This window comes from Microbacterium sp. SORGH_AS_1204, from assembly GCF_030818935.1.
Taxonomy (GTDB): domain Bacteria; phylum Actinomycetota; class Actinomycetes; order Actinomycetales; family Microbacteriaceae; genus Microbacterium.
Genome location: NZ_JAUTBD010000001.1, coordinates 2,689,940 through 2,747,336 on the forward strand (window position 1 = coordinate 2,689,940; position 57,397 = coordinate 2,747,336).

49 protein-coding genes, 1 pseudogene and 1 riboswitch (2 of these 51 cut by a window edge) are annotated in these 57,397 nt (G+C 70.3%); of the genes and pseudogenes, 36 read left to right on the forward strand and 14 right to left on the reverse strand.

The window, feature by feature from the left end:
- The 4 genes from QE410_RS12315 to QE410_RS12330 all read right to left on the reverse strand — a co-directional run.
- Positions 1-707 carry the 5' portion of an ABC transporter permease gene (locus QE410_RS12315; RefSeq protein ID WP_307332399.1) on the reverse strand. Its footprint begins 649 nt before the window's first position, so only the first 707 of its 1,356 coding nucleotides appear in the window; it begins with the start codon at positions 705-707; its stop codon lies beyond the left edge, outside the window.
- Positions 704-2,224, reverse strand: a complete 1,521-nt coding sequence (locus tag QE410_RS12320) for an ABC transporter ATP-binding protein (RefSeq protein WP_307332402.1) — start codon at positions 2,222-2,224, stop codon at positions 704-706. Before QE410_RS12320 ends, QE410_RS12315 begins: the two co-directional genes overlap by 4 nt.
- Before the next feature lie 150 nt (positions 2,225-2,374).
- On the reverse strand, positions 2,375-3,481 hold the full coding sequence (locus QE410_RS12325; protein WP_307332404.1) for a BMP family protein: 1,107 nt from the start codon (positions 3,479-3,481) through the stop codon (positions 2,375-2,377).
- 195 nt (positions 3,482-3,676) lie between these two features.
- A complete protein-coding gene (locus tag QE410_RS12330; protein WP_307332406.1) occupies positions 3,677-4,795 on the reverse strand; it encodes a mannose-1-phosphate guanylyltransferase in 1,119 nt (372 codons plus the stop codon).
- A 232-nt stretch (positions 4,796-5,027) separates the two neighbouring features.
- Between QE410_RS12330 and sdhC the strand changes: the two genes are divergently transcribed.
- The 6 genes and pseudogenes from sdhC (at position 5,028) to QE410_RS12360 (ending at position 10,991) form a co-directional block, all read left to right on the forward strand.
- A complete protein-coding gene (sdhC, locus tag QE410_RS12335; RefSeq protein WP_108320627.1) occupies positions 5,028-5,462 on the forward strand; it encodes a succinate dehydrogenase, cytochrome b556 subunit in 435 nt (144 codons plus the stop codon).
- Positions 5,462-5,920 (forward strand): succinate dehydrogenase hydrophobic membrane anchor subunit, encoded by a 459-nt coding sequence (locus tag QE410_RS12340; RefSeq protein ID WP_108320626.1) that lies wholly within the window; start codon positions 5,462-5,464, stop codon positions 5,918-5,920. Before sdhC ends, QE410_RS12340 begins: the two co-directional genes overlap by 1 nt.
- A 45-nt stretch (positions 5,921-5,965) precedes the next feature.
- Positions 5,966-7,795 (forward strand): succinate dehydrogenase flavoprotein subunit, encoded by a 1,830-nt coding sequence (sdhA, locus tag QE410_RS12345; protein WP_307332413.1) that lies wholly within the window; start codon positions 5,966-5,968, stop codon positions 7,793-7,795.
- 1 nt (position 7,796) lies between these two features.
- Positions 7,797-8,603: a succinate dehydrogenase iron-sulfur subunit gene (locus tag QE410_RS12350; protein WP_307332416.1), complete on the forward strand. Its 807-nt coding sequence runs from the start codon at positions 7,797-7,799 to the stop codon at positions 8,601-8,603.
- A 231-nt stretch (positions 8,604-8,834) separates the two neighbouring features.
- A complete protein-coding gene (locus QE410_RS12355) occupies positions 8,835-10,034 on the forward strand; it encodes a YihY/virulence factor BrkB family protein (RefSeq protein ID WP_307332419.1) in 1,200 nt (399 codons plus the stop codon).
- 173 nt (positions 10,035-10,207) lie between these two features.
- Positions 10,208-10,991 (forward strand): annotated as a pseudogene (locus QE410_RS12360) (exodeoxyribonuclease III).
- A 28-nt stretch (positions 10,992-11,019) separates the two neighbouring features.
- Here QE410_RS12360 and QE410_RS12365 read toward each other — a convergent pair.
- Positions 11,020-11,613, reverse strand: a complete 594-nt coding sequence (locus QE410_RS12365; RefSeq protein WP_307332422.1) for a hypothetical protein — start codon at positions 11,611-11,613, stop codon at positions 11,020-11,022.
- An 89-nt stretch (positions 11,614-11,702) separates the two neighbouring features.
- Between QE410_RS12365 and trpS the strand changes: the two genes are divergently transcribed.
- Positions 11,703-12,707 carry a tryptophan--tRNA ligase gene (trpS, locus tag QE410_RS12370; protein ID WP_307332425.1) on the forward strand — a complete coding sequence of 335 codons (1,005 nt, stop codon included), beginning with the start codon at positions 11,703-11,705 and terminating at the stop codon, positions 12,705-12,707.
- A gap of 245 nt (positions 12,708-12,952) precedes the next feature.
- Here the strand turns inward: trpS and QE410_RS12375 are convergent, their stop codons facing one another.
- The gene (locus QE410_RS12375; RefSeq protein WP_307332427.1) at positions 12,953-13,714 is read right to left on the reverse strand and encodes an endonuclease domain-containing protein; all 762 of its coding nucleotides are present in this window, start codon (positions 13,712-13,714) and stop codon (positions 12,953-12,955) included.
- Between the two features lie 299 nt (positions 13,715-14,013).
- On the opposite strand from QE410_RS12375, the gene QE410_RS12380 reads away from it, so the two are divergent.
- The gene (locus tag QE410_RS12380; protein ID WP_307332429.1) at positions 14,014-14,877 is read left to right on the forward strand and encodes an Fpg/Nei family DNA glycosylase; all 864 of its coding nucleotides are present in this window, start codon (positions 14,014-14,016) and stop codon (positions 14,875-14,877) included.
- Positions 14,878-15,212: 335 nt separating this feature from the next.
- Here QE410_RS12380 and QE410_RS12385 read toward each other — a convergent pair whose 3' ends face one another.
- Positions 15,213-16,517 (reverse strand): S8 family serine peptidase, encoded by a 1,305-nt coding sequence (locus QE410_RS12385; RefSeq protein ID WP_307332431.1) that lies wholly within the window; start codon positions 16,515-16,517, stop codon positions 15,213-15,215.
- A 945-nt stretch (positions 16,518-17,462) separates the two neighbouring features.
- Between QE410_RS12385 and ribD the strand changes: the two genes are divergently transcribed.
- From ribD to QE410_RS12420, 7 genes are all read left to right on the forward strand, one after another.
- The gene (gene ribD / locus QE410_RS12390; RefSeq protein WP_307332433.1) at positions 17,463-18,536 is read left to right on the forward strand and encodes a bifunctional diaminohydroxyphosphoribosylaminopyrimidine deaminase/5-amino-6-(5-phosphoribosylamino)uracil reductase RibD; all 1,074 of its coding nucleotides are present in this window, start codon (positions 17,463-17,465) and stop codon (positions 18,534-18,536) included.
- Positions 18,536-19,189 carry a riboflavin synthase gene (locus QE410_RS12395; RefSeq protein WP_307332435.1) on the forward strand — a complete coding sequence of 218 codons (654 nt, stop codon included), beginning with the start codon at positions 18,536-18,538 and terminating at the stop codon, positions 19,187-19,189. Before ribD ends, QE410_RS12395 begins: the two co-directional genes overlap by 1 nt.
- On the forward strand, positions 19,186-20,454 hold the full coding sequence (gene ribA / locus QE410_RS12400) for a GTP cyclohydrolase II (RefSeq protein ID WP_307332437.1): 1,269 nt from the start codon (positions 19,186-19,188) through the stop codon (positions 20,452-20,454). Before QE410_RS12395 ends, ribA begins: the two co-directional genes overlap by 4 nt.
- Positions 20,454-20,927 carry a 6,7-dimethyl-8-ribityllumazine synthase gene (ribH, locus tag QE410_RS12405; protein WP_307332439.1) on the forward strand — a complete coding sequence of 158 codons (474 nt, stop codon included), beginning with the start codon at positions 20,454-20,456 and terminating at the stop codon, positions 20,925-20,927. The genes ribA and ribH overlap by 1 nt, the downstream gene beginning before the upstream one ends.
- Before the next feature lie 245 nt (positions 20,928-21,172).
- A complete protein-coding gene (locus tag QE410_RS12410; protein ID WP_307332441.1) occupies positions 21,173-21,526 on the forward strand; it encodes a Fe-S protein in 354 nt (117 codons plus the stop codon).
- A gap of 290 nt (positions 21,527-21,816) precedes the next feature.
- A complete protein-coding gene (locus QE410_RS12415; protein WP_307332443.1) occupies positions 21,817-23,268 on the forward strand; it encodes an MFS transporter in 1,452 nt (483 codons plus the stop codon).
- Between the two features lie 433 nt (positions 23,269-23,701).
- A complete protein-coding gene (locus tag QE410_RS12420; protein ID WP_307332446.1) occupies positions 23,702-25,636 on the forward strand; it encodes an ABC transporter ATP-binding protein in 1,935 nt (644 codons plus the stop codon).
- A 377-nt stretch (positions 25,637-26,013) separates the two neighbouring features.
- Here the strand turns inward: QE410_RS12420 and QE410_RS12425 are convergent, their stop codons facing one another.
- Entirely contained in the window at positions 26,014-27,897 is a 1,884-nt protein-coding gene (locus tag QE410_RS12425) for a phosphoenolpyruvate carboxykinase (GTP) (protein ID WP_307332448.1), read from the reverse strand.
- A 118-nt stretch (positions 27,898-28,015) separates the two neighbouring features.
- Between QE410_RS12425 and QE410_RS12430 the strand changes: the two genes are divergently transcribed.
- From QE410_RS12430 to QE410_RS12465, 8 genes are all read left to right on the forward strand, one after another.
- Positions 28,016-29,455, forward strand: a complete 1,440-nt coding sequence (locus QE410_RS12430; RefSeq protein ID WP_307332451.1) for a helix-turn-helix transcriptional regulator — start codon at positions 28,016-28,018, stop codon at positions 29,453-29,455.
- Positions 29,456-29,709: 254 nt separating this feature from the next.
- Complete coding sequence (locus QE410_RS12435) at positions 29,710-30,831, forward strand: ABC transporter substrate-binding protein (RefSeq protein WP_307332453.1); 1,122 nt, start codon at positions 29,710-29,712, stop codon at positions 30,829-30,831.
- Between the two features lie 38 nt (positions 30,832-30,869).
- Complete coding sequence (locus QE410_RS12440; RefSeq protein ID WP_307332456.1) at positions 30,870-31,667, forward strand: ABC transporter permease subunit; 798 nt, start codon at positions 30,870-30,872, stop codon at positions 31,665-31,667.
- On the forward strand, positions 31,664-32,494 hold the full coding sequence (locus QE410_RS12445) for an ABC transporter permease (protein ID WP_307332460.1): 831 nt from the start codon (positions 31,664-31,666) through the stop codon (positions 32,492-32,494). The genes QE410_RS12440 and QE410_RS12445 overlap by 4 nt, the downstream gene beginning before the upstream one ends.
- Positions 32,491-33,249: an ABC transporter ATP-binding protein gene (locus QE410_RS12450; RefSeq protein ID WP_307332463.1), complete on the forward strand. Its 759-nt coding sequence runs from the start codon at positions 32,491-32,493 to the stop codon at positions 33,247-33,249. Before QE410_RS12445 ends, QE410_RS12450 begins: the two co-directional genes overlap by 4 nt.
- A gap of 19 nt (positions 33,250-33,268) precedes the next feature.
- Positions 33,269-33,871 (forward strand): GTP cyclohydrolase I, encoded by a 603-nt coding sequence (gene folE / locus QE410_RS12455; protein ID WP_307332466.1) that lies wholly within the window; start codon positions 33,269-33,271, stop codon positions 33,869-33,871.
- Between the two features lies 1 nt (position 33,872).
- Complete coding sequence (locus QE410_RS12460; protein ID WP_307332469.1) at positions 33,873-34,667, forward strand: creatininase family protein; 795 nt, start codon at positions 33,873-33,875, stop codon at positions 34,665-34,667.
- Positions 34,664-35,665, forward strand: a complete 1,002-nt coding sequence (locus QE410_RS12465; protein WP_307332471.1) for a LacI family DNA-binding transcriptional regulator — start codon at positions 34,664-34,666, stop codon at positions 35,663-35,665. The genes QE410_RS12460 and QE410_RS12465 overlap by 4 nt, the downstream gene beginning before the upstream one ends.
- Positions 35,666-35,913: 248 nt before the next feature.
- Here QE410_RS12465 and QE410_RS12470 read toward each other — a convergent pair whose 3' ends face one another.
- Together QE410_RS12470 and QE410_RS12475 are read right to left on the reverse strand one after the other, a co-directional pair.
- Positions 35,914-37,386, reverse strand: a complete 1,473-nt coding sequence (locus QE410_RS12470) for an NAD-dependent succinate-semialdehyde dehydrogenase (RefSeq protein ID WP_307332474.1) — start codon at positions 37,384-37,386, stop codon at positions 35,914-35,916.
- Positions 37,387-37,615: 229 nt separating this feature from the next.
- A complete protein-coding gene (locus QE410_RS12475) occupies positions 37,616-39,499 on the reverse strand; it encodes an FAD-dependent monooxygenase (RefSeq protein WP_307332477.1) in 1,884 nt (627 codons plus the stop codon).
- Between the two features lie 97 nt (positions 39,500-39,596).
- Here QE410_RS12475 and QE410_RS12480 point away from each other — a divergent pair, with 97 nt between their 5' ends.
- From QE410_RS12480 to QE410_RS12520, 9 genes are all read left to right on the forward strand, one after another.
- Positions 39,597-40,301 carry an IclR family transcriptional regulator gene (locus QE410_RS12480; protein ID WP_307332480.1) on the forward strand — a complete coding sequence of 235 codons (705 nt, stop codon included), beginning with the start codon at positions 39,597-39,599 and terminating at the stop codon, positions 40,299-40,301.
- Between the two features lie 264 nt (positions 40,302-40,565).
- Positions 40,566-42,224 (forward strand): thiamine pyrophosphate-binding protein, encoded by a 1,659-nt coding sequence (locus QE410_RS12485; RefSeq protein WP_307332483.1) that lies wholly within the window; start codon positions 40,566-40,568, stop codon positions 42,222-42,224.
- Between the two features lie 10 nt (positions 42,225-42,234).
- The gene (locus tag QE410_RS12490) at positions 42,235-42,660 is read left to right on the forward strand and encodes a GNAT family N-acetyltransferase (RefSeq protein ID WP_307332484.1); all 426 of its coding nucleotides are present in this window, start codon (positions 42,235-42,237) and stop codon (positions 42,658-42,660) included.
- Between the two features lie 278 nt (positions 42,661-42,938).
- Positions 42,939-44,480, forward strand: a complete 1,542-nt coding sequence (locus QE410_RS12495; protein ID WP_307332487.1) for a fumarylacetoacetate hydrolase family protein — start codon at positions 42,939-42,941, stop codon at positions 44,478-44,480.
- On the forward strand, positions 44,480-45,214 hold the full coding sequence (locus tag QE410_RS12500; RefSeq protein WP_307332490.1) for a GntR family transcriptional regulator: 735 nt from the start codon (positions 44,480-44,482) through the stop codon (positions 45,212-45,214). The genes QE410_RS12495 and QE410_RS12500 overlap by 1 nt, the downstream gene beginning before the upstream one ends.
- 88 nt (positions 45,215-45,302) lie before the next feature.
- Positions 45,303-46,823, forward strand: coding sequence for a 5-carboxymethyl-2-hydroxymuconate semialdehyde dehydrogenase (hpaE, locus tag QE410_RS12505; RefSeq protein ID WP_307332493.1), 1,521 nt, complete (start codon positions 45,303-45,305; stop codon positions 46,821-46,823).
- A gap of 216 nt (positions 46,824-47,039) precedes the next feature.
- Positions 47,040-48,191 (forward strand): 3,4-dihydroxyphenylacetate 2,3-dioxygenase, encoded by a 1,152-nt coding sequence (gene hpaD, locus QE410_RS12510; RefSeq protein ID WP_307332496.1) that lies wholly within the window; start codon positions 47,040-47,042, stop codon positions 48,189-48,191.
- 94 nt (positions 48,192-48,285) lie between these two features.
- On the forward strand, positions 48,286-49,071 hold the full coding sequence (locus QE410_RS12515) for a fumarylacetoacetate hydrolase family protein (protein ID WP_307332499.1): 786 nt from the start codon (positions 48,286-48,288) through the stop codon (positions 49,069-49,071).
- Complete coding sequence (locus tag QE410_RS12520) at positions 49,056-49,856, forward strand: aldolase/citrate lyase family protein (RefSeq protein WP_307332504.1); 801 nt, start codon at positions 49,056-49,058, stop codon at positions 49,854-49,856. The genes QE410_RS12515 and QE410_RS12520 overlap by 16 nt, the downstream gene beginning before the upstream one ends.
- A 556-nt stretch (positions 49,857-50,412) precedes the next feature.
- Here QE410_RS12520 and QE410_RS12525 read toward each other — a convergent pair.
- On the reverse strand, positions 50,413-51,252 hold the full coding sequence (locus QE410_RS12525) for a LuxR C-terminal-related transcriptional regulator (RefSeq protein ID WP_307332507.1): 840 nt from the start codon (positions 51,250-51,252) through the stop codon (positions 50,413-50,415).
- Positions 51,253-51,352: 100 nt separating this feature from the next.
- Here QE410_RS12525 and hxlB point away from each other — a divergent pair, with 100 nt between their 5' ends.
- A complete protein-coding gene (gene hxlB / locus QE410_RS12530) occupies positions 51,353-51,931 on the forward strand; it encodes a 6-phospho-3-hexuloisomerase (RefSeq protein ID WP_307332510.1) in 579 nt (192 codons plus the stop codon).
- Between the two features lie 26 nt (positions 51,932-51,957).
- Positions 51,958-52,581, forward strand: a complete 624-nt coding sequence (gene hxlA, locus QE410_RS12535; protein ID WP_058231084.1) for a 3-hexulose-6-phosphate synthase — start codon at positions 51,958-51,960, stop codon at positions 52,579-52,581.
- Between the two features lie 190 nt (positions 52,582-52,771).
- Here the strand turns inward: hxlA and QE410_RS12540 are convergent, their stop codons facing one another.
- The 3 genes from QE410_RS12540 to glyA all read right to left on the reverse strand — a co-directional run bounded on the left by QE410_RS12540 (position 52,772) and on the right by glyA (position 55,819).
- On the reverse strand, positions 52,772-53,251 hold the full coding sequence (locus QE410_RS12540; RefSeq protein ID WP_307332516.1) for a cytochrome C5: 480 nt from the start codon (positions 53,249-53,251) through the stop codon (positions 52,772-52,774).
- A gap of 90 nt (positions 53,252-53,341) precedes the next feature.
- Positions 53,342-54,226: a bifunctional methylenetetrahydrofolate dehydrogenase/methenyltetrahydrofolate cyclohydrolase gene (locus tag QE410_RS12545; protein WP_307332519.1), complete on the reverse strand. Its 885-nt coding sequence runs from the start codon at positions 54,224-54,226 to the stop codon at positions 53,342-53,344.
- Between the two features lie 318 nt (positions 54,227-54,544).
- Entirely contained in the window at positions 54,545-55,819 is a 1,275-nt protein-coding gene (glyA, locus tag QE410_RS12550) for a serine hydroxymethyltransferase (RefSeq protein ID WP_307332521.1), read from the reverse strand.
- Positions 55,820-55,876: 57 nt separating this feature from the next.
- Positions 55,877-55,962, reverse strand: a riboswitch (ZMP/ZTP riboswitch).
- A 126-nt stretch (positions 55,963-56,088) separates the two neighbouring features.
- Between glyA and QE410_RS12555 the strand changes: the two genes are divergently transcribed.
- Together QE410_RS12555 and QE410_RS12560 are read left to right on the forward strand one after the other, a co-directional pair.
- Positions 56,089-56,475, forward strand: coding sequence for a YrdB family protein (locus tag QE410_RS12555; RefSeq protein WP_307332524.1), 387 nt, complete (start codon positions 56,089-56,091; stop codon positions 56,473-56,475).
- Positions 56,472-57,397: the 5' portion of an FAD-binding oxidoreductase gene (locus tag QE410_RS12560; RefSeq protein WP_307332527.1), read on the forward strand. Its footprint extends 439 nt past the window's final position; only the first 926 of its 1,365 coding nucleotides appear in the window; it begins with the start codon at positions 56,472-56,474; its stop codon lies beyond the right edge, outside the window. Before QE410_RS12555 ends, QE410_RS12560 begins: the two co-directional genes overlap by 4 nt.

Genomic DNA, 57,397 nt, shown 5'->3' on the forward strand with positions numbered 1-57,397 from the left:
CCGACGTAGTTGAGCATGATCGTGACGATCACCTCGTGGGCTCCGGTGCGGGCCTTCAGCAGCCCCGCGATACCCGCCCACAGCGCTCCCGCGACGACGCCAGCGATCAGGGCGACGACCATGTGCAGGCCCCACGGCAGGTCGAAGGCGAAGGCGACGTAGCCGCCGGCCGCGGCGGCGACGAGCATCTGTCCGCGACCGCCGATGTTGAACATGCCGACGCGGAAGGCGAGAGCGACGCCGAGGCCCGCCGCGATCAGCGGGGTCGCGAACGTCAGCGTCTCGGTGAGCGGGCGGATGCCGGTGGCGAACTCCGGGCGACGGAAGTTGTAGATCGCACCCTGGAAGAACGATCCGTAGGCACCCGACACGGACTGCCAGATCGCCGCGAAGGTGTCGCCGGGGCGGGCGAAGAAGTATCCGGCTGCGGCCTGCACGTTCTCGTCGGTGGCCGCGATCATGATCGCGCCGACCAGCAGCGCGAGGATGACAGCGAGGACGGAGATGATCGCGTTGCCTGTGGCGATCTCTCGCAGCGCGCGTCGCCAACGGTCCTCGTCCGGTGCGGGTCCCGGGGCGACGACGCGGGCCCCGGCTGCGGGATCCACCTTCGACCCGCCCTCGAGGGCGATGTCGGCGCTGGCGGCGTCGGCGGCGCGATCTGCACGCGAGACGTTCGGGTCGTGCGGGCTGTGGGGATCGCTCACGCGGCGACTCCTTCGTTCTGGGGCGCTTCGCCGGCCATCATGAGGCCGAGCACGTCGCGCGAGGTGTCACCGGGCACGATGCCGACGACGCGCCCGCGATACATGACCATGATTCGGTCGGCGAGCGCCGTCACCTCGTCGAGCTCGGTCGACACGACGATGACGGGGACGCCCGCGTCACGGGTCTCGATGACGCGCTTGTGGATGAACTCGATCGATCCGACATCGACACCGCGGGTGGGCTGCGCGGCCACGAACAGACGCAGATCGCGGCTCAGTTCGCGGGCGAGCACGACCTTCTGCTGATTACCGCCGGACAGGCGCGCGACGGGGGTTTCGATCGACGGCGTGCGCACATCGAACTCGGCGACCTTGTCGCGGGCGAAAGCGGCGAGCGTCGTCAGCTGCAGTGCACCGCTCCTGACGAACGGAGCGCCGTCGGCCCGGTCGAGCATGAGGTTCTCGGCGATGGAGAACTCGCCCACCAGGCCGTCCTCCTTGCGGTCCTCCGGGACGAATCCGACGCCGGCATCGAGGACCGCCCGCACGGAGGAGCCGTTCAGCTCCTTGCCGTCGAGGATGATCGATCCCTCGACCCGCTCCTGCAGGCCCACGAGCGCCTCGGTGAGTTCGGTCTGACCGTTGCCCTGCACGCCCGCGATCGCGAGCACCTCTCCGCGTCGCACGTCGAAGCTGACGTCGTTGACGACGACCTGCCCGATGGCGTCGACGACGGTCAGTCCCGTCACCGACAGCCCCACCTCGCCGAGCGTGGGCGCCTCTTTCTGCACGGTGAGCTCCACGGCGCGACCGACCATGAGCGACGCGAGCTCCGCATTGGACGCGGTGGGCTCGGCTTCGCCGACCACCTTGCCCAGTCGGATGACGGTGATGCGGTCTGCGACCTCGCGGACCTCGCGCAGCTTGTGCGTAATGAAGACGATCGAGGTGCCTGCGGCTTTGAGCTGGCGCATGATCGCCATCAGCTCGTCGGTCTCCTGGGGGGTCAGCACGGCGGTGGGCTCGTCGAAGACGAGCACCTTGGCGTCTCGCGAGAGGGCCTTGATGATCTCGACGCGCTGCTGCACGCCGACAGGAAGATCGTCCACGAGCGCGTCGGGGTCGACGTCGAAGCCGAAGCGGTCGGAGATCTCCTTCACCTTGGCCCGCGCGGCGCCGAGGTCGAGCCGACCGCCCGCCTTGGTGGGCTCGTGACCGAGCATGACGTTCTCGGCGACCGTGAAGACGGGGATCAGCATGAAGTGCTGGTGCACCATGCCGATACCCGCTCGCATCGCGTCGCCCGGGCCGGAGAAGTGCTGCACGTCGTCGTTCAGCAGGATCTCGCCGCCGTCGGCCTGGTAGAGGCCATAGAGGACGTTCATCAGGGTGGACTTGCCGGCACCGTTCTCGCCGAGCAGGCAGTGGATCTCGCCGGCCTCCACGGTGAGGTCGATGTGGTCGTTCGCCACCAGGGATCCGAAGGTCTTCGTGATCCCGCGGAGTTCGAGCTTCATGTTCCCGATCCTAAGTTCTCGGCGCCGGACGCGGCAGGCGTCCGGCGAGAAGGACCGCCTCTTGAGCGGCCCCGGGTGTGAGCGGTTGTTCGCGCCCATAAACGGAGGGGAGGCCGGCGTGCGCCGGCCTCCCCGAGGCAGTGCGAGCTATCAGCCGGCGAGGTAGGACTCGACGGTGATCGACCCGTCGACGATCTGCGCCTTGAGCTCGTCGATCTTGCTGGTGAGATCGGCCGGCACGCGGTCGGACCAGTCGTGGTACGGGGCCAGGCCCACACCCTCGTTCTCGAGCGTGCCGATGAAGGGAGCGGCGTCGAACTCACCGTTGCCGGCGGCGACGATGGCGTCCTTCGTGCCCACGTCGATGCCCTTCAGGATCGAGGTCAGCAGCAGGTCACCAACCGAGGGGTCGGTCTCGTAGACGTCAGCGTCCACGCCGACGAGGGCGATCTCGCGTCCGGCGTCCTTGATGGCGACGGCGGCCGACTGGTAGATCGGACCTCCGACGGGCAGCAGCACGTCGACGTTCTGGTCGATGAGCGCCTGCGCCGTCTGGCGGGCGGTGTCGTTGGCTTCGAAGCCACCGGTGAAGGAGCCGTCCTTCGCGGCGCGGTCCCAGCCCACGACGCGCACCGAGGCGCCGTTGTCGGCGTTGTACTTCTCAACGCCCTGCGCGAAGCCGTCCATGAAGATGCTCACGGTCGGGATGTTCAGGCCACCGAAGGTGCCGACCACGCCGGTCTTCGAGGTGCCCGCGGCGAGATAGCCGGCGAGGTAGGCCGCCTGAGCGGTGTCGAAGATGATGGGCTTGATGTTGGGGGCGTCAGTCTGTCCGTCGAAGTCGCTGTCGACGGTGTCGTCGATCGAGACGTACTCGAGGTCGGGGTTGGCCTTGGCCGACTCGAGCGCCGCCGGGGCCAGCAGGAAGCCGACCGTGACGATCGTGTTGCAGCCCTGGTCGACGAGGTTCTGGAGGTTGGAGGCGTAGTCGGTCTCTGCCTGTGATTCGACCTCGATGGGGGTCTTCGAGCCGAGCTCGGAAGCGGCCGCGTCGACACCCTCTTTGCCGAGCTGGTTGAACGACTTGTCGTCGAAGCCACCGGCGTCCGACACCATGCAGGGCAGGTAGTCGCTCGCGCCGGCCCCGGCGCCGGCGCTCGCACCGTTGCTTTCGGGCGCTGCACCGCAACCGGCGAGCAGCACGGCGGCGCCGATCATGGCGAAGCCGCTGATGACGGCCTTTTTCGTGGTCTTCACGAATGGTCCTCCAAGACGGATGCCCCCAACGGGTTCGGGGGACGATCCCGTCACGTTACCTACTGTGTCGCCGTGCTTGCGCGCCGGGAGCCGCGGTGCGCGCCAATGGTTACAAAGACGCAATCTCGCGTCATCCGGACGCCACACGATGCGTCATCAACAGGAACCGGATGCCGCAGTCTGCGGCATCCGGTCTCAGAGCACGTCGCCGCGACCGGTGAGCTTCAACGCGTCGACGACGCCCTTGACGCGCTGGGCGTTCTCGGTCGTGGTGACCAGGAGGGCGTCGGGGGTGTCGACCACGACGATGTCGCGCACTCCGATGAGGCTGATGACGCGCTTGGTCTGCGAGACGACGATGCCGCTGGAGGCGTCTGAGAGCACGCGGGCGTCCTCACCGAGGATGGCGAGTTCGTTGCGGCCGCCGCCGGAGTTGAGCTTCGACAGACTGGCGAAGTCCCCCACGTCGTCCCAGTCGAAGTGCCCGGGGATGACGGCGAGACGTCCCTTCTCGGCAGCCGGCTCGGCGACCGAGTAGTCGATGGCGATCTTCTTCAGGCCCGGCCAGATGCGGTCTACCGCGGGGCCGCGGCGGTCGCGGTCGTCCCAGGCCTCGGCCAGCTCGAGAAGGCCCGCGTGCAACTCGGGCTCGTTGACGGCGAGCTCCGCCAGCAGCACGTCGGCGCGGGTGATGAACATGCCCGCGTTCCACAGGTAGTCGCGGTCGGCGAAGTACTGCTTGGCGGTGTCGAGGTCGGGCTTCTCGACGAAGCGCTCGACCGTGTACGCCTCGGGGGCGTCGTCCACGATGAGCTCGTCGGCCTTCTTGATGTAGCCGAAGCCCACCGACGCCTCGGCCGGCTGGATGCCGATCGTGCAGATGTAGCCCTCGCGGGCCACCGCCACCGCCTGGCGCACCGCGAACTCGAACTGCCGCGTCTGGCGGATGACGTGGTCGGCCGCGAAGGAGCCGATGATGACGTCGGGCTCGCGGCGGACGAGGATCGCCGCGGCGAGGCCGATGGCCGCCGAGGAGTCCCGCGGCTCGGACTCGAGGAAGACGTTGTGATCGGGGACCCCCGGAAGCTCCCGCTCGACGGCGGCCCGGTGCGCGCGCCCGGTCACGACGGCGATGCGACCCTCACCCGACAACGGGGCCAATCGGTCCCAGGTGTCGCGCAGCAGGGTCTGACCCGACCCGGTGAGGTCGTGCAGGAATTTGGGGGCGTCCGCCCGTGAGAGCGGCCAGAGGCGGCTGCCGATCCCCCCGGCGGGGATCACGGCGTAGAAGTCGTCGATAGCGAGGTCGGCCATGGCTCCGACCCTAGCGGGCTGCGGCGACGCCGCTTTTCGGGGCCGTTACGGGTGAAGTCCGGAGCCGTCGGGGTCGCCCTGCCGGCGTCCGGATTTATCTCGATATCGAGAGAGTCTTAGGCCGCCCTAATCCCCGCCGTTCATAGCCCGGACGTAGTATTCATGAGCGCCCGTGTGACGCTTCGGGACCTGTGCGGGTCCTCAACACCGTGTTCGATCAGGGAGGACGACCGTGTCAGCACCAGCACGTGCCACGCCGTCGGTGAAAGAGACCACGTCGAAGAGGCCCCGCGGCACTCTCTACCGCGGCCGCGAGGGAATGTGGTCGTGGGTCCTGCACCGCATCACCGGTGTGGCGATCTTCTTCTTCCTCCTCGTGCACATCCTCGACACGGCGCTCATCCGCGTCTCGCCTGAGGCGTACGACGCCGTCATCGGCACCTACAAGAACCCGGTGATGGGGCTCGGCGAGGTGGCCCTGGTCGGCGCGATCGCCTACCACGCGTTCAACGGCCTGCGCATCATCCTCGTCGACTTCTGGCCCTGGGCCACGCGTCACCAGCGTCAGCTGTGGTGGGGTGTGCTGGGCCTCTGGGTCGTCACCATGGCCGGCTTCACCCCGCGCCACCTCATCAACGTCTTCAGCGCCGTCACCGGGAGCCACTGATGTCCGTCGCCCAAGAAGCCGCCACGATCCCCGCCCCGCGCACGCCCAGCGTCCGCAAGAAGGGTTCCAATCTCGAGAAGTGGGGCTGGATCTACATGCGCGCCTCCGGCGTGCTGCTGATCGTCCTGATCTTCGGCCACCTGTTCGTCAACCTCATGACGGGCGACGGCATCCACCAGATCGACTTCGCGTTCGTCGCGGGCAAGCTCGCCTCGCCGTTCTGGCAGTGGTGGGACGTGCTGATGCTGTGGCTGGCGCTCATCCACGGCGCGAACGGCATGCGCACGATCGTCAATGACTACGTCACGAACGCCAAGATCCGCACGATCCTCGTCGGCTCACTGTGGGTGTCCGCAGGCTTCCTGATCCTCCTCGGCACGCTCGTCGTCTTCACCTTCGACCCCTGCCTCGGCGTCACCGAGAGCAGCTCCCTGTGGGACGTGTGCCAGGCGGCGTGAGCCCGTGGCATCCCTTTTCTCCCTGACACCAGAGGTATCGCACACGTGAGCACTCAGACTTCTTCGGACTCCGTCGTCAAGGACGGCGTCCACTACCACCAGTTCGACGTCGTCATCGTCGGCGCCGGCGGCGCGGGAATGCGCGCGGCCATCGAGGCCGGCCCCGGCGCGAAGACCGCTGTCATCTCGAAGCTCTACCCGACGCGCTCGCACACCGGTGCGGCGCAGGGCGGCATGGCGGCGGCGCTCGCCAACGTCGAAGAGGACTCGTGGGAGTGGCACACCTTCGACACCATCAAGGGCGGCGACTACCTCGTCGATCAGGATGCCGCGGAGATCCTCGCCAAAGAAGCGATCGACGCCGTCATCGACCTCGAGAACATGGGTCTGCCCTTCAACCGCACCCCCGAGGGCAAGATCGACCAGCGCCGCTTCGGCGGCCACACGGCCGACCACGGCAAGACCCCCGTGCGCCGCGCGTGCTACGCCGCCGACCGCACCGGTCACATGATCCTGCAGACGCTCTTCCAGAACTGCGTCAAGCTCGGCATCAACTTCTTCAACGAGTTCTACGTGCTCGACCTCATCACGGTCAAGGATGCCGCGGGCAAGACCCTGGTGGCCGGCGTCGTCGCCTACGACCTCGCCACCGGCGAGCTGCACGTGTTCCAGTCGAAGGCCGTCGTCTTCGCGACCGGCGGTTTCGGCAAGATCTTCAAGACCACCTCCAACGCCCACACCCTCACCGGTGACGGCGTCGGCATCGTCTGGCGCAAGGGCCTCCCCCTGGAGGACATGGAGTTCTTCCAGTTCCACCCCACCGGCCTCGCCGGTCTCGGCATCCTCCTCACCGAGGGCGCTCGAGGTGAGGGCGCGATCCTGCGCAACGCCAGCGGTGAGCGCTTCATGGAGCGCTACGCCCCGACGATCAAAGACCTCGCGCCCCGTGACATCGTCGCCCGCTGCATGGTGCAGGAAGTGGCCGAGGGCCGCGGTGCCGGCCCCCACCGCGACTACGTGCTGCTCGACTGCACGCACCTGGGCGCCGAGGTGCTCGAGACCAAGCTCCCCGACATCACCGAATTCGCCCGCACCTACCTCGGTGTCGACCCGGTCGTCGAGCCGGTGCCGGTCATGCCGACAGCGCACTACGCCATGGGCGGCATCCCCACCAACATCAAGGCCGAGGTGCTCGCCGACAACGACACCGTCGTGCCGGGCCTCTACGCCGCCGGCGAGTGCGCGTGCGTCTCGGTGCACGGCTCCAACCGCCTGGGCACCAACTCGCTGCTCGACATCAACGTGTTCGGCAAGCGCGCCGGCCGTAACGCCGTCGAGTACGTCAAGACCGCCGACTTCGTTCCGCTGCCCGAAGACCCCGCCGCCGAGGTGCGCGGTCTCATCGAGGGCCTGCGCAACAACAGCGGCACCGAGCGCATCGCCGTGCTGCGCAAGACGCTGCAGGACGAGATGGACAAGGGCGCGCAGGTGTTCCGCACCCACGAGTCCCTCGCCCACGTCATGGACGTGATCGCCGACCTGCGCGAGCGCTACAAGAACATCCACGTCGACGACAAGGGCAAGCGCTTCAATACCGACCTGCTCGAGGCCGTCGAGCTCGGCTTCCTGCTCGACCTCGCCGAGGTGGTCGTCTACTCGGCCCAGAACCGCGAGGAGAGCCGCGGCGGTCACATGCGCGACGACTTCCCCACGCGCGACGACGAGAAGTACATGCAGCACACCATGGCGTACCTGTCGGGAGACCCCCACTCGTCGCACCCGGCTGATCACATCGAGCTCGGCTGGAAGCCCGTGGTCTTCACCAAGAACGAGGCGGGCGAATTGCGCTACCCCCCGCTGGAGAGGAAGTACTGAGATGGCATCCACCGCCCTTCGACAGGCTCAGGGACCCGAGACCTCAGTGGACACCTCGGACGAGATCGAGCAGGCTCCCGCCGACACCGGCATCCAGTCGTTCCTCGTCACCTTCAACATCCGCCGATTCGACCCCGAGGTCGACGACGAACCCCGTTGGGTCGACTACGACGTGGAGCTGTACTCCACCGACCGCGTGCTCGACGCGCTGCACAAGATCAAGTGGGAGACCGACGGGTCGCTGTCGTTCCGCCGCTCGTGCGCGCACGGCATCTGCGGATCGGATGCCATGCGCATCAACGGCCGCAACCGCCTCGCCTGCAAGACGCTGATCAAGGATCTCGACATCTCGCAGCCCATCTACGTCGAGGCGATCAAGGGCCTGCCGCTCGAGAAGGACCTCATCGTCGACATGGAGCCGTTCTTCGCCTCCTACCGCGAGGTGCAGCCGTTCCTCATCTCGAACTCGAAGCCCGAGCCGGGCAAGGAGCGCGTGCAGTCGATCGTCGACCGCGAGATCTTCGACGACACCACCAAGTGCATCCTGTGCGCCGCGTGCACCTCGTCGTGTCCGGTGTTCTGGACCGACGGGCAGTACTTCGGCCCCGCCGCGATCGTGAACGCCCACCGCTTCATCTTCGACTCGCGTGACGACGCCGGCGATGTGCGTCTCGACATCCTCAACGACAAAGAGGGCGTGTGGCGCTGCCGCACCACCTTCAACTGCACCGAGGCGTGCCCCCGCGGCATCGAGGTCACCAAGGCCATCGCCGAGGTCAAGCAGGCCGTCCTCCGCGGCGGTCGCTGACCCCTCACCTTTCGAACGGCGGGTGCGCCGGTCCCTGAGCTTGTCGAAGGGACGGCGCCCCGCCGTTCGGCGTTTCCGCTCGACTGCGGACGGGCGGCCGCGTTCCCCGCGGAAGCGTCCCCTCCTCGTGGACGCTCGCCGGCAGAACGCGAGCATCACGACGTCTGCGAGCGGGGGACGACGCATGACGACGCGCCGTGCGTCGTGGCATCCACTCAGTAGGCTCGACGGGTGACCGAGACCAGCCACGACGCGCGCCCGCTGCCCGCGGTCCGCGACGACGAGGCTCCGCTGCGCGCACGGTTCGAGGCGGCCCAGTCGGCCGTCCGCGACCGCCTCGACCAGCCCATCGCCCGCGCGGCGAAGATCGCGCGATGGTTCCCGATCCGGGTGTGGCGACACTTCCTGCAGCACAACGGCTTCCTGCTCGCGGCGGGGATGAGTTATCAGGCGCTGTTCGCCGTCTTCTCGGCGCTGTATCTGGCGTTCGCGGCGGTCGGTCTGTGGCTCGGCGGGAGCCGCATGGCGGTCGAGGGTCTCATCCGCATCGTCAACAGCTACATCCCCGGCCTCATCAGCGAGAACGGCCTCGTCAAACCCGAACAGGTCGAGGAGGCGACGCAGCAGAGCGGCAGTCTGCTCACCATCACCGGAAGCGTCGCCGTCGTGGTCGTCGTCTGGACCGCCATCGGCTTCGTCACCTTCACCCGTCGCGCCGTGCGCGACACCTTCGGGCTGCCGTTCGACATGCGCAACTACGTCATGCTCAAGGCGCGCGATTTCCTGGCGTCGGTGCTCTTCGGCGTCTCGCTGTTGGTCGGCGCTCTGCTGGGCACGGTGACGACCGGGGCGATCGACCTCGTCTTCAGCCTCATCGGCTGGGATCGCGAGACCGCCGGGTGGATCCTCGGCGCGCGGGCGGTGTCGCTGGTCGTCGCCTTCGGCATCAACACCGTCGCCCTCGCCGCGCTGTTCCGCTTCCTCACGGGAACGACGCTGTCGTGGCGGCGCGCGTGGCCCGGCGCCCTCGTCGGAGCTACCGGCATGGTGCTGCTGCAGGTCGGAGCCGGCTTCCTCGTCGTCTACACCCCCACGAACCCGCTGCTGTCGACGTTCACGGTGCTCATCGGTTTCCTGCTGTGGTTCCGCTTCATCGGCATCGTGATCCTGGTCTCGGCCGCGTGGATCGCCGTCGCGGCCGGCGACAACGACGTGCCGCTGCGATCCCCCGAGGACCGCCGCGCGATGGAGCAGGCCGCGCTGGTGATCGCCGCGCAGGTGGGCGTGCGCGAGGCGGAGAAGGCACTCGCCCTCGCTCGCTGGCCATGGCGTTGGCGGGCACGCCGGCGGCTCTCGGCCGCCGAGAACACGCTGGCCCGCGCCGAGGCCGACGTGCCGGCGCCGCGGCGCGCGTCGCTGATCCCGGAATGACCTCCGCCCCCGCCCCGCCCGTCGCATCGACGGCGTGCACGGCACGGATGCCACGTCGGGGCGGTCGAGCCGAGAGCGATGTCGGAGGTCGCGGTTAGGCTCATCGGGTGGCTCGTTCCGTGCGTATCGTCTCCGTCAACGTCAATGGCATCCGTGCCGCCGTCCGCAAGGGAATGAGCGAATGGCTCGACGCCTCCGGCGCCGACATCGTCGCCCTGCAAGAGGTACGGGCCACCGCTGAGCAGCTCGCCGACGCCCTGCCCGGGTGGCAGATCGTCAACGACGAGTCGTTGCAGAAGGGCCGCGCGGGCGTGGCCATCATCAGCCGCCTCCCCGGCGTCGAGACGCGAACCCACCTCGGCCCCGAACCGCTCGACGCCTCGGGTCGCTGGATCGAGACCGACTTCGACATCGACGGTGAGACCGTTACGGTCATCAGCGCCTACGTGCACAGCGGCGAGGTCGACACACCCAAGCAAGACGCGAAGTGGCTCTTTTTGTGATGCCATGGAGCAGCGTCTCACCGAGCTCGGCGCGACGACCGAGCTCGCGGTGGTCATGGGCGACCTCAACGTGGGCCACCGCGAGCTCGACATCAAGAACTGGCGCGGAAATCGCAAGAACGCCGGCTTCCTGCCCCGAGAACGCGCGTATTTCGACCGCTTCTTCGGACCCGCCGGCGAGCAGGTCGAGGGCGTCGACGGCTCCGTCGGCACCGGCCTGGGGTGGGTCGATGTGGGACGCCGTCACGCGGGCGAGGTCGAGGGTCCGTACACGTGGTGGTCGATGCGCGGCAAGGCGTTCGACAACGACTCGGGCTGGCGCATCGACTACCACGTCGTCACCCCCGCCCTCGCGGAACGCGTCACCGATTACCGCGTCGACCGCGCGCCGTCGTACGACACGCGCTGGAGCGATCACTCCCCCGTCATCGTCGACTACACGCTCGGCGGCTGACGGGCCGCCTGCCCGTCGAGCAACGCCGTCAGGACGCCGGGACGGTGAAGCTGACGTCGCTACTGCTGCCCTGCGGTCCCTGGAACACCACCGAGGTCGGCGGACCCGACGTCGACGCCACCACCACGCATCCACGCATCTCCGTGCCCAGGCCGGCGCCGAGCTCGCGGCCCTCCGCGGGCTCGCACCCGCGCAGACTCTCGAGCACCGACAGTGTCATGGCATCCGGATCACCGGCCACCATGTTCTGCGAGGGCGAGAAGTCTTCGTCACCCGTGAGGTTGGTCCAGCTGTAGCTGACGAAGTAAGCCGTCGCCTCGCTGAGGTCGTCGCCGCCGGGAACCATCACGTCGGCGAACGCGCCCTTCTCACCCTCGACGAGCGCGGTCGTCTTCACCGCGAGCACGGTCTCGACATCGTCGGTCGCGAGGTAACGGACGGCACCCCACTCCCCTGCGCCCACCACGCTGCCGTCGGCCTGCACCTGGTCGGGCGCGGGGGCGCCTTGTGCGGGAGGAGCGGTGTACCACTCGTCGGCGGGTTCGGCCGACGAGCAACCGGCTGTGACGCCGACGAGGGCGGCGAGGGCGAGGACGGGCAGCAGCTTTCGGGGGGAACGCATGGCATCCATCGTAAAGACGCGCGTGGCGGCGACGGGGCCCGTCGACAGCATGGGCTCGCTCAGACCGCACCGCCGCCTAGGATCGAACGGTGACCCAGCAGCGCCTCTACTCCGGAATGCAGCCCTCCGCCGACAGCCTTCAGATCGGCAACTACATCGGGGCCCTGCTGCAGTGGCGCGACCTGCAAGACCAATACGACGCCTTCTTCTCGGTCGTCGACCTGCACGCCCTGACCCAGCCCGGCGACCCCGCCGAGCGGCGTGAGAAGACCCGTCGCACCGCCGCCCAGTACATCGCCGCCGGTATCGAACCCTCCCGTTCGACGCTGTACGTGCAGTCGCATGTGCCCGCGCACGCCGAGTTGCAGTGGGTGCTTTCGACCCTCACTGGCTTCGGCGAGGCGGGTCGCATGACCCAGTTCAAAGACAAGTCGGCCCGGTACGGGACGGATGCCACCAACGTCGGCCTCTTCACCTACCCGGTGCTGATGGCGGCCGACATCCTGCTGTACCAGACCGACGTCGTGCCCGTCGGCGACGACCAGAAGCAGCACATCGAGCTCACGCGCGACCTCGCGGAGCGCTTCAACCAGCGCTTCGGCGAGACCTTCACCGTGCCCAAGCCCGTCATCCAGCGCGAGACGGCGCGCATCTACGACCTGCAGAACCCCACGTCGAAGATGTCGAAGTCGGCGGAGTCCGATGCGGGCGTGCTGTGGCTGCTCGACGACCCCAAAGCCAGTGCCAAGAAGATCATGCGCGCGGTCACCGATTCCGAGGGCGCCGTGCGCTTCGACCGCGACGAGAAGCCCGGCGTCTCGAACCTGTTGGTGATCTACTCGGCCCTGACCGGTCGCGAGATCGGCTCGATCGAAGACGAGTACGCCGGTCGCGGATACGGCGACTTCAAGAAGGGCCTCGCCGAGGTCGTCGTGAGCGAGTTCGAGCCGGTGCGCGAGCGCGCCCTCGAGCTGCTGGCCGACCCCGCCGAGCTCGACCGTGTGCTGGCCGTGAACGCCGAGAAGGCGGCATCCGTCGCCGAGAAGACCCTCGCCGACGTCTACGACCGCATCGGGCTGCTCCGCCGCGGCTGATCCGCTCCGCTCGATGCCCGCACGACCGACTGTCGTGCGGGCATCGTCGTTCCGGCATCGCGACACATCGCTGTTCGCGCGCTCCGCGCACAACTCCTGCACATCGCGCGCGACCGGTGCTCACGCCCGCGCAGGACGGCGAATTGCAGGAGTCGTGCTCGCCCAGCGTCGCGACGCGCCCCTCAGCCCGCGGGTCGTCGGCCCTCCCGCGCACACAACTCCCGCGTGACTCGTCGCCTCGGGATCTATCGCCGGAGCCGAGGTTTCAAGCCGGTGATCGCGGCGCGCACCGCATCGGGCTTATACAGAATCTCTTCGGTGATGAGCCGGAGGGTGAAGTAGCCCGCGTCCGCGGCGACGCGATCACGTCGACGGTCTTCGCGTTGCGCTTCCCACGACGAATGATGAGCCCTGCTGTCGCACTCGATGATGAGCCGGTTCTCCACGACGAAGTCGACCCGACCGACCCGCGGAATGCGAACTTGTGACCTCCACCGCAACCCGAGGCTGCGCAGCATGAGTCTCACGATCGTCTCGGGACCGGATTCTGCAGATGCGTCCACCACGCGCTCCAACCGGCCGAACCGGCGCGGCAGGAGCTGAAAGACGTGCCGTACGTCAGGCGCTCCGATCAATCCCCGGTTCCACGCGCTGTCCAGCGAAGCGATGAAGCTTCTCGGCGGCTGACACGAGGCGGATTGAACGAGCGCCTCACGCAGCGGCGCATGCGTCGCTCGAGCCGGTGCGGCGCTCTCGCGCCAGTGACCGCGAACCTCTGCGCCCCGCGCCGGCAGACGACTCGCGCCGCGATCGAACTGCACATGGACCTGCGTGACCTCGTGCGCGAATATCCCGCGGGCGCGGAGAAGCGACAGGCAATCCAGACGGCCGCCGAGCTGCGCGGCTTGCAGAACGTCGCTCGGCAGTTCAGCGGGCAGGTAGACGTCACGGCGAGCACGAACCAGCATGCCCGCGCGGACAGAACGATCGATGTCGGCACGGGTCATACCCTCGGCACGGAGGTCGCGGTATGAGGCGGACGTGACACACATCAGTCGAGAGTCTCCTGGCGGAGGCGGTCGCGAGCGCCGACGACGCAGTCTGTGGACAACTCAGCCGGTGCGCCTGGGCGACACCACTCCTGCCGGTCGCGTCGGATCGGGCCAGGACCCCCCCCCCCCCCCCCCCCCCCCCCCCCGAATCCCGCGACTTCGCAGGAGTTCTGCACGGACGTACGGCTGCCCTCGCGGATGCCGAGGGGCACAAGGCCTCTTCCCCTGTCGGAGGGGCGTGGCACGATGGGCGCATGCCGGAGATGCCAGAGGTCGAAGGACTTGTCGAGTTCCTGCGGGGGCGCCTCGCGGGGCTCTGCGTCGACAGGGCGACGGTGTCGGCCATCAATGCGCTGAAGACGTATGCCCCTCCTCTGACCGACCTCGTCGGCGCGCGGGTCAGCGGAGTCGAGCGGCACGGCAAGTTCGTCGACATCTCGACCGACGGCGGCATCCATCTCGTGTTCCACCTGGCGAAGGCCGGATGGTTGCGGTGGTACGACGCCCTGCCCACGACGCTGATCAAGCCGGGGAAGACTCCCATCGCGCTGCGCGTGGGCTTCGATGACGGCTCCGGGTTCGACCTCACCGAGGCCGGCACCAAGAAGTCGCTCGCCGTCTATGCCGTCACCGCACCCGACGACGTGCCCGGCATCGCGCGCCTCGGGCCCGACCCGCTCGACGACGATTTCGGCCGCGCAGAGTTCGGTGCGCTGCTCACCGGTCGCCGCACGCAGATCAAGGGCGTGCTGCGCGACCAGTCGATCATCGCCGGCGTGGGCAACGCCTACTCCGACGAGATCCTGCACGCGGCGAAGATGTCGCCCTACGCCCTGGCCGCCTCGCTGACCGACGACGAGGTCGACCGGCTGTTCACGGCGATGACGACCACACTCACCGAGGCCGTCGAGGCGGCCCGCGGCAAGCCCCCGGCTGAACTCAAGGATGCCAAGAGACGCGGCATGCGCGTGCACGGGCGGCGCGGCGAGGCGTGTCCGGCGTGCGGCGACGAGGTGCGCAGCGTCTTCTTCGCCGACAACTCCCTCGAGTACTGCCCGACCTGCCAGACGGGCGGGAAGCTGCTCGCCGACCGTCGTCTGTCGCGCCTGCTGAAGTAGCACCTCGAGATCACAGCCCCCGGCGGCCGCAGCTTCTACGGCGAGACCGTTCGTCACCGACGGCGACACCATCGCGGCACCGGGAACGGGGTCGTGGCGTAACCGAGAGCGGCGCCGAGAGCGGGGTCGTGGCGGCATCGAGAGCGGCGTCGTCACGCCCTCCGCCACAGCACCGCGCCGTCGCCCCACTGCAGCACCGCGCATGTGTGCGACCGCTTGCCGCGCAACGCGTCACCGCACCACCGCTCCTCCAGCCGCCGAGGCGCCTCAACGCACTGGCGGAAACGACAACGGCGGGCGACACCGAAGTGCCGCCCGCCGCCGTCGTCAACGGGTCAGGAGACCGTGATCGTCACGATCGGGCTCCACCCGATGTTGCCGGCCGCATCCACGGCGCGCGATCGGATCTGATACCGGCCCTTGGGGTACTGGCTGGCGTCGAGCGTCGTGCGCCAGAGCCCGTCGCTGCCGCGCACGGCGTCACCGAGCTTGGTCGAGCCGGCCCAGAAGCTGACGCCGGTCACGCCCACGTTGTCGCTCGCCGAAGCGACCAGGTCATTGCGTCCGGTGACCGTCGCACCCGTGGCCGGGCTGACGATGGACGTCGTCGGTGCGGTCGTGTCCTTCGACGGCGTCGGCGAGGGGGTCGGCGTCGGCGAGGCGGTCGGCGTCGGCGAGGCGGTCGGCGTCGCAGTCGGCGTCGGCGTCGGCGTCGGCGTCGGTGTGCGCGTCGGGGTGGGCGACGCAGTGGGCGTCGGGGTCGGCGACGCGGTGGGCGTCGGCGTCGGAGTCGGCGTCGGCACCGGGCCGGAGCCCGTGGGGGCCACGGTCGCGAGGAAGCCGTAGTACTTGCTCGGCGAGGAGCCGGCTGCCGACGGGCTGCCGAACCAGGTGTGGCCCTTGGCGTCGGCTGCCGATGCCTGAGCGATGACCTGCTGGGTGACCTGCGGCGGGGTCATGCCGGCGCAGCTCCCGGTGGTGAAGCAGTCGAGCACGACACCGCTGAGAACGGCCGTCGCCATGCTGGTCCCCGACTGGATGTACCCGTAGCGATTGCCCTTCAGCGTCGTGTAGGGACAGGTTCCGGGAGCCGCCAGAGTGTGGGCCTTGTCCGCGGCGGACACCGCGTAGTTCGTGTTGTTCCAAGGGGTGTCGTCGAGCGTGGTGTACCCGCACGGGCTCGCCGCCAATCCGCCCGGACGACCGTCGTAGTCGGCCATGTTGGTGGCCGTCAACACCTCGTCGTAGGCACCGGGGAGCACGCGCGCGAGGTCGGTGTTCCCGTTGCCGGCTCCCGCCACCACGACGACGCCCTGCGACGTCAGCGTGCAGATCGCCTGGTGAAGGGCGTCGGCGTTCGAGTATCCGCAATTGCCGTCGTCCGCGCCGGCGAATCCGAGACTCATGTTGGCGACCTTGATGTTGTAGGTCGCTGCATTCTTGATGACCCAGTCGACACCGCACAGCAGCGACGACATGGTGCCCTTGTTCTTGGCATCCATGACACGGACCGAATAGATCGGCGCACCGGGAGCGACACCCACCGTGCCCACGTTGTTGTCGTAGGCGGCGATGTATCCCGAGACGCCGGTGCCGTGGCCGTTGCCGTCGCGCTCGTCGCTGAAACCGAGGCAGTTCACTGCTCCGGCCAGGTTTGTAGTCCTCGTGGGAGTTGACGCCCGAGTCGATGACGGCGACAGCCGGACCGGTCCACGGCTGCTGAACCCCGTCGCCCGCGCTGACCGGCGGCGCGTCGGCCTGCACGGTCTTCGGCGTGGGGGTGTCCATCTGCGCGAAACCCTCGACTTCGACGTCGGCCGCCAGGATGCTGACGCGGCTGTCGTTCGCCAGCGCGGTCGCCTCTTCGGCCGTGAGGCTCGCGGCGAACCCGTTCAGGGCGGCGGTGTACCGCTCATCGACATCGACGCCGTAGCGTGCCGCGAGCGCGGGCGCGTCGACGCCGTCGGCGAGCCCGATGATGTAGTCGCCCGCCGGGCGCGTGGCGGCCGACGCCGGTGACGCACCGACCACGCCGGCCAGCACCACGGCGGCCACGGCCACCATCGCGCTCGCAGGACGGAAGATCTTCAAAGCCATTTCCTCAACCCTCGCCAAGAACTCAGGGCGGAGTAATAGGAATGCCCGCCAGCGATAAGAATACGGCCTGAAAGTTTCGACAAGGTGACGCGCCCGAGATTCTTTGGTATAGATTGCGCCTCCGTTGCGGTCGTCGGCGACGACGCGGCCGGGTCACCGCCCGTGCGAACGGAGTCGCATCCCGCCGACGGAGGCAGTCGCACCCCGCCGCCGCCCGTGTTCCCTCCGGTTTCGGGGAATGGAACGGCCACCGCCGCGTTCACTACACTCAGAAGTGCAACAACGTGCTCCGGGGTCGGTGGGAATCCGAACCGGCGGTGACAGTCCGCGAACCCCTCCGCGTCATGCGGTGGGGCCGATCCGGTGGAACTCCGGAACCGACGGTGATGCGACGGGTAATTCGTCGCTAGTCCGGATAGGAGGCAGCACGGAGGGCGTTACGCGCCATCCCGCTGATCCTGCCCCGACACCTCGGGAAGGACAGGGAAATGGCATCCGCCGTCGAGATCGACGCCATGCGGCGAGCACTCCTGCTCGCCCGGCGCGGCCCGCGCGGTCTGAATCCGCAGGTCGGCGCGGTCATCCTCTCCCCGGCCGGCGACGTGCTCGCAGAGGGGTTCCATCGCGGAGCGGGCACCCCGCACGCCGAGGTCGACGCCCTGTCGCAGCTCGCTTCCGGCGAAGCGCGCGGCTCGACCGCGGTCGTCACTCTGGAGCCGTGCAATCACACCGGCCGCACGGGCCCGTGCGCCCTCGCGCTCATCGAGGCGGGCGTCGCCCGCGTGGTCTACGCCCTCGACGATCCCACGGATGCCGCGGCGGGCGGCGCGGACCGGCTCCGGGCTGCGGGTGTCGACGTCGAGAACGGCGTCGAGGCCGACGCCGCCGCGGCGCTCGTCCATGACTGGGTGACGCTGCAGCGCACCGGTCGCCCGCACGTCACCGTCAAATGGGCGCAGAGCCTCGACGGCCGGGCGGCCGCGGCGGACGGCTCGAGCCAGTGGATCACCGGGCCCGACGCCCGCCGCGACGTGCACGCGCGCCGTGCGCAGGCCGACGCGATCGTCGCGGGGACTGGAACGGTCCGTAGCGACGACCCCGCCCTGACCGCGCGGTCCGACGACGGGTCGCTTCTCGAGCATCAGCCCGTACCGGTCATCGTCGGAGCGAGCGAGACGGCTCCGGATGCCGCTGTGCGCCGCCACCCGCACGCTCCGCTGTTCTATGCGACACACGACCTGCGCGCCGTGCTCGCCGACCTCGCCGGGCGAGGCGTACAGCGCGTCTTCGTCGAGGGCGGACCCACCGTGGCGAGCGCGTTCCTGCGCGAGGGCCTCGCCGACGAGGTGCTCGTGTACGTCGCTCCCGTGCTGATCGGCGGCTCGCGCCTCGCCCTCGGCGACATCGGCGTGGCGAGCATCGCCGACGCGCGGCGGCTTGTCGTGGCATCCATCCAGAATCTGGGCGACGACCTCGTGATCGTCGCCCACCCCGCCGACGACCGCAGTGCACCCGCACCGCTCGGCGCCGACGCCGCCCCCGACACCAGAGGAGACGCCTGATGTTCACCGGAATCGTCGAAGAGATCGGCGCCGTCACCGCCGTCGAGCCCTCGGGCGACGGCGTGCGGCTCACGCTGCGCGCGCCGCTGTCGGTATCGGATGCCGGCCACGGCGACTCGATCTCGGTCAGCGGCGTGTGCCTCACGGTCGTCGACCAGGGCGACGACTGGTTCACCGCCGACGTGATGAAGCAGACGCTCGACGTGTCGACGCTGGCGGGCGTCTCGCCCGGGCGGGCGGTCAACCTCGAGCGCGCCACCGCCGCCCACGGCCGGCTCGGCGGGCACATCGTGCAAGGCCACATCGACGGCACGGGGGTCGTGCGCGAGGTGCGGCCGGGCGCCCAGTGGAGCGTCGTGCGGGTCGGCATCCCGGCTCATCTCGCACCGCTCGTCGTCGACAAGGGATCGATCGCGATCGACGGCGTCTCGCTCACCGTCAGCGCGGTCAGCGAGGCCGCGAATCCCGAGCCGTGGCTCGAAGTCTCGCTGATCCCCGAGACCCTCGCAGCGACGACGCTCGGCACGGCCGAGGCGGGCACCCCCGTGAATCTCGAGACCGACATCCTGGCCCGCCATGTGCAGCGCATGCTCGCTTTCCGCACCGACGCCGGCGCACCCGGCAGCATCGACACCGAGAGGGGCTCCGCATGAGCCTGTCCACCATCCCCGAGGCCCTGGAGGCCCTGCGTCAGGGACGCCCGATCCTGGTCGCCGACGACGAGAACCGTGAGAACGAGGGCGACGTCATCATCTCGGCGCAGCTCGCCACCCCCGAGTGGCTGGCGTGGACGGTCCGCTGGTCGAGCGGTTACGTCTGCGCCCCCATGCCCGCCGAGTGGGCCGACCGGCTCGACCTGCCGCCCATGGTCGAGGTGAACCAGGACGCTCGCGGTACCGCCTACACCGTGAGCGTCGACGCCGCCTCGGGCGTGACGACCGGCATCAGCGCCTCCGACCGTGCCCGCACGCTCAACGTGCTCGCCGACCCCGCATCGGTGCCGACCAGCGTCATCCGCCCCGGACACGTGCTTCCGCTGCGTGCCGTCGACGGCGGTGTGCGCGAACGCGCGGGCCACACCGAGGCCGCCGTCGACCTCATGCGCCTCGCCGGACTCGAGCCGGTCGGTGCGATCGCCGAGGTCGTCGCCGAAGACGGCAGCATGATGCGCTTGCCCGGGCTGTTCGAACTCGGCGAGCGCGACGGCATCCCGGTCATCACGATCGAGCAGCTCATCGCCCACCTGAACGAGACCGACCCGCTGCCCGCCGCTGCTCCGGCGCGGCGCCGCGTGAGCCTGCGCGCCGAATCCAACGTGCCCACCTCGCACGGAACCTTCCGCTTCCTCGCCTATAAAGATCGTGTGACGGGCACCGACCACCTCGCCGTCGTCTCCGGAGACCTCACCGAGAAGGCGCCGCTCGTACGCGTGCACTCCGAGTGCCTGACCGGAGAGGCGTTCGGCTCGCTGAAGTGCGAGTGCGGTCCCCAGTTGGATGCCGCGCTCGACACCATCGACCGCGACGGTGGCATCGTCATCTACATGCGCGGCCACGAGGGACGCGGCATCGGCCTCATCAACAAGCTGCGCGCGTACAACCTGCAGGAGCGCGGGCTCGACACGGTCGACGCCAACCTGGCCCTGGGGCTGCCCGCCGATGCCCGCGACTACGCCGCCGCCGCCGGCATCCTCGCCGACCTGGGCGTCGAGCAGGTGCGTCTGCTCACGAACAACACCGACAAGGTCGCGCAGTTGCGCAGCTTCGGCCTCGACGTCGTCGAGCAGGTGCCCCTGCTCGTGGGCGTCGGCCCCAACAACCACCAGTACCTCGAGACGAAGCGCGACCGCATGGGTCACGTGATCGCCGAGGACGACCTGCGCGACGCGCTCGCGCACATGAAGGAAGAGAGCGTCTGATGGCCGGCAGTGGAGCACCTGAGACCGGCGGCGTCGACGCCTCCGGCCTGAAAGTCGTCGTCATCGCCGGCACCTGGCACGAGGTCATCACGAACGGCCTGATCGCCGGGGCGAAGCGCGTCTTGGACGCCACCGGTGCGACGTACCGCGTCGTGCGGGTTCCCGGTTCGTTCGAACTGCCCGTCGCGGCGCGCGCCGCCTTCGACGGCGGGGCGGATGCCGTGGTGGCCCTCGGCGTGATCATCCGCGGAGGGACGCCGCACTTCGAGTTCGTCTCGTCGGCGGCGACCGACGGCCTGACGCGCGTGGCGCTGGACGCCGGCAAGCCCGTCGGCTTCGGTGTGCTCACACTGGACGACGAGCAGCAGGGCCTCGATCGCGCGGGACTCGAGGGATCCAAGGAGGACAAGGGCGAGGAAGCCGCCGACGCGGCGATCCGCACGGCTCTGGTGTTGCGGGAGCTGCGCGGCTGAGCGCGGCCCACCGGGCGGGCTCGGGGCCTGAGGTGGCTCAGCCTGCCGAGCCACCGGAACGCCCCGCGGCCGGACCCTTCGACAAGCCCAGGCGGCCGCCCACAACGAGGTGGCTGAGCCCGTCGAAGCCACCGGGGTCACCGTGGGGCCGGTCCCTTCGACAGGCTCAGGGACCTCATGTCGGCGGCCCACGGTGAGGCCCGCCTTGCTGGCGACCGCGGCACGGCATCCATAACCTGACCGGTATGGAGATCCTGCGCAACGTCGTCATCCTCGTGCACCTCGTCGGCTTCGCGGTGCTGTTCGGCGCGTGGGTCGTCGAGGCCGTGGCGCGCCGCACCCGCATCACCCGGCTGATGAACCCCGCCCTGGGTGTCTCCCTGGTCTCGGGCCTGGCTCTGTCGGCCCCCTGGGGCCTCGACCACGACCTGAACTACCCGAAGATCGCGATCAAGCTGGTCGTGCTGCTCGTCATCGGTGCCCTGCTCGGTATCGGGTCGGCTCGACAGAAGCGCACGGACGCGCTGCCTTCCGCGATCTTCTGGCTCATCGGCATCCTGACCCTGCTCAACGCAGCGCTGGCGGTCATCTGGCGCTGATCGCCCGGACGCCGTCTCGCTCACCCGGCAGACAGCGGAATCCGTGGGCGATGAAGCTCGAGCGCCCGGACGCAGGTCCGCTCACCCGTCGGCCGCGGATCCCGTGGCCGCCCGGGCGACGGCGCCCATTGTCCGCTCAGCGCACGCATAGACTGGAGGGTCTGACGCCCCTGACGCGGGGACGTCCCGGTGATTCTTCGCCTCCACGCCCGCATCCACCCCCGCGAGCGCGCGCGACACCGCCGCGTCCGACCCCGGACGCGACCGTTCGACCCTCTCGTCAGGCGCTCATGACCTCCTCATCCCCCACCACCCGCTCCGCCGCCGTCCCGGCCAATCCGCGTTCGCGTGTCATCACCGCGAGCCTCGTCGGCACGACGATCGAGTTCTACGACTTCTACGCCTACGCCACGGCCGCGGTGCTGGTCTTCCCCGTGCTGTTCTTCCCCACGGGCAATGACACCACCTCGCTGCTGCTGTCGTTCAGCGTCTTCGGCGCCGCCATGGTCGCGCGCCCCCTCGGCGCCATCGTCTTCGGCCACTTCGGCGACCGCTTCGGACGCAAGGCGACGCTCGTGGCATCCCTTCTCACGATGGGTGTCGCGACCTTCCTCATCGGCTGCCTGCCCACCTTCAACGAGATCGGCGTCTGGGCGGCCGTGCTGCTGCTGATCATGCGCCTCGCGCAGGGCTTCGCCCTCGGTGGCGAGTGGTCGGGTGCGGCCCTCGTCGCGACCGAGAACGCCCCGAAGGGCAAGCGCGCCCTGTTCGGCACGTTCCCGCAGCTGGGCGCCCCGATCGGCTTCATCATCGCCAACACGGTGTTCCTCGTCATCAACTTCGCCCTGCCGCACCCCGACGGCACCGCGCAGCGCTCGGCGGAGTTCCTCGCCTGGGGCTGGCGCGTGCCGTTCCTGTTCTCGGCCGTGATGGTCATCGTGGGCCTGTACGTACGCCTCAAGCTCGTCGAGAGCGAGTCGTTCGCCAAGGCCGAGAAGAGCGGTGCGATCCGCAAGTTCCCCCTTGGCGAGGTCGTGCGCCGCAATTGGAAGCAGCTGATCCTCGGCACGTTCATCATGCTGGCGACGTACGTGCTGTTCTACCTGATGACGAGCTTCACGCTCTCGTACGGCACCAAGCCCACGCTCGAGGGCGCCGCCGCCGCAGCCGAGAAAGCCGGCACCGCGTTTGACGCCGCCGCCTACGTGCCGGGGCTCGGTTTCGGGTACACCGACTTCGTGATCATGCAGATCATCGGCGTGGTGTTCTTCGGCGTCTTCACGATGCTGTCGGGCCCCGTGGCCGATGCGATCGGCCGCAAGCGCCTGCTCATCGGCGTGACCATCGCGATCATCGTGTTCGGTCTGACGTTCTCGGTCTTCCTGCTGCCGCACGCCGATCCGAAGTTCACGGGCGCGCTCGTGCAGGCGTTCCTCGTGTTCGGCTTCCTGCTGATGGGCTCGACGTTCGGTCCCATGGGCGCGGTGCTGCCCGAGCTGTTCCCGACCAACACCCGCTACACCGGTTCGGCCATCTCGTACAACGTCTCGTCGATCCTCGGCGCGGCCCTGGCCCCCATCGTCGCGGTGGCGCTCTGGGCGACCGGCGAGGGCAACCCGTGGCTGGTCGGCCTCTACCTGTCGGCCATGGGTGTGCTCACCCTCATCGCCCTGGTGCTCTCGCCCGAGACCAAAGACGTCGACTACGACGACAACATCGCCGCCGGAGCGATCGCGCCGTAACCCGCCGTCTGACGGGACATCGGATGCCACGGGGCCTCGGCCTCGTGGCATCCGTCGTTCTCGGCGTCGGATCGGGCACGACTCCTGCAGATTCGATGCCGGCGGGTCATGACAGGCCGCGCGGGGCGTTCTCGCCGGAGGTGTGCGCCACCCGCCAGTCCCCCGGACTCCCCTTCACCTGCGCGGCCCGGGCCGGCGGGTCGTGGCAGGCCGCGCGGGGCGTTCTCGCCGGAGGTGTGCGCCACCCGACTGTCCCCTCGACTCCCCTCTACCTGCGCGGCCCGGGCCGGCGCGCGCACATCTCCTGCACAACGGTGCAGACCGGCGCTGGGGGTGCGCGCGATGCTGTCGCTGCAGGAGGTGTGCGCTGCCGCCCGCGCATAGCGGCGAGAGGTACGGTCGAAGCAACCCCATTTCCCTTCCCGAGGTCTGCATGTCTTCTCCCGCTTCCGGGCGCGGTCGGCGCGGTCGCCGCGTGCCCGAGGGCCCGCGCGCGTCGTTCCGTCAGCTTCTGCCCTTCCTGCTCGAACACACGCGCACCCTCGTCGTCGTCGCGGTGCTGAGCGTGCTCGGGGCCGCCACCACGCTCGCCCAGCCGCTGCTCGTGGGACAGGTCATCTCGCGCGTTCAGAACGCCGTGCCCCTCGGCGCCCTCGTGTGGCTGCTCGTGGGCTTCGTCGTGGTGTCGTCGGTGATCTCGGGGTTCCAGCACTACCTGCTGCAGCGCACCGGCACCGCGGTGGTGTATTCGTCGCGCAAGCGGCTCATCGCCCGCATCCTGCGCCTGCCGGTCAGCGAGTTCGACGCGCGCCGCACCGGCGACCTGGTCTCGCGAGTCGGCACCGACACGACACTGCTCTACGCGGTGCTCACGCAGGGCTTCGCGGATGCCGTGGGCAACGCGCTCATCCTCGTCGGCGCGGTCATCGCGATGGCGTTCATCGACCCACTGCTGCTCGCACTCATCGTCGTGGTCGTGGGCACCTCTCTGGCGGTCGTCGTGCTGCTCAGCACGCGGATCCGCTCGGCATCCGCCGCGCAGCAGGCCAAGGCGGGCGAACTGTCGTCGGGAGTCGAGCGGGCGGTGGGCTCGATCCGCACCATCCGTGCCGCCGGCGCCACCGACCGCGAAACAGCCGCCGTCACCGGCGCCGCCACCGCGGCCTACGAGGCCGGTGTGCGCATCGCGCGGGTGTCGGCCCTCATCGTGCCGATCGCCTTCGTCGCCCTGCAGGTTTCGCTGCTGGTGGTGCTCGGCGTCGGCGGGTACCGCGTGGCATCCGGCGCCATCGACGTCGCCTCCCTCGTCACCTTCGTGATCTTCCTGTTCCTGCTCGTGCAGCCGCTGGCCTCGGCTGTCGGGGCCATCACGTCGGTGAACCAGGCACTGGGCGCACTGGGGCGCATCCAAGAAGTGCTCGACCTGCCCCTCGAAGACGATGACGACCGGGTACGCGCGACCTCGTCGGCCGGCGCCCCCTCGCAGCCGCAGGCATCCGCCACGGTCAAAGACGCGCCCGCGGCGAGCGGACCGCGGACGACGGATGCCGCGGCGATCGCCTTCCGCGATGTGCGGTTCCGCTACCCGGATCACGTCGTCAAGGCGCGCGAGGCCGCGGCGAAAGAAGCGCGTTCTGTGTTGGCCGACGTGCACCTGGACGCCGGCGAGTTGCCCGCCGAGACGGACGACGAGGTGCTGCGGGGCGTGTCGTTCACCGTGCCCCGCGGGTCGCGGGTCGCGCTGGTGGGCCCGTCGGGTGCGGGCAAGAGCACGATCCTCTCGCTCGTCGAGCGCTTCTACGACCCGACCGACGGCACCGTGCTGATCGACGGCATCGACGCCCGCGACCTTCCGCGCGACGAGCTGCGCGCCCGCTTCGGGTACGTCGAGCAAGACGCCCCGACACTCGCCGGCACGATCGCCGACAACCTGCGCCTCGCCTCACCCGCGGCATCCGACGCCGACTGCGAGCGGGTGCTGCGCGCGGTGAACCTCGGCGACGTGCTCGAGCGGAATCCCCTCGGCGTCGACGCCCCCGTCGGCGAGGACGGCGTCATGTTGTCGGGCGGCGAGCGTCAGCGCCTCGCCATCGCGCGAGCGCTGCTGGCCGCTCCCCCGGTGCTGCTGCTCGACGAATCGACCTCGTCGCTCGACGGCGTCAACGAACAGCGCATGCGCGAGGCGATCGACGCCGTCGCGACCGACCGGACACTGCTCGTGATCGCGCACCGCCTCTCGACGGTCGTCGACAGCGACCTCATCGTCGTGCTGCAAGACGGCCGCGTCGTCGGCCAGGGCACGCACAGCGAGCTCGTGGCATCCACTCCCCTGTACCGCGACCTGGCGAAGCACCAGCTTCTGGTCTGAGGCCCGGGCGGTCGCGGCGTAACCCCGCCGGCGCCGAGAACGCGCCATAAACGCGATCTGCGTACACAAACGCGCTGTGCTCGCGTTTCTGCGCGCGGACAGCGTTTATGCGTGACCGTGCGGGCCTGACCGCGCGCATGACGCGGAACGCGTGACCGTGCGGGCCTGACCGCGCGCACGACGCGGAACGCGTGGCCGTGCGGGCCTGACCGCGCGCATGACGCGGAACGCGTGACCGTGCGGGCCTGGCCGCTGCGCGCGCGTGGCCCGGAACGCGCGCGCACGACGACGCCCCTCCCGCGCGCCAAGAACGGGAGGGGCGTCGAGTCGAGACGCTCGCTCCGCCGCCGCGAGACGGCGGGGCGGAGCGAGCGGAATCAGGCCCGCTGCAGGCGGTACCGCAGCGACGCGAGCTCGGCGCGGAGCGCCGCCGGCAGGTGCGAGCCGAAGGTGTCGTAGAACTCCTCGGTCATGTCGGCCTCGGCCAGCCACGAGCGGGCGTCGACCGAGAACAGCTCGACGAGGTCGGCGGCCGGCAGGTCGAGGCCCGACAGGTCGAGGTCCTCGATCTTCGGCAGACGTCCGATGGGGCTCTCCACGGCGTCGACCTGACCGTCGACCCGGCGGATGATCCAGTCGATGACGCGGGCGTTGTCGCCGAAGCCGGGCCAGAGGAAGCGGCCGTCGTCACCCTTGCGGAACCAGTTGACCTGGAAGATGCGCGGCGCACGATCGAAGCGCAGCTTCTGCCCGACGCTCAGCCAGTGACCGAAGTAGTCGCCCATGTTGTAGCCGCAGAAGGGCAGCATCGCGAAGGGGTCGCGGCGCAGCTCGCCGACCGTGCCTTCCTGCGCGGCGGTCTTCTCCGAAGAAACCGTCGAGCCGATGAAGACGCCGTGCGACCAGTCGGTGGCCTCGACGACGAGCGGCACGTTCGTCGCGCGTCGACCGCCGAACAGGATGACGTCGAGCGGCACGCCCTCGGGAGCCTCCCAGTCCTCCGCGATCTGCGGGCACTGCGCGGCGCCGACCGTGAAGCGGGAGTTGGGGTGCGCGGCCGGGCGGCCCGACGCGGGCGTCCACGGGTTGCCCTGCCAGTCGGTCAGGTGCGGCGGCGCCTCGTCGGTCAGGCCCTCCCACCACACGTCGCCGTCGGGGCGCAGCGCCACGTTCGTGAAGATCGTGTTGCCCCACAGCGTCTCGATCGCGGTGACGTTGGTCGACTCCCCCGTGCCCGGGGCGACGCCGAAGAAGCCGGCCTCGGGGTTGATGGCCCACAGGCGCCCGTCTTCGCCGGGGCGGATCCACGTGATGTCGTCACCGAGGGTCTCGACGCGCCAACCGGGGATGGTGGGGCGCAGCATCGCGAGGTTGGTCTTGCCGCAGGCCGACGGGAAAGCCGCCGCCACATGGTAGGCCTTGCCCTTCGGGTCGATCACGCGGATGAGCAGCATGTGCTCGGCGAGCCAGCCCTCGTCGCGGCCGATGACCGAGGCGATACGCAGGGCGAAGCACTTCTTCGCCAGGATCGCGTTGCCGCCGTAGCCCGAGCCGAACGACCACACCTCGAGGGTGTCGGGGAAGTGCACGATGTACTTCTCGTCGTTGCAGGGCCAGGTGACGTCGGCCTCGCCCGGCGCGAGCGGGGCACCGACGGAGTGGACGGTCTTCACCCACGGGGCGCCCTGGGCGATCTGCTCGAGCACCGCCGTGCCCACGCGCGTCATGACACCGATGGATGCCACGGCGTAGGCGCTGTCGGTGATCTGCACGCCGATGTGGCTGAGGGGGCCGCCGACCGCGCCCATCGAGAAGGGCACGACGTACATCGTGCGCCCGCGCATCGAGCCCTCGAAGACGCCGTTCAGCGTCTCCCGGATCTCGGCCGGGGCGATCCAGTTGTTGGTGGGCCCGGCATCCTCTTCGCTCTCGGAGGCGATGTAGGTGCGCGACTCAAGACGAGCGACGTCGCCGGGGTGCGAGCGGGCCAGGTACGAACCGGGACGCCACTCGGGGTTGAGCTTGATGAGCTTGCCCTCGTCGACCATCTCGCGCAGCAGCGCGTCGTTCTCGGCGGCGGAGCCGTCGACCCAGTGGATGCGGTCGGGCTGCGTGAGGGCCGCGACCTGGTCGACCCAGGCGGTGAGAGCGGCGAGACCCGGGCCCTGGACGGCCGGACGGACTCCGTGTCCGGGGCGGGGAGTGCGAGCGGCGGGCGCGGCGGTGCGCGGAGTGGAGCTGAAGATGTCGGCGAGAGCCATGTCGTTCTCCTCGGTTGAGAGCAAACTCGGTGTCGTTCCTCCATGGTGGGGGGTTCCAGGCCCCCTTTTCCAACGAAATGTCTGGCAAGAATTCGGTTTCTTTCGCTATGGTCAAGGAATGGCGTCGTCGTTCGAGCTCACCACCCTGGGTCATCGCATCCGTCACCACCGCCTGTCTCGGGGGCTCACACTCGACGAGCTGGGCGCGCTGGTGGGTGTGGCGGGCAGCCAGCTCAGCCTCATCGAGAACGGCAAGCGCGAACCCAAGCTGTCTCTCCTGCAGGAGATCGCCCGCGCGACCGAGACCGAGGTGACCGAGCTGCTCTCGAGCGAGCCGCCGAACCGACGCGCGGCCCTGGAGATCGAACTCGATCGGGCCCAGACCAGCCCGTTCTTCCGCCAGCTCGGCATCCCCCCGGTCAAGGTCACGAAGGGCACGAGCGACGACACCATCGAAGCCGTGCTCGGCCTGCACCGCGAGCTGCAGCGTCGGGAGCGGGCCACCATCGCCAGCCCCGAAGAGGCCCGCCGCGCGAACACCGAGCTGCGCCTGCGCATGCGCGAGACGGCGAACCATCTCCCCGAGATCGAGCGCCTCGCCGAGAAGCAGCTCAAAGCAGCCGGGCACACCACCGGCGCCCTCACGCACCGCACCGTCAGCATCATGGCCGAGCAGCTCGGGTTCGACCTCCTCTACGTCAGCGACCTGCCGCACTCGGCCCGCTCGGTCACCGACCTCGAGAACGGCCGCATCTACCTTCCGCCCGCCTCCATCCCCGGCGGGCACGGCCTGCGGTCGATGGCCCTGCAGGCGATGGCCCACCGCCTGCTCGGGCATCGACCGCCCACCGACTACGCCGACTTCCTGCAGCAGCGCCTCGAGATCAATTACTACGCCGCGTGCTGCCTCATGCCCGAGACGAGCTCGGTCGCCTTCCTCGCGCAGGCGAAGAAAGACCGCAACCTCGCCGTCGAGGACTTCCGCGACGCCTTCGGCGTCACTCACGAGGCCGCCGCGATGCGCATGACGAACCTCATGACGACGCACCTCGGCATCAAGCTGCATTTCCTGCGCGTCGACGGCGACGGCGCGATCTCACGCGTATACGAGAACGACGGACTTCCCCTGCCGACGGATGTGACCGGATCCGTGGAGGGACAAGTCGTCTGCAAGAAGTTCTCGGCGCGGTCGGCATTCGCCGAACACAACCGCACCACCGAGCACTACCAGTACACCGACACTCCCGCGGGGACCTTCTGGTGCTCGACGCAGACCGGCACGACCAGCGACGGCGACTTCTCGATCACCGTGGGCGTGCCGTTCGACGATGCGCGGTGGTTCCGTGGACGCGAGACGTCGAAACGGGGCGTGTCGCGCTGCCCCGACGAGTCGTGCTGCCGACGCCCCGACGCCGAAGCCGCCGAACGCTGGCAGGGCAAGGCCTGGCCGAGCGCACGGGTGCACCGGCACATGTTCTCGCCCCTGCCCCGCGGCATGTTCCCCGGCGTCGACGACGCCGAGGTCTTCGCGTTCCTGGATCGCCACGCGAACGGCTGACGCCCTCGATCTGGGGATACCGCGGCGCTCCGACGCCGCGGACGGCTGACCCGCGCGCGCCCGGCGAGGACGCCGCAGTCGCACCTGAGAGCCGGGCGCGGGTACCGCCGGCGAGGGAGGGCGGCCGGCTCCGCCACGTTCCGACCGCACGCGCGATCCAGAGCCACGAAACGCAAACGACACATCACCGGCCTCTTCACGAAAAGTAAAACATTTACATTGGCGGGACACTCACCGATACGGAGGCTCCCGACATGTCACACCTTCGCACCGCCCCGCTCCCCGCTCCCTCGTCGCCCACTCGCACCGCGCGCCGCCGCCGCCGGGGCGTCACCGTCGGCGCGGCCGGCGCCCTGCTCCTTGCCCTGACCGTCAGCGGCTGCGCCTCGCCCGCCGCATCGTCCGGCGACGCATCGTCGGACTCGTTCGGCACCGCCAGCGTCGCCCTCAGCTGGATCAAGAACTACGAATTCGCCGGCTACTACTTCGGCGAGGACGACGGCGACTACACCGACGCCGGGTTCGACGGCGTCGACCTCATCGCCGGCGGCGGCAACACCAACTCGTGGGACCTCGTCCTCGGCGGTCAGGCGCAGATCGGCCTCGCGTCCGATCTCACCGGCATCACCGGGGCGATCAACGACGGCGCCGGCCTGAAGATCATCGGGGCCCAGTTCGTCAAGAACCCCGTGGGCTTCGTCTCGCTCGCGGCCAACCCCATCCGCACCGTCGACGACCTGAAGGGCAAGCGCATCGGCGTCGACGCGGGCGGCAAGCTCGCCGTCGAAGCGGTACTCGAGGCCAACGACCTGCCCTCCGACACCGTCGAGTTCGTCTCGGTGCCCAGCGGCATCGACCCGCTCATGAACGGTGAGGTCGACGCCCTCATCGGCTTCCTGACCAACTACCCGATCGCGGTCAAGAACGCCGGCGGCGACGTCGTGACCATGTCGTTCGCCGACGCGAACTACGCCCAGTTCGGAGACGCGGTCGTGGTCAGCGAAAAGGCGCTCAGCGAGAACCGCGACGAGCTCAAAGCCATCATGAAGGCGAGCATCGAGGGCTGGAACACCGCCCTCGACAAGGGCACGGATGCCATCGCCGACATCGCGATGAAGCACGGCGGCGCCGACAACGGCCTCGACCGCCAGCTGCAGGTCGACTCCGCGGGCGTGCTGCCCTCGTTCATGCTCACCAAGGACACCGTGAAGAACGGCATCTTCACGCTCACGCCCGATCTCATCGACCAGGCGGTCTCCTCGCTCGCCGCCGCCGGCATCACGGCCGACCCGAGCATGTTCGACACCTCGCTCCTCGAAGAGGTGTACGCCGAGAACCCCGACCTGATCCCGGGCTTCACCGTCCCGGCATCCTGAACGACACCCACCGGACCGCACAGAGAGGACGCCGCGTCATGAGCCCGACACCTGTGCGCGGCGTCCTCTACGGCGCCGCGGGCCTGGCCGTGCTGCTGGTCGCCTGGCACATCGTCGCCGTCACGGTCTACCAGCGCGCCAACGGCAGCGCCGGGCCCGTGCCTCCCCCGTTGCCCGTCTTCGCCCGCGCACTGTCCGGGCTGTTCGGCGGCGCCTACGCCGAAGGCCTCGCCGCGACCGCCGGTGCGGCCCTGACCGGGTACGCCCTCGCGGTGGTGATCGCGCTGGTGCTCGGCATCCTGGTCATGATCGCCCCCACTCTGGGTCCGTTCGCCTCGCAGCTGGGGGTCGTCGCGGCGTGCGCGCCGGCGGCGGCGATCGCGCCCATCGTGGTGCTCCTGAGCCCCTCGGGCAGCCGGGCCGTCAGCGTGGTGCTGGCGCTGCTGGCCGTGGAGTTCCCGCTCGTGGTGGGGGTGCTGCTGGGGCTTCGCTCCGCTGCGCCCGCGCAGATCGATCTCGTTCACGCGTACGGCGGCGGGGCCCCGATGGCGATCCGCAAGGTGCGGGTGATCTCGGCCATTCCGGCGCTGCTCGCCGCGTTGAAGCTCGCGGCTCCGGCGGCGTTCCTCGGAGCCATGACGGGTGAATTCTTCACCGTCGGCGTCGACGAGGGTGCCGGCCGACTGCTCATCTCGCAGCAGTACGTCGGCGATTACACCGGCATGTGGGCGATCGCCCTGCTGGCCACTGTCGTCTCGGCGTCGGGCTACGGCGCGATCGCCGTGCTCGGCCGTCTTCTCGCACCCTGGACGGCACACACCGGGAGCACACGATGACCCGCACGCCCGCCTGGGTCTGGACGACCCTGTGCACGCTCGCCACCGCGCTGCTGCTCCTGCTGGGCTGGCAGCTCGCGATCACCCTCTCCGGACTCAGCCCCTACCTCGCGAAGACGCCCATCGACGTGTGGCGCTACCTCTTCGTCGACGGGGGCGGCAAACCCTTCGACGCCGGCGAACGACGCGCCGCGCTCGCACCGATGATCGGTGTGACGCTCGGGCACAGTGCTGTCGGACTGCTGCTCGGCGTCACCGCCGGGTTCATCGGCGCGGTCGCCCTCACCGCCTCGCGCGCGCTGCGCTCGATCTTCCTGCCGCTCGCCCTGCTGCTGCAGACGGTGCCGCTCATCGCCATGGCTCCGGTCATCTACGCCGTCTTCGGCTCGGGCATCCTCACCGCGGCGGCCGTGGCTGCGGTGGTGACGTTCTTCCCGCTGCTGATGAACATCGGCGCGGGTCTCACCTCGACCTCCGCCGAGACGGTCGACCTCGTGCGCGCGTACGGCGGTGGACGATGGACGCTGCTGCGGTTCGTGCAACTGCCGGCATCCCTCCCCTCGCTGTTCGCCGGGCTGAAGCTGGCCGCCCCCGCGACCGTGTCGGCGGCGACCCTGTACGAGTTCCTGTTCTCGTTCGAGGGTCTCGGCGCCAACCTGTTGACGAGCAAGTCGTACTCCGACTACGGCCTGCTGTGGACGCTCGTGGTGATCACGGTGCTGCTCTCGCTCGCCGCCTACGGCCTGGTCGTCGCGGCTGAGACGCTGCTGCTCGCCGGCCGCTTCCCCCCGCGCGCTTCGACCCCCGCCCAGAAAGGCCACGCATGACCGAGTCCGGTGTGCACATCCGCGCCCTCACGCGCCAGTTCGCGGCCCGCGGCGGTCCCGTCGTCGCGGTGGACGGCGTCGACCTCGACACCCCGCGCGGGTCGTTCCTGTCGCTGCTCGGGCCGTCGGGCTGCGGCAAGTCGACGGTGCTGCGCATGCTCGCGGGCCTCGATACCCCCACGTCGGGCACCGCGACCGTCAATGACCTCACCCCCGCAGCCCTCCGCCGCACCCACGCTTTCGGCATCGCCTTCCAAGACCACGCACTGCTGCCCTGGCGCACCGTCGAGCGCAACATCGCCCTGCCGTTCGAGATCGCCGGTCTCCCCGTCGACGAGGACTGGGTGAACGAGCTGCTTCATCTCGTGCGACTCGAGCAGTTCGCGAAATCGCGCCCGTGGCAGCTGTCGGGCGGCATGCGCCAGCGCGTGGCGATCGCTCGGGCACTGGCCCTGCGCCCGAGCGTGCTGTTCCTCGACGAGCCGTTCGGCGCCCTCGACGACGTCACCCGCCAGCGCCTCAACGTCGAGCTGCAGCGCCTGTGGAGCGAGCAGCGCGCGACCACCGTGATGGTCACGCACGGGGTGCAGGAGGCGGTCTTCCTCAGCGACCAGGTCGCGGTGATGAGCCCGCGCCCCGGTCGCATCAAGGAGGTCATCGACATCGACCTGCCCCGGCCTCGCACGCTCGAGATGACGAGCACTCCCGAGTTCCACGCCTACGTCGACCGCGCCAGCGCGCTCCTGTTCCACTGATCCCCCGAAAGGCCGTCTCATGACCGACCTCATGCCCGTCGCCACCACGCACGCCACCCCCGATCTGGATGCCGCCGAAGCGGGCATCCGCATGTACATGCGCGCGATCGGCCTCGACACCGACCACCCCACCCTCGTCGACACGCCCCGACGGGTCGCGCACGCCGGCCTCGACCTGTTCGCAGGGATGGACGGCGACCCGCATCGCGCGCTCGGCGGCGGCGAGCCCATCGAGGGCGTCTACCCCGGACCCGTCGCCGTGCACGACATCCCCTACTCCTCGATGTGCGAGCATCACCTGCTGCCGTTCCAGGGGGTGGTGTCGGTCGTCTACCTTCCCGACCGCTCGTTGGCGGGCATCGGCGACTTCGACGCGATGCTACGTGTGCTCGCCGCCCGCCCGCAGATGCAGGAACGCCTGGCAGACCAGATCGCCGCGGTCGTCTCCGAGACGCTCGACGCGAAAGGCGTGCTCGTGAGGCTGACCGCGCAGCACGCGTGCATGTGGGCGCGCGGCGAGCGCACCGTCGGCTCGACGGCGTTCTCGCTCGCCTCGCGAGGCGTGTACGACACCGATCCCGCGGCACGGGCCGAGGCGCGGGTGCTGCTCGGACTGCACTGACATGCCCGAGTCGACCGAGATCGCGCGCATCGCCGATCGGGACGGGGTCGCACTGGTGCCCGTCGGAGCGACCGAACAGCACGGCCCCCACCTTTCCGTGACCACCGACACGGTCATCGCGGCGGCGTTCGCGGCGGCGGCGTCCGCCCGCGTCGCGAAAGACGTCGCGACCTGGGTGCTCCCGGCCATACCGTTCGGCTATTCCCCCGAGCACGCCGGGCGGCCGGGCACCATCAGCCTCTCGCCCGACACGCTGCTCGCCCTGGCCGACGACATCGGCCGCGGCGTCGCCGCGAGCGGCATCCGTCGCCTGCTCTTCGTCAACGGCCACGGCGGCAATCCCGAGCTGCTGCACGTCGCATGCCGTCAGCTGCGGGAGCGGCGGGGACTCGCGGCGTTCGCCGTGCACGTGCCGGGGCTCCCGCTGCCGCCCGAGCTCACCGAGGGGGTGACGACCGGCGACCTGGACGCCCACGCGGGCCACTACGAGACGAGCGTGATGCTCTCCCTCGACCCCGCCGCCGTGCGAAGGGATGCCGCACGCGCCGACGGTCTGGCCGAGGTCACCGCGGCCGCCGCATCGCTCACCCGCCCGTTCGGAGCGGTGAGCGTTCCGTGGCACGTCGACGACCTCTCGGCGTCGGGCGTCATCGGCGATCCCACCACGGCCGACGCCGGGTGGGGCGCGCGCGCGTTCGCGGCGCAGGCGGCGACTCTGGCCGACATCGTCCGCGCCGTGGCGGCCCATTCCCTTCCGCCGGAGTGGGTACACTCGCGGCGGGGGGATGCCGAATGACCGACGGTCCAGGCCGGACGCCGACCCTCCAAGAGGTGGCGACCGAGGCGAAGGTCAGCCTCGCCACCGCCAGCAACGCCCTCACCGGCAACCGCGGGGTGAGTCCGAAGCTGCGTGATCGCGTGCTCGAGGCGGCGCAGCGGGTCGGGTACCCGCGCGCGTCGGGGCGTCGACGCACCGACCGGACGACGGTGGGCATCGTGCTGCCCGACGTGCGGCATCCGGCCTATGCCGAGCTGGCGCACGCGTTCGAACGCGAGGGCGCCCGCCGCGACTGGTCGCTGGTGCTCGCCGGGTCGGACTACCAGCCCGACATCGAGCTCGACGCGCTCGAGAACCTCGTCCGCACCACCGACGGAGTGCTTCTGTCGCCGTCTCGACCGCCGCGCTCGGGCGTGCATCGCCTGCAGGCCAGCCCCGTGCCGATCGTCGCGTGCGACGAGCCCGCCGACTCGGCGCTCATCGGCGGGTGGGTGCGCTCCGACAACTTCGGCGGCGGACGCGTCGCCGCGCACCATCTGGTCGATGCCGGCGGCACCCGCTTCGCGATGCTCGGCGGCGAGGGGTATCTGCCGTCGACGAAGGAGCGGCGCGAGGGCTTTCTCGCAGGCCTCGCCGACCGCGGCTTCGCCGCCGACGACGTGCTCATCATCGGCGAGGACTACGGCATGGACGGCGGGCAGAGCGCCATGGCCGAGCTCCTCGAGACCGACGCCGACGTCGACGCCGTCTTCGCCGTCAGCGACCTGCACGCGGTGGGGGCGTTCTTCCGCGCGCTGCAGGAGGGACGCTCGGTGCCGGAAGACCTGCTGCTGTGCGGTTTCGACGGCGTCGGCTGGACGCGGCAGATCTCGCCCACCATCACCACCGTCCGCCAGGACTGGGGCAAGATCGCCGCCCGCGCGATGGACATCCTCGACACGCTCATGTCGGGCGGCGAGGGCGACCGGGCTGTCGTCCCCGTCGAGCTGGTGCCGGGCGAGTCGACGCGGCGCTGAGCCGAGCATCCGGGCTCGGGCCCGGCGGGGCGACGGGACGGGCGGCGCCGCGGGGCGGTACCGCGGTGGCGCCGTGCCGTGCTCCGGAAGATCAGCGACGAACCGCCCGGATCGAGCCGCCGGGGCGTCGATCGTCACCGAGATTTCGGAGCGCAGCACCGCGCGGGCGCAGCCCCGATCGAGGACACGAACGGCGGATGCCACGGCCCCGGCGCTCGATGGAGCGCGGGGGCCGTGGCATCCGGGGCTTACGCGTAGGGGTTGGCCGTCAGCGTGTACTTCGTCTGCAGGTACTCGTGGATGCCCTCGTCGCCGCCCTCGCGGCCGAGGCCCGACTGCTTCCAGCCGCCGAAGGGGGCCGCGGCGTTGGAGACGACGCCGACGTTGAGGCCCATCATCCCCGTCTCGAGCTTGTCGATCATGCGCTGACCGCGGGCGAGCGACTCGGTGAAGACGTAGGAGACGAGGCCGTACTCGGTGTCGTTGGCGAGGCGCACGGCGTCGTCCTCGTCGTCGAACGGGATGATCGCGAGCACCGGCCCGAAGATCTCCTCGCGCAGGATGTCGCTGCCCGGCCGCACGTCCGACACCACGGTCGGCTCGAAGAACGTGCCGGGGCCCTCGACCGGCGACCCGCCGGTGGTGACCGTGGCGCCGCGCTCGACGGCATCCCCCACGAGGGTCTTGGCCTTGTCGACCGCGCGGTCGTCGATCAGGGGGCCGATCTGCACGCCCTCCTCGGTGCCGCGACCGATCTTCATGCCCTGCACCCGCTCGGTGACGCGGCGGGTGAACTCCTCGACGACGCTGCGCTGCACGATGAAGCGGTTGGCGGCGGTGCAGGCCTGGCCGATGTTGCGGAACTTCGCCAGCATCGCGCCCTCGACCGCCTTGTCGAGGTCGGCGTCGTCGAACACGACAAAGGGCGCGTTCCCGCCGAGCTCCATCGACGTGCGAAGCACCCCGGGCGCGGCCTGCTGCAGCAGCTTCACGCCCACGGGGGTCGACCCGGTGAACGAGAGCTTGCGCAGGCGCGGGTCGGAGATGATGCGCTCCGACACCGGGCCGGTGTTCGTGGTGGTGACGACGTTGACCACGCCCGCCGGGAGGCCGGCATCCTGCAGGATCTGCGCGAAGAACAGCGTGGTGAGCGGTGTGAGGGTGGCGGGTTTGATGACCACCGTGCAGCCGGCGGCGAGCGCCGGTGCGATCTTGCGGGTCGCCATGGCGAGGGGGAAGTTCCACGGCGTGATCAGGTAGCAGGGCCCCACCGGGTGCTGCGTGACAATCATGCGGCCCGTGCCCTCGGGGTTCGCGCCGTAGCGGCCCTGGGTGTGGGCGGTGACCTCGCTGAACCAGCGCAGGAACTCGCCGCCGTATCCGACCTCACCACGCGCCTCAGCGAGGGGCTTGCCCATCTCGAGCGTCATCAGCAGCGCGACGTCTTCCTTGCGTTCCTGCAGCAGGTCGAAGGCGCGGCGGAGGATCTCGGCACGCTCGCGCGCCGGGGTCGCCGCCCACGACGGGAACGCGTCGGCCGCGGCATCCATCGCGGCCACGCCGTCATCGACGGAGGCGTCGGCGATCTCGAGCAGAACGTCGCCGGTGGCCGGGTCGTTCACGGCGACGGTCGTGCCGCCCGCGGCCGCACGCCACTCGCCGTTGATGAGCAGACCGGTGGGCACGGATGCCAGCAGCTCGCTCTCGCGCGGATCAGTCATGAGTCCTCCTGGATCGGGGCGGGGTTCCTCGCCCATTCTTCTCAGCGCGCGGACGCGTGCCGATATACGTTGCGTACAAGGCGCCCGGTGTGCTCGCCGCGGTGGCCAGCAGGACGGGCCCGGGCCCGGGGCAGCGCCGGAGTGGGGGGCAGCGCCCCCTCGGCCGCTCGATAAACGCCCATCCGAGCGAGACACGACGCGTGCCGACGTTTCTCACTCGACGGAGCGTTTATCGCGAGGGGCCGGAGCCGGCCGCGACGCGCGTAGCCGCCGGCTCGGCGGATGCCGGGTGCGCCGCCATCGCCCCGGCGAGGAATCGCTCGAGCCCGGCGGGGTCGGTCAGCGGCAGCACGTGGGCGACGTACTGATCCGGCCGCACCACCACGACCGCCCCCTCGGCGCCGATGCCGCGCTCGACGAAGATGTCGCTGGTCGTCCAGGCCGAGGGCGCTGCGGCGAAGACCTTCTCGAGGTCGGTGAGGCCGAGCGGGCCCGACCGCGGCCGGAACAGCGCCGGCACCTCGACGACGTCCTCCCAGCGCCCGGGGAAGATCGCCTTCACATCGAACACCGCGTCGAGGTCGGCGCCCTCGGGCGTGAAACGTTCGACGATCCGGTGCGCCTCCGCCGCCCATTCCGCCAGCGCCGAGCCTGCGGCATCCGCGAAAACATAGATCCGCCACCGCCCGTCGGCCTTCGCGTGATGCCCGAGGTGCACGGGGTTGCCGTCGCACACCCGCACGACCTCGGCGCTTTTGAACCGCTTGCCGACGGGGAATCCGGATGCCAGCTCCGCCGCCGCGTCGCCCGAAACGATCGCGGACGGGGCGTACTGCGTGCCGAAGCCGGAGGGGAACTCGGCGGTGGCGAGGTAGTACGTCGCGAGCTCGTCGGGGTCGGTGATCTCGCCGGGCTTACGGGCCATGAGCGCCGACCACTCGCGGTCGAAGTCGATGAGCTGCTGGGCGACGGGTCGGCGCTCGGCGTCGTAGGTGCGCAGCAGATCGGCGGGGGCGAGGCCGGTGAGCACGTGGCCGAGCTTCCAGCCGAGGTTGAAGCCGTCTTGTATAGACACGTTCATGCCCTGCCCGGCCTTGGCGCTGTGCGTGTGGCAGGCGTCTCCAGTGAGGAAGACGCGGGGGTTGTCGAGGTCGTCGACGAACTGATCGGTCACCCGGTGGCCCACCTCGTACACGCTGTGCCAGGCGACCTGCCTCACGTCGATCGTGTAGGGGTGCAGGATCGCGTTCGCCCGGGCGATCACCTCCTCGAGCGGCGTCTGGCGCACGCGGTGATCGTCGTCTTCCGCGACCTCGCCGAGGTCGATGTACATGCGGCTGAGGTACCCGCCCTCGCGCGGGATGTGCAGGATGTTGCCGGCCACGGCGTTGATCGCGCACTTGATGCGCCAATCGGGGAAGTCCGTCTCGACGAGCACGTCCATCACGCCCCACGCGTGCCGGGCAGCGACCCCGACGTGCGTGCGGCCGATCGCCTGGCGCACGCCGCTGCGCGCGCCGTCGCAGCCGACGACGTACCGTGCGCGGATGGTCCGCTCTCCCGTCGCCGCGCGCACGCGCACCTCGACGGCGTCGACACCCACGGCGAGGCCGAGGAACTCGACGCCGTAATCGGGAGTGATGCGCGCGGGGCCGTTCGCGGCGGCCTCGGCGAAGTAGTCGAGCACCCGCGCCTGGTTGACGATGAGGTGCGGGTACTCGCTGATCTTGTACGCGTAATCCTCGGTGCGGGAGTGGCGCACGATGCGGTCGGGGTTCTCGGGGTCGGGGGCCCAGAAGTTCATCCAGCCGATGTTGTACGCCTCGGCGGTGATGCGGTTCGCGAACCCGAAGGCCTCGAAGGTCTCGACGCTGCGCGGCTGGATGCCGTCGGCTTGGCCGACGGCGAGGCGCCCGTCGCGCTTCTCGATGATCCGCGTGGTCAGCTGCGGGAACTGCGACAGCTGCGCCGCGAGCAGCATGCCCGCGGGGCCCGAGCCGACGATGAGCACGTCGACCTCGTCGGGGAGCTCCGCCGGCCTGTCGATACCGGTGCCGGCCGCGTTCTGCACGCGGGGGTCGCCCGAGACGTAGCCGTGATGGTGGAACTGCATCGTTTCTCCTGACGTCGATGTCGGGGTTGCCTCGTCGCGGCCGCTGTTCTATATTCGAACGCAACGTTCAGCTATCGAACGAGAGATTAGTCGCCCCATGTCCCCACGGCAAGATGCGCCGCCCGCTTCTCAGACGTTGAGCCGTGGCATCCGTCTGCTCGAAGAGCTTGCCGACGCGCGCACGCCGCTGACGATCGACGACCTCGCCGCCCGCGTCGACCTGCACCGTTCGGTCGCCTACCGGCTCCTGCGCACGCTTGAAGACCACGGTCTGGTGACACGGGATGCCGCGGGCGCCGTGCGCCTGGGAACGGGCCTCGCCGCACTGGCCGCGGGCGTCGCCGCCGACCTGCAGGCCGAAGCCCTGCCCGAACTCACGATCGCCGCGAACGAGCTCGGCATGACCTGCTTCCTCGTCGTGCTCGACCACGACGAGTGCGTGACGCTGACCAGCGTCGAGCCGCGTCACGCGGTGACCGCCGTGGCGCAGCGGCCGGGGGCGCGGCATCCGGTGACCCGGGGAGCCCCCGGGCGAGCGATCCTCGCCCAGCTCCCGCCGCGGCGCTGGCCTGACGACGTCGACGCCCGCCTCGCGGCCGAGATCGCCGACGCCGCCGAGCGCGGGTGGGCGACGAGCCACGACGAGGTCGTCCCGTCACTGCGGGCCGTGGCCGTGCCGCTCGCCGTGCAGGGCCGCGAGCCCGCGGCGATCGCCGCGGTCCACGTCGCGGCGGACGCCGACGACGCCGCGATCGCCGCCCGCCTCACGGCCGCCGCCGCGGCGATCCGCCAGGCGCTCTGACGCGTTCTGGCGCCCGCGTCCGCGCGCGCGAGGGGTCAATTCTTGTCGCCTGGCGCACCTCCGAAGCGACAGAAAGTGACCCCTCACGCGCGGCACGCGCGGGCTCGGGCGAGGAGCGGGCGCTCCGGGAGGGGGCTGCCCCTATACTCGATCCCGTCAGGCGCACGAGGTCGTGCGTCGCTGCTCGAAAAAAGGGCACGTAGCGCGGACAGCGCGAGACACATACGGCATCCATCCGTCCCGTCTCGAAAGGCTTCCTTCGTCATGCCCACCGTCTCCGCGCACGTCGCGCACACCCTCGCCCGCCATACCGACACCGTCTTCGGCGTCATGGGCAACGGCAACGCCTACTTCCTCGACACGCTCGGTCGCGACACCCGGGCGAGCTTCGTCGCCGTGCGGCACGAGGCCGCGGGGGTCGTCGCCGCCGACGCGCACTACCGCGCATGCGGACGCCTCGCCGCCGCCACCGCGACCTATGGCGCCGGCTTCACGAACACGCTGACCGCTCTCGCCGAGGCCGTGCAGGCGCGCACGCCCCTCGTGCTCATCGTCGGCGACGAGCCGACCTCGGGCCCCCGACCCTGGGGCGTCGACCAGATCGCGCTCGCCTCGGCGGTCGGCGCCCGCACCTATACGGTGGGCCACCGCGACGCCGCCGCCACGATCGTCATCGCGATCGAGCACGCCCTGACCTATCGCCTGCCGGTGGTCGTCGGCATCCCCTACGATGTCGCGACCCGCGAGGCGGGTGCGGTCCCGGATGCCACGGCCCCCGGCGCCGAACCACAGGTGACGCCGGAGCACCCCCCGCTCGACGCCTACGCCGACGGCGTGATCGACCAGATCGCCGACGCGCTCGCGACCGCCGAACGCCCCGTCCTGCTCGGCGGACGCGGCGCCTGGTTGGCCGAAGCGGGACCGGCGCTCGACGACCTCGCGGCCCTCACCGGATCCCTCACCACCACCAGCGCGCTGGGGCGGGGCCTGTTCTCCGACCCCGCGCGCGACCTCGGCGTCGCGGGCGGCTTCGGCGCCCCCGGGGCGATGCAGCTCGTGCACGAGGCCGACGTCGCCGTGGTCTTCGGCGCGGGCCTGAACCAGTTCACGATGCGCTTCGGGGAGCTCTTCGCACCCGGCACGCGCGTCTTCCAGGTCGATCTCGCGGCCACCGCGACGCACCCGAACGTCGGCGGGTACGTGCGGGGCGATGCCGCCGACGTCGCGGTCGCGATCGCGCAACGCCTGCGCCCGCGCGGCGCAGCCGCGTCGACGTGGGGCAATGGTCTCGACCTCACTGCCGCGCGGCGCCAGCCCGAGGGTCAGGGGATCGGTCCCGACGGCCGGCTCGACCCGCGCACCGCGGCCGCCCGCCTCGCCGAGCTGCTGCCGGAGGACCGGGTGGTCGTGCACGACGGCGGCCACTTCATGGGCTGGTCGAACATGTACTGGCCGGTCGCCTCACCCGACCGCATGATCATGGTCGGCACGGCATACCAGTCGATCGGCCTCGGCTTCCCCAGCGTTCCGGGAGCGGCGATCGCCCGCCCCGACTCCACGATCGTGCTGAGCACCGGCGACGGCGGCGGGCTCATGGCCCTCGCCGACCTCGAGACGGCGATCCGCGTCGCCGGCGGCCGCGGTATCGCCGTGGTGTGGAACGACGCGCAGTACGGCGCCGAGGTCCTCAACTACGGCGTCAAGGGTCTGCATCCCGACCCGATGCTGATCCCCCAGGTCGACTTCGCCGCCGTCGCGCGGGGGTTCGGCGCCGAGGGCGCGGTGGTGGAGTCGGTCGACGAACTCGAGGCGCTGGCATCCTGGGTCTCGCGCTCCCCCGAGGACCGCGGTTTCCTCCTGCTCGACCTGCGGGTGAGCGCCGCGGTCGTCGCGCCGTTCTGGGAGGAGATCGCGGCGCGCTAACGTCGGGGACGTGCGGTATTCGTTCGACGCCCCGACCGCCGCGGAGTTCGCGGCCCTGTACGCCCAGACCGGTTGGGGCGAGTGGCCTCCCGGCACCTTCGAACGCGCCCTCGCGGGGAGCTGGATCGTGTGCTGCGCCCGCGATGACGCCGGAGCGCTGGTCGGGATGGGCCGTCTCATCAGCGATGGCGCCCTGCACGCGTTCGTGACCGAGATGATCGTCGCCGAGACCGCCCGCGGAGCCGGTGTCGGCGCCGAGATCCTCCGGCAGCTCGTGGCCGAGGCGCACCGTCGCGGCGTCCGCGACGTCCAACTCTTCGCCGCCCGCGGCCGCGCGGCGTTCTATGAGCGCAACGGTTTCGTCCGGCGGCCCCTGGATGGACCGGGGATGGATCTGGCCGACGAGCGAGACGTCGCACCCGCACAGAACTCCTGAGTGTTCGTCGCAGACGATCCGACACAGCGGCATCCGGATCCTGTCGCGGCGAAAAGTCAGGAGTCTCGCACGCCCGGGATGGCGGACCGGCCGCGGGATGGCGGACCGGCCGCGTGACGGCGGGCCGGCCGCGGGATGGCGGGCCGGCCGCGCGAGAAGCACGACCGACCGCGACAGCGAGCGGGCGAACCGGCTCAGCCGCGCGCCACCGCTGACGGGAGTCTTGTCGGCCGGAGCGTGATCGTATACGATTTCGCATACGACGCGAAGGAGCTTCTATGGCCGACACCGACCCCCGGTTCTCCGTCCTCGGCGCGCGCCCCGGCAAGATCGTCGCGGTCCACCTCGCGTACACCTCGCGGGCCGACCAGCGCGGCCGCCGCCCCGCCGCTCCCTCCTACTTCTTCAAGCCGTCGAGCTCGCTGGCCCCCACGGGCTCCGAGATCGTCCGCCCCCCGGGCACCGAGCTGCTCGCCTTCGAGGGCGAGATCGCGCTCGTCATCGGCGAACCGGCTCGGTGGGTGACTCCGGATGCCGCGTGGTCGCACGTGGTATTCGTCACCGCCGCGAACGACTTCGGCCTCTACGACCTGCGCGCGAATGACAAGGGCTCGAACGTGCGCTCCAAGGGCGGCGACGGGTACACCCCGCTCGGCCCGGCGCTCCTCGACGCGCGCGCGATCGACCCGGCCGCCATGCGCCTGCGCACGTGGGTCGACGGTGAGCTCGTGCAAGACGACACGACCGCGGGGCTCATCTTCCCTCTCGCCCAGATCGTCGCCGACCTGTCGCAGCACTTCACCCTCGAGACGGGAGACGTCATCCTCACCGGCACCCCCGCGGGTTCGTCGGTGGTCACGCCGGGCCAGGTCGTCGAGGTGCAGGTGGATGCCGGCGGTCTCGCGACCGGCCGGCTCCGCACCACGGTCGTGCAGGGCGAGCGCGCGTTCGATGCCGCGATCGGCTCCCTGCCCGCGGTCGACGACACCCAGCGCACCGAAGCGTGGGGATCGGCCGCCGCTGCCACGAGAACAGGAGACGCCACCGCAACAGGCCAGAATCCGGCGCATCAGCCTGTTCCCGTGGCATCCCCTGCTCTCGTGACGGATGCCGAGACCCCGGCCCCCGCCCTCTCCCCCGCGCTGCGCGCGAAGCTCGAGCGCGTCCCCGTCGCCGCCCTCAGCGGGCAGCTGCGCAAGCGCGGCCTCAACGACGTCACGATCGACGGCGTGCACCCGCTCACCGCGGGCAGCCGCTTTGTCGGCACCGCCCGGACCCTGCGCTTCGTCCCGCACCGCGAAGACCTCTTCGCCACCCACGGCGGCGGCCAGAACGCGCAGAAGCGCGCGTTCGACGCCGTCGGCGAGGGCGAGGTCATCGTCATCGAGGCCCGCGGCGAGACCGGGTCGGGCACGCTCGGCGACATCCTCGCCATCCGCGCCCACGCCCGGGGCGCCGCCGCGATCGTCACCGACGGAGGCGTCCGCGACGCCGCGGCCGTGGCCGCGGTCGGCATCCCCGTGTTCACCGCCGGCCCGCACCCCGCGGTCCTCGGACGTCGCCACGTGCCGTGGCAGACCGACGTCGCCGTCGGCTGCGGCGGCACCACCGTGGAGCCCGGCGACATCCTCGTCGGCGACGGCGACGGCGTGATCGTCATCCCGCCCGCCCTCGCCGAAGAGGTGGCCGACGCCGCCCTCGCCCAAGAGGCCGAGGACGCCTGGATCGCCGAACAGGTGGCATCCGGTCACCCGATCGAGGGACTGTTCCCGATGAATGCCGAGTGGCGCGCCCGCTACGAGAGCGAGAGGGACAGCTGATGGATGCCGATGACCCGACCGCCGCGTCCCGCCCCGGCACGTCGGCGAGCACGACGTCGGTGCCCAGCCGCAGCAAGTCACAGCAGGCCTACCACTGGATCAAACAACGCATCGCCTCGCAGGAGTTCACCCCGGGCTACCGCCTCGTGCTCGGGTCGATCGCCGGCGAGCTCGACATGAGCGTCGTGCCGGTGCGCGAGGCCATCCGCCAGCTCGAGGCCGAGGGTCTCGTCACGTTCGAGCGCAACGTCGGCGCCCGCGTCTCGATGGTCGACGACACCGCGTACCGCTTCAGCATGCAAGCGCTGAGCCTGCTCGAGGGGGCGGCGACGGCCCTGTCGGCCCGGGCGCTGACCACCGAAGACGTGCGTCGCGCACGTCGGGTCAACGATCTGATGGTCGAGACGCTGCAGCGCTTCGATCCCCGCGCCTTCACCGCCCTGAACCAGGAGTTCCACGCGATCCTGTTCGCCAAGTGCGCCAACCCGCGCATGCTCGAACTCGTGCAGGCCGAGTGGGCGCGCCTCGGGCACCTGCGCGACTCGACCTTCAGCTTCGTGCCGGGCCGCGCCGCCGAGTCGGTGCGCGAGCACGAGAACATCCTCGCGCTCATCGAGACCGGCGCCCCGCTCGCCGAGATCGAGGAAACGGCTCGACGCCACCGTTCGGCCACGCTCGACGCCTACATGATCCACGAACACCCTGACCAGGTGCTCGGCCTTCCCGCATTCTGATCCCGGATGCCATGACCCCGCGCCCCGCCGGCGCCTCCGTCCCGGGGCACAGACAACCGGCATCCACCCCTCCAACGAAGGAGCCCGCATGACCACCCCGCAGACCACCGCCCGCCGCATTCCGGCCGAGCTGCCCGCGCGCATCCAGCACTACATCGGCGGCCGGTTCGTCGACTCGGTCGACGGCGACACGTTCGACGTGCTCGACCCGGTGACGAATCAGACCTACCTGCAGGCAGCCGCCGGAAAGAAGGCCGACATCGATCTCGCGGTCGCCGCGGCGCGGACGGCGTTCACCGAGGGTCCGTGGCCGCGCATGCTGCCCCGCGAGCGCTCGCGCGTGCTGCACCGCATCGCCGACCTCGTCGAGTCGCGCGACGAGCGTCTCGCGGAACTGGAGTCGTTCGACTCGGGGCTGCCCATCACCCAGGCACTCGGCCAGGCCCGCCGCGCGGCGGAGAACTTCCGCTTCTTCGCCGACCTGATCGTCGCCCAGACCGATGACGCCTTCAAGGTGCCCGGCCGTCAGCTCAACTACGTCAACCGCAAGCCGATCGGCGTCGCCGGCCTCATCACGCCGTGGAACACCCCGTTCATGCTCGAGTCGTGGAAACTCGGCCCCGCACTCGCGACCGGCAACACCGTGGTGCTCAAGCCCGCGGAGTTCACACCGCTGTCGGCATCCCTGTGGGCCGGGATCTTCGAGGAGGCGGGCCTTCCCGAGGGTGTGTTCAACCTCGTCAACGGCCTCGGAGAGGATGCCGGCGACGCGCTCGTGAAGCACCCCGATGTGCCGCTCATCTCCTTCACCGGGGAAAGCTCGACGGGACAGCTCATCTTCGCCAACGCCGCGCCGTTCCTGAAGGGCCTGTCGATGGAGCTCGGCGGCAAGAGCCCGGCGATCGTCTTCGCCGACGCGGATCTGGATGCCGCCATCGACGCCACCATCTTCGGCGTCTTCTCGCTCAACGGCGAACGCTGCACCGCCGGCAGCCGCATCCTCGTCCAACGCTCCGTCTACGACGACTTCGTCGAGCGCTACGCCGCGCAGGCCGATCGCGTGAAGGTCGGCTTTCCCGACGACCCCGAGACCGAGGTCGGCGCGCTCGTGCATCCCGAGCACTACGCGAAGGTCATGTCGTACGTCGAACTCGGCAAGACCGAGGGGCGCCTGGTCGCCGGCGGCGGTCGCCCTGAGGAGTTCCCGGAGGGGAACTTCGTCCGCCCCACGGTGTTCGCCGACGTCTCCCCCGACGCGCGCATCTTCCAGGAGGAGATCTTCGGCCCGGTCGTGGCGATCACCCCCTTCGACACCGACGAGGAGGCGCTCGCCCTCGCGAACAACACGAAGTACGGCCTCGCCGCCTACGTCTGGACGAGCGACCTCAAGCGCGCGCACCTGTTTGCGCAGAACGTCGAGGCCGGAATGGTGTGGCTGAACTCGAACAACGTCCGCGACCTCCGCACCCCCTTCGGCGGCGTGAAGGCCTCGGGCCTCGGCCACGAGGGCGGCTATCGCTCGATCGACTTCTACACCGACCAGCAGGCCGTGCACATCACGCTCGGCCCCGCGCACAACCCCACGTTCGGCAAGGCGCAGGGGCACTGAGCCCGGGCCCATCGACGGGCTCAGGGACCTCTGCCGGCGGCTGAGCCCGCCACCGGTGACTGAGCCCGCCCCCGGTGGCTGAGCCTGTCGAAGCCACCCCCGACCCACGGACCCCCGGTCCCTTCGACAAGCTCAGGGACCTCCCCCGCCACACGGTGGCTGAGCCTGTCGAAGCCACCCCCGACCCGCAGACCACTTCCCACGCAAGGACGCGAAATGGCAAAGCACACCGAAGAACAGAAGACCTCCTCGGGGTTCTGGGTGACCCAGGAGGCGCCCATCGTCTCCGACGACCCGATCCCCACCCCGACGGCTCCCGCGCCCGACATCCTCCGCTGCGCGTACATGGAGCTCGTGGTCACCGACCTCGCGGCATCCCGTGTCTTCTACGTCGACGTGCTGGGCCTGCACGTCACCGAGGAAGACGACGACGCGATCTACCTGCGCTCGACCGAGGAGTTCATCCACCACAACCTCGTGCTGCGCAAGGGCCCGGTCGCCGCGGTCGCCGCGTTCTCGTATCGCGTGCGGTCCTCCGACGACCTCGACAGAGCGGTGGCGTTCTACGAAGAGCTCGGCTGCGACGTGCGCCGCGAGCCGAACGGTTTCACGAAGGGCATCGGCGACTCGGTGCGCGTGGTCGACCCGCTCGGCTTTCCGTACGAGTTCTTCTTCGACACCGAGCACCAGGAACGCCTGTCGTGGCGCTACGACCTGCACTCCCCCGGCGAGCTGGTGCGCCTCGACCACTTCAACCAGATCACGCCCGACGTCCCGCGTGCGGTCAACTTCATGCAGGCCCTCGGCTTCCGCGTCACGGAAGACATCCAGGATGCCGACGGCACGGTCTACGCGGCCTGGATGCGCCGCAAGCCCACCGTGCACGACACCGCGATGACCGGCGGCGACGGCCCGCGCATGCACCACGTGTGCTTCGCCACGCACGAGAAGCACAACATCCTGGCCATCTGCGACAAGCTCGGCGCCCTCCGCCGATCGGATGCCATCGAGCGCGGCCCCGGTCGCCACGGCGTCTCGAACGCGTTCTACCTCTACCTGCGCGACCCCGACGGGCACCGCGTCGAGATCTACACGCAGGACTACTACACCGGCGACCCCGACAACCCCGTCATCACGTGGGACGTCCACGACAACCAGCGCCGCGACTGGTGGGGTAACCCCGTCGTGCCGTCGTGGTACACCGACGGCTCGCTCGTGCTCGACCTCGACGGCCACCCGCAGCCGGTCCGCGCCCGCGAGGACTCCAGCGAGATGGCCGTGACCATCGGCGCCGACGGCTTCAGCTACACCCGCGCGCCCGAGGCCGCGGCATCCACCTCCGAGTTCAAGCTCGGCAACCAGCTCTGACGCCCCCCACATCGCGTGAGGGGTCGAGCTTTGTCGCCGAGACGTGCGCCCGGCGACACTTCCTGACCCCTCACGCGAAACAAGAAGGAGACCCATGCTCACCGACGACCAGATCGACGCCATCGCGGCCGAGCTCGCCGAGGCCGACCGCACCCACTCGGTCATCCCACTCATCACGGCGAGATTCCCGGATGCCACGGTCGACGACTCGTATCGGATCCAGGGCCGCTGGCGCGACACGCAGCTCGCCGCGGGTCGTACGCTCGTGGGGCGCAAGATCGGCCTGACGTCCAAGGCGATGCAGCAGGCGACGGGCATCACCGAGCCGGACTACGGCGTGATGTTCGACGACACCGTCTACCGTTCGGGCGACGAGGTCCCCGTCGAGCACTTCTCCAACGTCCGCATCGAGGTCGAGCTCGCGTTCGTGCTGAAGGACCCGCTCGCCGGCCCCGACTGCACCCTCGACGACGCCCTCGCCGCGATCGACTACGCCGTGCCCGCGCTCGAGGTGCTCAACTCCCATATCGAGCTGGAGGGCCGCACGATCATCGACACGATCAGCGACAACGCCGCCTACGGCGCGATGGTGCTCGGCGATGTGCACAAGCGTCCCGACGAGATCGACCTGCGGTGGGTCCCCGGAGTGCTGAGCCGCAACGGCGAGATCGAGGAGACGGGGGTCGCAGCCGGCGTCCTGGGCCACCCGGCGACGGGTGTCGCCTGGCTCGCCAACAAGTTCCACCAGCACGGCGCGCGCCTGGAGGCGGGCGAGATCATCCTGGCAGGATCGTTCACGCGCCCGATGTGGGTGTCGCGGGGCGACGACGTCTTCTGCGACTACGGCCCGATGGGAACGATCTCGTGCCGCTTCGTCTGACCCCGACCTTCCGCGCCGCGCTCGCGGCATCCGATCGTGCCCTCGCGGGCATGTGGGTGTGCTCGGCCAGCCCCGTCGCCGCCGAGATCGCCGCGGGCTCGGGCCTCGATTGGCTGCTGCTCGACATGGAGCACTCGGCCACCTCGCTCGAGACCGTGCTCACCCTGCTGCAGGTCACCGCGGCCTACCCGGTGACCCCGGTCGTGCGCGTTCCGTGGAACGACCCGGTCGTCATCAAGCAGGTGCTCGACCTCGGCGCGCAGAACCTCATCGTGCCGATGGTCTCGTCGGCCGACGAAGCGCGCTCCGCCGTCGCCGCGACCCGGTACCCGCCGGAGGGCTTCCGCGGCGTCGGCAGCGCCCTCGCACGAAGCGCGCGCTGGAACCGCGTCGACGGCTACCTCGGCGACGCCTCCGGCCACGTGTCACTCACCGTGCAGATCGAGACGACCGCCGGAGTCGCCGCCGCCGCCGAGATCGCCGCCGTCGAGGGGGTCGATGCCGTCTTCGTCGGCCCCTCCGACCTCTCGGCATCCATGGGTCTGCTCGGCCAGCAGTCGCACCCCGACGTCGTCGCCGCGGTGCACGCGGTGTTCGCCGCGGCAAGGGATGCCGGGACCCCGGTCGGCGTGAACGCCTTCGACCCCGCGGTGGCCGAGGCCTACCTCGACGCCGGCGCCGACTTCGTGGCGGTGGGCGCCGATGTGGCGCTGCTGGCCCGCGCCTCCGAGGCCCTCGCGGCGCGGTTCGTCACGGCCCGCGGCGAGGAGCGCGAGAGCTACTGAGGCGGCGCTCCCCCCGCGAGAAACGCCCCGCCGTGCAAGAAACGGCGTCTCACCGCGTGCCTCGCACGCGACGGCGTTTCTCGGCGGGGTGACGGCGTTCCTCGGCGGGGAACACCGCGCGAGCGCCCGGCCAGCGACTCAGAGGGCGTCTCGCCTGAGCCGGCGCTTCCTTCGCGAGAAACGCCCCGCCGCGCAAGAAACGGCGTCTCACCGCATGTCTCGCACGAGACGGCGTTTCTCAGCGGGGTGACGGCGTTTTCTCGGCGGGGAACACCGCGAGCGCAGACCAGCGACTCAGAGGGCGTCTCGCCTGAGGCGGCGCTTCCTCCGCGAGAAACGCCCCGCCGCGCAAGAAACAACGTCTCACCGCATGTCTCCCACGAAACGGCGTTTCTCAGCGGGGAGACGCCGCTTCTGAGCGGAGAGACGGCGTTTCTCGCCGGGGAGACGGCGTTTCTCAGCGGGGTGACGGCGTTTCTCAGCGCGGAGACGGCGCTTCTCGGCGGGGAGACGGCGTTTCTCAGCGGGAGACGGCGTTCGCAGGGCCGCGCCGCGGTCAGGGCATCCGCGACGCGCCGAGCGCCACGAGCTCCGCCCGCGTGGTCACACCGGCCTTGCGGAGCAGGTTCGACACGTGGAACTTCGCCGTGTTCTCGCTGATGCCGAGCTGCGTCGCGATCGCACGGTTGCGGGAGCCGGCGACGACGAGGCTGAGCACCTCGCGCTCGCGCGGGCTGAGGTCGACCGCGTCGTCGAGGAACTCGGGTCGCGCCGGCGGGTCGAGGGGAAGCCGCACCGACAGCTCCGACCCCCAGCCGGGGGTGGAGGCGACATCGAACGCCCCGTTCAGCGCACTCACCCGCTCGACGATCGGACGCAGGGAGTCGTCGTGCGCGGTGAGGCGCCCCTCCCCGTCGTCGCGGATGCCGATCAGCAGATTCAGACCGTCGCAGTCCCACTGGATGCGCACCCGATGCGGTGCCCCGCGGTCGAGCAGGGCCAGCACGGCGCTGCGCACGATCGCGCGCGCCTCGTGCGCCACTTCGCCGGGGAGCGCCCGGCCGGTGGTCGGCGGCTCGACGAACTGCACGTCGAGATCTCCGTGACGAACGAGGGGCCGTAGATCGCTGCGCAGGCGCGCGAAGGCGCCCGTGACGGGCTCGAGCAGCGCGCTGCGCTGGCTGTCGGTCGAGGTGCGCAGCACGACGAGAGCGGCCGCGGCGGCTTCGATGGCGAGGGCGCGAGCAGCGCGGTCGTCGAGACGGGTCGAGCGCAGGATCGCCAGCACCGATTCGAGGGTCACGGCGTGCCGGTCGGCCTGCTCGGCGACGACGCGCTCGTGCTCGATCACGAGGGCGCGGGAGGCCGGCGAGGGCAGGGCGGGGGCGTCGGTCACGGGCCCAACCTAGCCCATCGTTCGCACCTACCCGTTCGGGTAGGTCCACCCCTGCCATCGACCGGCGACATGAGCATCGCGCCCGGCGCAGCATGGGGCCATGCCCTCCCGCGATGCCGCCACCGTCGAGACCTCCCTCTCCCGCATCGCCGCGGAAGTGGCATCCGTCGTCGACCGCCTCGTCGCGGAGCCGGGCGATCTCGACCGCGTGCTCGACGTGCTCACCGGCGCCGACCGTGTCTTCGTGCTCGGCGCGGGACGCTCGGGGCTGGCCCTGCGCATGACCGCGATGCGTCTGATGCACCTGGGGCTCGACGTGCACGTCGCCGGCGACACCACGACGCCCGCCATCCGCGCCGGTGACGCGCTCCTCATCGCCAGCGGCTCCGGCACGACGACCGGGATCGTGCGGGCCGCCGACACGGCCGCGAACGTGGGGGCGAAGATCGCGGCGATCACCACGGCATCCGACTCCCCCCTCGGGCGATCCGCCGACGCCCTCGTCGTCGTTCCCGCGGCGGCCAAGCTCGATCGCTCCGGCGCCGCGTCGGCGCAGTACGCGGGCAGCCTGTTCGAGCAAGCCGTCGTTCTGGTGGGCGACGCGATCTTCGACGCCCTCTGGCAGCGCTCCGGCCTCGACGCCGACGACCTGTGGCCCCGCCACGCCAACCTCGAATAACCCACCCGCAGAAAGCAAGGACCCTCATGAAGCTGCAGTTCGCCATGGACACCCTGTCCACCGAAGCCGCCCTCGACCTCGCCGCCGCCGCGGCGCCGCACGTCGACATCCTCGAGCTCGGCACCCCGCTCATCAAGAGCGAGGGCCTGTCCGCCATCACGGCGATCAAGCAGGCCCACCCCGACAAGGTCGTCTTCGCCGACCTGAAGACGATGGATGCCGGCGAGCTCGAGGCCGACATCGCCTTCACCGCCGGCGCCGACCTCATCACCGTCCTCGGCTCGGCCGGCGACAGCACGATCGCCGGCGCCGTCAAGGCCGCCAAGAAGCACGGCAAGGGTGTCGTCGTCGACCTCATCGGCGTCGCCGACAAGCCGGCCCGCGCGAAGGAGGTCGTCGCTCTCGGCGCCGAGTTCGTCGAGATGCACGCCGGCCTCGACGAGCAGGCTGAGGAGGGCTTCACTTTCGGCACGCTGCTGCGCGACGGCGAGGCCTCGGGCGTGCCGTTCTCGGTCGCGGGCGGAGTGAACGCCTCGAGCATCGCCGACGTGCAGAAGTCCGGCGCCCAGGTCGCGGTCGCGGGCAGCGCCATCTACAGCGCTCCCGACGTGGGCGCCGCCGCCGCAGCGCTGCGCGCCGCGATCGCGTAACTCCTCGCAAGACGCCGCCGGGCCGCAGACGCGCCCCAGCGCGAGAAACGCCGTCCCGAGTCAGAAACGCCGCGCAAGGGCGTGTCTCGCTCGGGACGGCGTTTTTCGAAGGGCAGCGGATGCCGGCAGCCGGCGCGCAGGAACAGCGAAGGCCGCGGACGTCATCGCACGTCCGCGGCCCTCGCGTGAGTCAGTCCTCGTCGTCTTCTTCGTCGTCGTCGCCGATGATCTCGATGTCTTCGACCTCGAGCTCGGGCGTCAGCTGCACGTGTACGAGCGCGTCGGGGAAAGAGGCCTCGCCGGCGAACACGACGATGATCGCGTCGGCGAAGACGCCCACGCCGATCGCCTCGAGGTCGGTGCGCAGGTCGACGTCGGCGTCGAGTTCGCCGTCGTCGAGGGCGTCCTCGATGTCGCTCGAGACCTCTTCGACGATGGCGCGCCAGCGCTCCTCGCTGACCGAGAGGACATCCTTCAGGTTGGTCACGATCGCGTCGAGGTCGGGTTCGTCCTCGTCGTCGATTTCGGGGTCGAGGTCGACCTCCACCTCGACGCCGGCGGCATCCAGGTGTCCCGACCCGATGACGCTGTCTTCGTCGATCTGGGCGTCTTCGAGCAGACCGCTCTCGGTCACGCGGCGGAGGAGGTCGTTCAGCACGGACTCAGTCATGTTCATACGATCCCACGTCGCGCGGCATCCCGCGTACACCCTTGCGTCGGCAGCGCCGTCTGTTCAGGCGGCGGCACCGTACGGTTCACGTCAGACCGCCGACGCCCGCTCCGCCGCCTCGACGACGTTGGTCATCAGCAGCGCGACGGTCATCGGGCCCACACCGCCGGGGTTGGGCGAGACGAAGCCCGCGACCTCGGCGACATCCGGGTGCACGTCACCGAACACGCGGGATTTCCCGGTCTCGGCGTCGGTCTCGCGCGTGACGCCCACGTCGAGCACCGCAGCGCCCGGCTTGACGTCCTCGCCGCGCACGATGTGCTTCACGCCGGCCGCGGCGACGATGACGTCGGCCTGGCGAAGGTGCTTCGCGAGGTCGGCGGTTCCGGTATGCGTGAGGGTCACGGTGGCGTTGATCTCGCGGCGGGTGAGCAGCAGACCGATCGAGCGGCCAATGGTCACACCGCGGCCGACGACGACGACCTCTTTGCCCTTCAGGTCGTAATCGTTGCGCAGCAGCAGCTCGATGACCCCTCGCGGCGTGCACGGCAGGGGCGTGAGGATCGGCGCGTTGACGTTGAGCACCAAACGCCCGAGGTTGGTGGGGTGCAGGCCGTCGGCATCCTTCGCCGGGTCGATCCGCTCGAGGATCGCGTCGGTGTCGATGTGTTTCGGCAGGGGCAGCTGCACGATGTAGCCGTGGCACGCGGGGTCGGCGTTGAGACGGTCGATGACGGCCTCGACCTCTTCCTGCGTGGCTTCGGCCGGCAGCTCGACCTGGATCGAGTTCATGCCGATCGCCTCGGACTGCTTGTGCTTCATGCCCACGTACAGCTGCGAGGCCGGATCGGCGCCCACGAGCACCGTCGCGATGCCCGGGACGACGCCGCGCTCGCGCAGAGCGGCGACCCGCTCGGTGAGCTCCGCCTTGATCGCCGCCGACGCGGCCTTACCGTCGAGAATCGTCGCCGTCATGGCATCCCTTGTTCTGTGTCTGTCGTTCGTGTCGTGTCGTGTCGTGACGCGGTGCGCCCCGCGACTCGGCGGGAGAGCAACGCAATAAACGCCCCCGCCAGCTGGAAACGCCACGGCCCGCCGTGTCTCGCTCGCCCGAGCGTTTATCGCGCGTGACGTGCCGCCCGCAACGGCACCGGATGCCGGCACCCTCGGAATCGCGGGAGTGCAGCCGCACGCCGCGCGCCGTCGTCGCGGCCCGGGCGCCCGGATTCCCCGCCCGGAGGAGCCCGACGGCCGGGACGGGGCCGCCGCGAAGCGACCCCGCCCCGGCGGGGCTCACTGCTGCAGGTCGGGGTACAGCGGGAAGGCGTCGGCGAGCGTCGCGACGCGCGCGCGCAGGGCCTCGACGTCGGCGCCGGGGATCAGCGCGAGCGCGATGATGTCGGCCACCTCGGTGAATTCGGCGTCGCCGAAACCGCGGGTCGCGAGCGCGGGAGTGCCGATGCGCAGGCCCGAGGTGACCATCGGCGGACGCGGGTCGTTCGGCACGGCGTTGCGGTTGACGGTGATGTGGATGTCGTGCAGCAGGTCTTCGGCCTGCTTGCCGTCGATCTCGGCCTCGCGCAGGTCGACGAGCACCAGGTGCACGTCGGTGCCGCCCGACCGCACGGCGATGCCGGCGTTCTTGACGTCGTCCTGCGTGAGACGGTCGGCGAGGATCGCAGCTCCCCGCAGCGTGCGCTCCTGACGCTCCTTGAACTCGGGCGTCATCGCGAGCTTGAACGCCGTCGCCTTCGCGGCGATGACGTGCATGAGCGGGCCGCCCTGCTGGCCCGGGAAGACCGCGGTGTTGATCTTCTTGGCGAGGGCCTCGTCGTTGGTGAGGATGAGACCCGAACGGGGGCCGCCGATGGTCTTGTGCACGGTGGTCGAGACGACGTGCGCGTGCGGGATCGGGCTCGGGTGAAGCCCCGCGGCCACGAGACCGGCGAAGTGCGCCATATCGACCCACAGGAGGGCGCCCACCTCGTCGGCGATCGCGCGGAAGGCGGCGAAGTCGAGCTGGCGGGGGTACGCCGACCAGCCGGCGATGATGACCTTGGGCTTGTGCTCGACGGCGAGGCGACGCACCTCGTCCATGTCGATGACGCTCGTCTCGGGGTCGACGCCATAGGCGACGATGTCGTACAGGCGGCCCGAGAAGTTGATCTTCATGCCGTGCGTGAGGTGACCGCCCTGGTCGAGGGCGAGACCGAGCAGCGTGTCGCCGGGGCGGGCGATCGCGTGGAGCACCGCCGCGTTGGCCGAAGCGCCCGAGTGCGGCTGCACGTTGGCGAACTCGGCGCCGAACAGGGCCTTGGCCCGCTCGATCGCGAGCGACTCGGCGACGTCGACCTCTTCGCAGCCGCCGTAGTAGCGACGGCCCGGGTAGCCCTCGGCGTACTTGTTGGTCAGCACCGAGCCCTGCGACTGCAGCACCGAGACGGGAACGAAGTTCTCCGACGCGATCATCTCGAGGAAGCCGCGCTGACGGTTCAGCTCGCGCTCGAGCACCTCGGCGATCTCGGGGTCGACCTCGGAGAGGGGGGCGTTGAAGTACGGATCGGTCATGCGATCTCCTTGACGATGGTTCCGGATGCCACGGACTCGGCGAGTCCGCAGAGATACCGCATCGACCCAGGCGTGCGGTCGAATACCGTCAAGCGGTCGCTCCCCGGTGGTTACCCACCTCAACGCCAGTCGCGACGGTGCCACTTTAGCGCGTATGGCACGCGCGTCCCCGCGTGTCGTGGCATCCAGTGCTCCTGCACAGAGTCGGTGTCGACTCGACGTCGAGGGGTCCCGGATGCCGCCACCCGGAGCCCGCGTAAAATGGCGGGGTGACCGACTCCCGCAACGTCCGCGCGCAGGCGCCTCTCGCTCCCGGCATGCGCGCGCGGCCGACCGCGATCGAGATCGTCAGCGTCGCCTGCGGTCTCGTCGCTTTCGTGACCCTGGCCATCTGGGGCTTCACCGCGTGGCCGCTGCCCTGGAACATCGTCGCCGGGATCGGCGCTCCGGCGCTGGCGATCCTGGTGTGGGCGCTGTTCGTCTCCCCTCGCGCCGTGCTCGCGGTGCACCCCTTCGTGCGCGCGATCGTCGAACTGTTCGTGTACGCCGCCGCCACCATCGCGTGGTGGAGCATGGGCCAGGCCTGGATCGGCCTCGGCTTCGCCGTCGTCGCGGTCACCGTGGGCGCCGTGAACGGCCGGCGGCGCCTGGGGTGAACACCGACGTCGTCGCCCTCCTCCGGGCGGGGCTCGGCGAGCGGGTCGACACCTCGCCCGAAGCCCTCGCGGCGGCACGGGCCGACAAGTCGGGCCACGCGGCCGACGGACTCCCCCTGGCGGTCGTGAACGCGGCATCCGTGGCAGACGTGCAGGCGACCCTGCGCATCGCGTCGGCCACCCGCACCCCGGTCGTGCCCCGCGGTGCCGGTACGGGGCTCGCCGGCGGTGCCAACACGGGGGGCGGCGAGATCAGCCTGTCGGTGCGCGCCATGGACCGCATCCTCGACGTGCGCGCCGACGACCTGCTGGCCGTCGTCGAACCCGGCATCCTGAACGCCGATCTGAACGCTCGGCTCGAGCCCCACGGGGTGTGGTGGGCCCCCGATCCGGCGAGCCGCGCCATCTCGACGGTCGGCGGCAACATCGCCACCGGCGCGGGCGGCCTGCTGTGCGCCAAGTACGGCGTTGTGCGCGATGCGGTGCTCGGCCTCGACCTCGTGCTCGCCGATGGACGGCTGCTGCATCTCGGCCACCGCAGTGTGAAGGGCGTCACCGGACTCGACCTCACCTCGCTGGTGATCGGATCCGAGGGCACCCTCGGCGTCGTGGTGGGAGCGACCCTCAAGCTCCGCCGTCTCGTCGAGGGCGAGCGTGTGACCCTGACCGCACTGTTCGACGGCGTGCGGGCGGCGGCCGTGGCGTCGGCGGCGGTCACGGCATCCGGCGTGCAGCCCGCGATCATGGAGCTGATGGATGCCACGAGCCTCGCGGCCGTGCACCGCCTGCTGTCGCTGCCCGCCCCGCCCGCCGGCGCGGCGCAGCTCACCATCCAGACCGACGGCCCCGTCGCCGCCGAGGAGGCCCGCGCGATCGCCCAGGTGCTGCGCGACGCGGGTGGGACCGTCACCGTGGCTGCCGA

What these genes read in the sequence shown, in the direction of transcription:
- QE410_RS12320 (WP_307332402.1), bottom strand. Translation starts at nt 2,224, where the DNA reads ATGAAGCTCGAACTCCGCGGGATCACGAAGACCTTCGGATCCCTGGTG.
- QE410_RS12330 (WP_307332406.1), bottom strand. Translation starts at nt 4,795, where the DNA reads ATGGCCGACCTCGCTATCGACGACTTCTACGCCGTGATCCCCGCCGGG.
- QE410_RS12340 (WP_108320626.1), top strand. Translation starts at nt 5,462, where the DNA reads ATGTCCGTCGCCCAAGAAGCCGCCACGATCCCCGCCCCGCGCACGCCC.
- QE410_RS12350 (WP_307332416.1), top strand. Translation starts at nt 7,797, where the DNA reads ATGGCATCCACCGCCCTTCGACAGGCTCAGGGACCCGAGACCTCAGTG.
- QE410_RS12365 (WP_307332422.1), bottom strand. Translation starts at nt 11,613, where the DNA reads ATGCGTTCCCCCCGAAAGCTGCTGCCCGTCCTCGCCCTCGCCGCCCTC.
- QE410_RS12375 (WP_307332427.1), bottom strand. Translation starts at nt 13,714, where the DNA reads ATGACCCGTGCCGACATCGATCGTTCTGTCCGCGCGGGCATGCTGGTT.
- QE410_RS12380 (WP_307332429.1), top strand. Translation starts at nt 14,014, where the DNA reads ATGCCGGAGATGCCAGAGGTCGAAGGACTTGTCGAGTTCCTGCGGGGG.
- ribD (WP_307332433.1), top strand. Translation starts at nt 17,463, where the DNA reads ATGGCATCCGCCGTCGAGATCGACGCCATGCGGCGAGCACTCCTGCTC.
- QE410_RS12395 (WP_307332435.1), top strand. Translation starts at nt 18,536, where the DNA reads ATGTTCACCGGAATCGTCGAAGAGATCGGCGCCGTCACCGCCGTCGAG.
- ribA (WP_307332437.1), top strand. Translation starts at nt 19,186, where the DNA reads ATGAGCCTGTCCACCATCCCCGAGGCCCTGGAGGCCCTGCGTCAGGGA.
- ribH (WP_307332439.1), top strand. Translation starts at nt 20,454, where the DNA reads ATGGCCGGCAGTGGAGCACCTGAGACCGGCGGCGTCGACGCCTCCGGC.
- QE410_RS12410 (WP_307332441.1), top strand. Translation starts at nt 21,173, where the DNA reads ATGGAGATCCTGCGCAACGTCGTCATCCTCGTGCACCTCGTCGGCTTC.
- QE410_RS12415 (WP_307332443.1), top strand. Translation starts at nt 21,817, where the DNA reads ATGACCTCCTCATCCCCCACCACCCGCTCCGCCGCCGTCCCGGCCAAT.
- QE410_RS12420 (WP_307332446.1), top strand. Translation starts at nt 23,702, where the DNA reads ATGTCTTCTCCCGCTTCCGGGCGCGGTCGGCGCGGTCGCCGCGTGCCC.
- QE410_RS12425 (WP_307332448.1), bottom strand. Translation starts at nt 27,897, where the DNA reads ATGGCTCTCGCCGACATCTTCAGCTCCACTCCGCGCACCGCCGCGCCC.
- QE410_RS12430 (WP_307332451.1), top strand. Translation starts at nt 28,016, where the DNA reads ATGGCGTCGTCGTTCGAGCTCACCACCCTGGGTCATCGCATCCGTCAC.
- QE410_RS12435 (WP_307332453.1), top strand. Translation starts at nt 29,710, where the DNA reads ATGTCACACCTTCGCACCGCCCCGCTCCCCGCTCCCTCGTCGCCCACT.
- QE410_RS12440 (WP_307332456.1), top strand. Translation starts at nt 30,870, where the DNA reads ATGAGCCCGACACCTGTGCGCGGCGTCCTCTACGGCGCCGCGGGCCTG.
- QE410_RS12445 (WP_307332460.1), top strand. Translation starts at nt 31,664, where the DNA reads ATGACCCGCACGCCCGCCTGGGTCTGGACGACCCTGTGCACGCTCGCC.
- QE410_RS12450 (WP_307332463.1), top strand. Translation starts at nt 32,491, where the DNA reads ATGACCGAGTCCGGTGTGCACATCCGCGCCCTCACGCGCCAGTTCGCG.
- folE (WP_307332466.1), top strand. Translation starts at nt 33,269, where the DNA reads ATGACCGACCTCATGCCCGTCGCCACCACGCACGCCACCCCCGATCTG.
- QE410_RS12460 (WP_307332469.1), top strand. Translation starts at nt 33,873, where the DNA reads ATGCCCGAGTCGACCGAGATCGCGCGCATCGCCGATCGGGACGGGGTC.
- QE410_RS12465 (WP_307332471.1), top strand. Translation starts at nt 34,664, where the DNA reads ATGACCGACGGTCCAGGCCGGACGCCGACCCTCCAAGAGGTGGCGACC.
- QE410_RS12470 (WP_307332474.1), bottom strand. Translation starts at nt 37,386, where the DNA reads ATGACTGATCCGCGCGAGAGCGAGCTGCTGGCATCCGTGCCCACCGGT.
- QE410_RS12475 (WP_307332477.1), bottom strand. Translation starts at nt 39,499, where the DNA reads ATGCAGTTCCACCATCACGGCTACGTCTCGGGCGACCCCCGCGTGCAG.
- QE410_RS12480 (WP_307332480.1), top strand. Translation starts at nt 39,597, where the DNA reads ATGTCCCCACGGCAAGATGCGCCGCCCGCTTCTCAGACGTTGAGCCGT.
- QE410_RS12485 (WP_307332483.1), top strand. Translation starts at nt 40,566, where the DNA reads ATGCCCACCGTCTCCGCGCACGTCGCGCACACCCTCGCCCGCCATACC.
- QE410_RS12495 (WP_307332487.1), top strand. Translation starts at nt 42,939, where the DNA reads ATGGCCGACACCGACCCCCGGTTCTCCGTCCTCGGCGCGCGCCCCGGC.
- QE410_RS12500 (WP_307332490.1), top strand. Translation starts at nt 44,480, where the DNA reads ATGGATGCCGATGACCCGACCGCCGCGTCCCGCCCCGGCACGTCGGCG.
- hpaE (WP_307332493.1), top strand. Translation starts at nt 45,303, where the DNA reads ATGACCACCCCGCAGACCACCGCCCGCCGCATTCCGGCCGAGCTGCCC.
- hpaD (WP_307332496.1), top strand. Translation starts at nt 47,040, where the DNA reads ATGGCAAAGCACACCGAAGAACAGAAGACCTCCTCGGGGTTCTGGGTG.
- QE410_RS12515 (WP_307332499.1), top strand. Translation starts at nt 48,286, where the DNA reads ATGCTCACCGACGACCAGATCGACGCCATCGCGGCCGAGCTCGCCGAG.
- hxlB (WP_307332510.1), top strand. Translation starts at nt 51,353, where the DNA reads ATGCCCTCCCGCGATGCCGCCACCGTCGAGACCTCCCTCTCCCGCATC.
- hxlA (WP_058231084.1), top strand. Translation starts at nt 51,958, where the DNA reads ATGAAGCTGCAGTTCGCCATGGACACCCTGTCCACCGAAGCCGCCCTC.
- QE410_RS12540 (WP_307332516.1), bottom strand. Translation starts at nt 53,251, where the DNA reads ATGACTGAGTCCGTGCTGAACGACCTCCTCCGCCGCGTGACCGAGAGC.
- QE410_RS12545 (WP_307332519.1), bottom strand. Translation starts at nt 54,226, where the DNA reads ATGACGGCGACGATTCTCGACGGTAAGGCCGCGTCGGCGGCGATCAAG.
- glyA (WP_307332521.1), bottom strand. Translation starts at nt 55,819, where the DNA reads ATGACCGATCCGTACTTCAACGCCCCCCTCTCCGAGGTCGACCCCGAG.